The organism is Piscinibacter gummiphilus (assembly GCF_002116905.1).
GTDB classification, from domain to species: domain Bacteria; phylum Pseudomonadota; class Gammaproteobacteria; order Burkholderiales; family Burkholderiaceae_C; genus Rhizobacter; species Rhizobacter gummiphilus.
Genome location: NZ_CP015118.1, coordinates 1,118,195 through 1,175,865 on the forward strand (window position 1 = coordinate 1,118,195; position 57,671 = coordinate 1,175,865).

44 protein-coding genes (2 of these 44 running past the window's edge) are annotated in these 57,671 nt (G+C 70.0%); 37 read left to right on the plus strand and 7 right to left on the minus strand.

Features of this window, described 5'->3' with window-relative positions; genetic code table 11:
• The 30 genes from A4W93_RS05095 to A4W93_RS05240 all read left to right on the plus strand — a co-directional run.
• Positions 1-205, plus strand: partial view of an EscU/YscU/HrcU family type III secretion system export apparatus switch protein gene (locus A4W93_RS05095; RefSeq protein WP_157782112.1) — the 3' portion only. The gene continues 881 nt to the left of window position 1, outside the view; the window shows 205 of its 1,086 coding nt (coding positions 882-1,086); its start codon lies beyond the left edge, outside the window; its stop codon occupies positions 203-205.
• Positions 202-2,229 carry a flagellar biosynthesis protein FlhA gene (locus A4W93_RS05100; protein WP_085749581.1) on the plus strand — a complete coding sequence of 676 codons (2,028 nt, stop codon included), beginning with the start codon at positions 202-204 and terminating at the stop codon, positions 2,227-2,229. The genes A4W93_RS05095 and A4W93_RS05100 overlap by 4 nt, the downstream gene beginning before the upstream one ends.
• A gap of 14 nt (positions 2,230-2,243) precedes the next feature.
• Positions 2,244-2,969, plus strand: a complete 726-nt coding sequence (locus A4W93_RS05105) for a flagellar hook-basal body protein (RefSeq protein WP_085749582.1) — start codon at positions 2,244-2,246, stop codon at positions 2,967-2,969.
• A gap of 4 nt (positions 2,970-2,973) precedes the next feature.
• A complete protein-coding gene (locus A4W93_RS05110) occupies positions 2,974-3,741 on the plus strand; it encodes a flagellar hook-basal body protein (protein ID WP_085749583.1) in 768 nt (255 codons plus the stop codon).
• On the plus strand, positions 3,741-4,460 hold the full coding sequence (gene flgA / locus A4W93_RS05115) for a flagellar basal body P-ring formation chaperone FlgA (RefSeq protein WP_085749584.1): 720 nt from the start codon (positions 3,741-3,743) through the stop codon (positions 4,458-4,460). The genes A4W93_RS05110 and flgA overlap by 1 nt, the downstream gene beginning before the upstream one ends.
• The gene (locus A4W93_RS05120; protein ID WP_085749585.1) at positions 4,457-5,044 is read left to right on the plus strand and encodes a flagellar basal body L-ring protein FlgH; all 588 of its coding nucleotides are present in this window, start codon (positions 4,457-4,459) and stop codon (positions 5,042-5,044) included. The genes flgA and A4W93_RS05120 overlap by 4 nt, the downstream gene beginning before the upstream one ends.
• A 1-nt stretch (position 5,045) precedes the next feature.
• Positions 5,046-6,164 (plus strand): flagellar basal body P-ring protein FlgI, encoded by a 1,119-nt coding sequence (locus tag A4W93_RS05125; RefSeq protein WP_085749586.1) that lies wholly within the window; start codon positions 5,046-5,048, stop codon positions 6,162-6,164.
• A gap of 17 nt (positions 6,165-6,181) precedes the next feature.
• Positions 6,182-6,520, plus strand: a complete 339-nt coding sequence (locus A4W93_RS05130) for a flagellar basal body rod protein FlgB (RefSeq protein ID WP_085749587.1) — start codon at positions 6,182-6,184, stop codon at positions 6,518-6,520.
• Between the two features lie 4 nt (positions 6,521-6,524).
• Positions 6,525-6,956 carry a flagellar basal body rod protein FlgC gene (gene flgC / locus A4W93_RS05135; RefSeq protein ID WP_085749588.1) on the plus strand — a complete coding sequence of 144 codons (432 nt, stop codon included), beginning with the start codon at positions 6,525-6,527 and terminating at the stop codon, positions 6,954-6,956.
• Complete coding sequence (fliE, locus tag A4W93_RS05140) at positions 6,956-7,252, plus strand: flagellar hook-basal body complex protein FliE (protein WP_085749589.1); 297 nt, start codon at positions 6,956-6,958, stop codon at positions 7,250-7,252. The genes flgC and fliE overlap by 1 nt, the downstream gene beginning before the upstream one ends.
• 13 nt (positions 7,253-7,265) lie before the next feature.
• Positions 7,266-8,675, plus strand: a complete 1,410-nt coding sequence (gene fliF / locus A4W93_RS05145; RefSeq protein ID WP_085749590.1) for a flagellar basal-body MS-ring/collar protein FliF — start codon at positions 7,266-7,268, stop codon at positions 8,673-8,675.
• The gene (locus A4W93_RS05150; RefSeq protein WP_085749591.1) at positions 8,672-9,184 is read left to right on the plus strand and encodes a hypothetical protein; all 513 of its coding nucleotides are present in this window, start codon (positions 8,672-8,674) and stop codon (positions 9,182-9,184) included. Before fliF ends, A4W93_RS05150 begins: the two co-directional genes overlap by 4 nt.
• A complete protein-coding gene (locus tag A4W93_RS05155) occupies positions 9,172-9,942 on the plus strand; it encodes a FliH/SctL family protein (protein WP_085749592.1) in 771 nt (256 codons plus the stop codon). Before A4W93_RS05150 ends, A4W93_RS05155 begins: the two co-directional genes overlap by 13 nt.
• Complete coding sequence (locus A4W93_RS05160; RefSeq protein ID WP_085749593.1) at positions 9,939-11,264, plus strand: FliI/YscN family ATPase; 1,326 nt, start codon at positions 9,939-9,941, stop codon at positions 11,262-11,264. Before A4W93_RS05155 ends, A4W93_RS05160 begins: the two co-directional genes overlap by 4 nt.
• On the plus strand, positions 11,254-11,697 hold the full coding sequence (locus tag A4W93_RS05165; protein WP_085749594.1) for a hypothetical protein: 444 nt from the start codon (positions 11,254-11,256) through the stop codon (positions 11,695-11,697). Before A4W93_RS05160 ends, A4W93_RS05165 begins: the two co-directional genes overlap by 11 nt.
• Complete coding sequence (locus A4W93_RS29495; RefSeq protein WP_157131590.1) at positions 11,694-12,416, plus strand: hypothetical protein; 723 nt, start codon at positions 11,694-11,696, stop codon at positions 12,414-12,416. The genes A4W93_RS05165 and A4W93_RS29495 overlap by 4 nt, the downstream gene beginning before the upstream one ends.
• 33 nt (positions 12,417-12,449) lie before the next feature.
• Entirely contained in the window at positions 12,450-12,854 is a 405-nt protein-coding gene (locus A4W93_RS05175; protein ID WP_085749596.1) for a flagellar hook assembly protein FlgD, read from the plus strand.
• A 14-nt stretch (positions 12,855-12,868) separates the two neighbouring features.
• Entirely contained in the window at positions 12,869-14,047 is a 1,179-nt protein-coding gene (locus A4W93_RS05180; protein WP_085749597.1) for a flagellar hook protein FlgE, read from the plus strand.
• The gene (locus A4W93_RS05185; protein WP_085749598.1) at positions 14,044-14,826 is read left to right on the plus strand and encodes a FliM/FliN family flagellar motor C-terminal domain-containing protein; all 783 of its coding nucleotides are present in this window, start codon (positions 14,044-14,046) and stop codon (positions 14,824-14,826) included. The genes A4W93_RS05180 and A4W93_RS05185 overlap by 4 nt, the downstream gene beginning before the upstream one ends.
• Entirely contained in the window at positions 14,823-15,149 is a 327-nt protein-coding gene (locus tag A4W93_RS05190) for a FliM/FliN family flagellar motor switch protein (RefSeq protein ID WP_085749599.1), read from the plus strand. Before A4W93_RS05185 ends, A4W93_RS05190 begins: the two co-directional genes overlap by 4 nt.
• Positions 15,146-15,445, plus strand: a complete 300-nt coding sequence (locus A4W93_RS05195) for a hypothetical protein (protein WP_085749600.1) — start codon at positions 15,146-15,148, stop codon at positions 15,443-15,445. The genes A4W93_RS05190 and A4W93_RS05195 overlap by 4 nt, the downstream gene beginning before the upstream one ends.
• Positions 15,442-16,182 carry a flagellar type III secretion system pore protein FliP gene (gene fliP / locus A4W93_RS05200; protein ID WP_085749601.1) on the plus strand — a complete coding sequence of 247 codons (741 nt, stop codon included), beginning with the start codon at positions 15,442-15,444 and terminating at the stop codon, positions 16,180-16,182. The genes A4W93_RS05195 and fliP overlap by 4 nt, the downstream gene beginning before the upstream one ends.
• Positions 16,183-16,194: 12 nt before the next feature.
• Positions 16,195-16,923, plus strand: a complete 729-nt coding sequence (locus tag A4W93_RS05205; protein WP_085749602.1) for a sigma-70 family RNA polymerase sigma factor — start codon at positions 16,195-16,197, stop codon at positions 16,921-16,923.
• Between the two features lie 48 nt (positions 16,924-16,971).
• Positions 16,972-18,114: a tetratricopeptide repeat protein gene (locus A4W93_RS05210; protein WP_085749603.1), complete on the plus strand. Its 1,143-nt coding sequence runs from the start codon at positions 16,972-16,974 to the stop codon at positions 18,112-18,114.
• Positions 18,111-18,743 carry a tetratricopeptide repeat protein gene (locus tag A4W93_RS05215; RefSeq protein ID WP_085749604.1) on the plus strand — a complete coding sequence of 211 codons (633 nt, stop codon included), beginning with the start codon at positions 18,111-18,113 and terminating at the stop codon, positions 18,741-18,743. The genes A4W93_RS05210 and A4W93_RS05215 overlap by 4 nt, the downstream gene beginning before the upstream one ends.
• 2 nt (positions 18,744-18,745) lie before the next feature.
• Entirely contained in the window at positions 18,746-19,117 is a 372-nt protein-coding gene (locus A4W93_RS05220) for a hypothetical protein (RefSeq protein WP_085749605.1), read from the plus strand.
• Between the two features lie 84 nt (positions 19,118-19,201).
• Positions 19,202-36,616: a LysM peptidoglycan-binding domain-containing protein gene (locus tag A4W93_RS05225; RefSeq protein WP_085749606.1), complete on the plus strand. Its 17,415-nt coding sequence runs from the start codon at positions 19,202-19,204 to the stop codon at positions 36,614-36,616.
• A 536-nt stretch (positions 36,617-37,152) separates the two neighbouring features.
• Positions 37,153-38,709: a hypothetical protein gene (locus A4W93_RS05230; protein WP_085749607.1), complete on the plus strand. Its 1,557-nt coding sequence runs from the start codon at positions 37,153-37,155 to the stop codon at positions 38,707-38,709.
• A 64-nt stretch (positions 38,710-38,773) separates the two neighbouring features.
• Positions 38,774-40,831, plus strand: a complete 2,058-nt coding sequence (locus tag A4W93_RS05235) for a glycoside hydrolase family 57 protein (RefSeq protein ID WP_085749608.1) — start codon at positions 38,774-38,776, stop codon at positions 40,829-40,831.
• A 122-nt stretch (positions 40,832-40,953) separates the two neighbouring features.
• Entirely contained in the window at positions 40,954-41,820 is an 867-nt protein-coding gene (locus A4W93_RS05240) for an MOSC domain-containing protein (RefSeq protein ID WP_085749609.1), read from the plus strand.
• Between the two features lie 338 nt (positions 41,821-42,158).
• Here A4W93_RS05240 and A4W93_RS05245 read toward each other — a convergent pair whose 3' ends face one another.
• From A4W93_RS05245 to A4W93_RS05260, 4 genes are all read right to left on the minus strand, one after another.
• Positions 42,159-43,040 carry an alpha/beta hydrolase family protein gene (locus A4W93_RS05245; RefSeq protein WP_085749610.1) on the minus strand — a complete coding sequence of 294 codons (882 nt, stop codon included), beginning with the start codon at positions 43,038-43,040 and terminating at the stop codon, positions 42,159-42,161.
• Positions 43,041-43,139: 99 nt separating this feature from the next.
• On the minus strand, positions 43,140-44,006 hold the full coding sequence (locus tag A4W93_RS05250; RefSeq protein ID WP_099959861.1) for a helix-turn-helix domain-containing protein: 867 nt from the start codon (positions 44,004-44,006) through the stop codon (positions 43,140-43,142).
• An 80-nt stretch (positions 44,007-44,086) separates the two neighbouring features.
• Positions 44,087-44,593 (minus strand): hypothetical protein, encoded by a 507-nt coding sequence (locus A4W93_RS05255; protein WP_085749612.1) that lies wholly within the window; start codon positions 44,591-44,593, stop codon positions 44,087-44,089.
• 12 nt (positions 44,594-44,605) lie between these two features.
• The gene (locus tag A4W93_RS05260) at positions 44,606-46,579 is read right to left on the minus strand and encodes a serine hydrolase (protein ID WP_085749613.1); all 1,974 of its coding nucleotides are present in this window, start codon (positions 46,577-46,579) and stop codon (positions 44,606-44,608) included.
• Between the two features lie 238 nt (positions 46,580-46,817).
• Here A4W93_RS05260 and A4W93_RS05265 point away from each other — a divergent pair, with 238 nt between their 5' ends.
• From A4W93_RS05265 to A4W93_RS05280, 4 genes are all read left to right on the plus strand, one after another.
• A complete protein-coding gene (locus A4W93_RS05265; protein WP_085749614.1) occupies positions 46,818-47,312 on the plus strand; it encodes a hypothetical protein in 495 nt (164 codons plus the stop codon).
• On the plus strand, positions 47,290-48,000 hold the full coding sequence (locus tag A4W93_RS05270) for a response regulator transcription factor (RefSeq protein ID WP_085749615.1): 711 nt from the start codon (positions 47,290-47,292) through the stop codon (positions 47,998-48,000). The genes A4W93_RS05265 and A4W93_RS05270 overlap by 23 nt, the downstream gene beginning before the upstream one ends.
• Positions 47,997-49,124 carry a sensor histidine kinase gene (locus A4W93_RS05275; RefSeq protein ID WP_085749616.1) on the plus strand — a complete coding sequence of 376 codons (1,128 nt, stop codon included), beginning with the start codon at positions 47,997-47,999 and terminating at the stop codon, positions 49,122-49,124. Before A4W93_RS05270 ends, A4W93_RS05275 begins: the two co-directional genes overlap by 4 nt.
• Before the next feature lie 169 nt (positions 49,125-49,293).
• Complete coding sequence (locus tag A4W93_RS05280) at positions 49,294-49,896, plus strand: PEP-CTERM sorting domain-containing protein (protein WP_157782114.1); 603 nt, start codon at positions 49,294-49,296, stop codon at positions 49,894-49,896.
• 10 nt (positions 49,897-49,906) lie between these two features.
• Here A4W93_RS05280 and A4W93_RS05285 read toward each other — a convergent pair whose 3' ends face one another.
• Positions 49,907-52,081 carry a TonB-dependent siderophore receptor gene (locus tag A4W93_RS05285; protein ID WP_085749618.1) on the minus strand — a complete coding sequence of 725 codons (2,175 nt, stop codon included), beginning with the start codon at positions 52,079-52,081 and terminating at the stop codon, positions 49,907-49,909.
• A gap of 330 nt (positions 52,082-52,411) precedes the next feature.
• Between A4W93_RS05285 and A4W93_RS05290 the strand changes: the two genes are divergently transcribed.
• Both A4W93_RS05290 and A4W93_RS05295 read left to right on the plus strand, forming a co-directional pair.
• Positions 52,412-53,179 carry a FadR/GntR family transcriptional regulator gene (locus tag A4W93_RS05290; protein ID WP_169726507.1) on the plus strand — a complete coding sequence of 256 codons (768 nt, stop codon included), beginning with the start codon at positions 52,412-52,414 and terminating at the stop codon, positions 53,177-53,179.
• Positions 53,180-53,229: 50 nt separating this feature from the next.
• Positions 53,230-54,336: an SMP-30/gluconolactonase/LRE family protein gene (locus A4W93_RS05295; protein ID WP_085749620.1), complete on the plus strand. Its 1,107-nt coding sequence runs from the start codon at positions 53,230-53,232 to the stop codon at positions 54,334-54,336.
• A gap of 15 nt (positions 54,337-54,351) precedes the next feature.
• Here A4W93_RS05295 and A4W93_RS05300 read toward each other — a convergent pair whose 3' ends face one another.
• Positions 54,352-55,347, minus strand: a complete 996-nt coding sequence (locus A4W93_RS05300; protein WP_085749621.1) for a Bug family tripartite tricarboxylate transporter substrate binding protein — start codon at positions 55,345-55,347, stop codon at positions 54,352-54,354.
• A 62-nt stretch (positions 55,348-55,409) separates the two neighbouring features.
• Entirely contained in the window at positions 55,410-56,564 is a 1,155-nt protein-coding gene (locus tag A4W93_RS05305; RefSeq protein ID WP_085749622.1) for an L-talarate/galactarate dehydratase, read from the minus strand.
• 138 nt (positions 56,565-56,702) lie between these two features.
• Here A4W93_RS05305 and A4W93_RS05310 point away from each other — a divergent pair, with 138 nt between their 5' ends.
• On the plus strand, positions 56,703-57,671 hold the 5' portion of the coding sequence (locus A4W93_RS05310) for a LacI family DNA-binding transcriptional regulator (protein ID WP_085749623.1). The gene runs 30 nt beyond the window's last position; the window shows 969 of its 999 coding nt (coding positions 1-969); the start codon lies at positions 56,703-56,705; its stop codon lies off the right edge, out of view.

Consider the following 57,671-nt stretch of genomic DNA (forward strand, 5'->3'; position numbering starts at 1 on the left):
CGGCGTCGGTGAACTCGCGCTGCGGATGCGCGAGACCGCGCGCCGCCACGGCGTGCCCATCGTCGAGAACCCGCCCCTCGCGCGAGCGCTGTACAAGGTGCCCGGCGAGACGCCGTTCGTGCCGGAGGCCCAGTTCCACGACGTGGCCCGCATCCTGCGCTGGGTCTACGCGGCGCGGCGCGGCGCCGGAGGAGTCGCCGCATGAACGCACTCGCCAAGGTGGCGGGCCGGCACAGCGACCTGGCCCTGATCGCCCTCGTGATGGGGGTGCTGGTCGTGCTGTTCGCGCCGGTGCCGGCGCCGCTGCTCGACTTCCTGATCCTCTCGAACTTCTCGCTCGCCCTGCTGGTGCTGCTGCTGACGTTCTACGCGCCGCGGCCGGTCGATTTCTCGACGTTCCCCGCGGTGCTGCTGATCGCCACGCTGTTCCGGCTGGCCCTCAACGTCTCGGCGACGCGGCTGATCCTCTCGGAAGGCGACGCCGGGCGCGTGATCAACGCGGTGGGCGAGTACGTCGTCGGGGGCAACTACGTCATCGGCCTGATCGTCTTCCTGATCCTCGTCGTCGTGCAGTACGTGGTGGTCACCAACGGCGCGCAGCGCGTGTCCGAGGTCGCAGCGCGGTTCACGCTCGACAGCATGCCCGGCCAGCAGATGAGCATCGACGCCGATCTCAACATGGGCTTCATCGACCAGGCGGAGGCCAAGCGACGCCGCCGCAACCTCGAGCGCGAGGCGGCCTTCTACGGGGCGATGGACGGCGCCAGCAAGTTCGTCAAGGGGGATGCCATCGCCGGCATCCTGATCATGCTGATCAACATCCTCGGCGGGCTCGTGGTCGGCGTGCTGCAGAAGGGGCTGCCGTGGGGCGAGGCGCTGCGCCACTACACGCTGCTGACCATCGGCGACGGCATCGTCACGCAGATCCCGGCGCTGGTCATCTCGGTGGGCACCGGCCTCATCGTGACCCGGTCGTCGTCGGACGGCGAACTGGGCCGCGAACTCGCCCGCCAGCTCACCGCGTTCCCGCGCACGCTGCTCATCGTGGCGTTCGTCGTGCTGGCGGTGGGCCTGTTGCCGGGCATGCCGGCGCTGCCGGTGATCGTCATCGGATCGATCGTGCTGGGCATGTTCTTCCTGCGCCGCCGCATCGGCGACGGCGAGACCGCGGACGGTGACGAGAAGAAGGACGAAAACGGCGAGGCGGAGGATCCGTACGCGGTCTACGACCTGGAGCCCATCGAAGTCCACATGGGCAAGGCCGTGGCCGCCCACCTCGGCGGCGAACAGGGCGCGCTGATGAAGCGCATCGCCGCGTTCCGCACGCAGTACGCCGAAGACATCGGCTTCGTGATCCCGAAGGTGCGCTTCTCCGAGTCGAAGGATCCGGACGAACACGTCTACCGCATCGCCATCTACGGCGAGCCGGTGGCGAGCGGCCGCATCCTCGCGGACCGCACGCTGGCGATCCACCCGAACGGCGACCTGAAGGGCGTGCCCGGCACCGAGACCCGGGAGCCGACCTACGGGCTGCCGGCGCTCTGGATCGAGGACGCTCATCGCGACGCCGCCCGCGCGGCGCGCTACACGCTCGTCGATCCCACCACGGTGCTGTTCACCCACCTCTCGGAGGTGATCCGCCAGCGCGTCGCCGAACTGATGACGCGTGCAGAGGCCGAACGCATGCTGGGCCACCTGCGCGGGCAGCAGGCCGGTCTCGTCGAGGAACTGGTGCCCACGGCGTTGTCGCTGACGGACGTGCAGAAGGTGCTGCAGAACCTCCTGCGGGAGAAGGTGCCGGTCCGCAACCTGCAGGCCATCGTCGAGGCGCTGTGCGACGGCGTCCGGGTGTCGAAGGATCCCGCGCAGCTGACCGAGGTCGTGCGGCAGCGGCTCGCGGTCAGCATCTGCAACAGCCTCAGCGCCGACCGCCGCACGCTCCACGTGATGACGCTCGACCCGGCCATCGAGGACAACCTGCTCGGCGGCCGGGCGGACACGGCGCCCGGCGATCCACGGCAGGTGGACGCAGCGCTCCTTCGCATCGCCGCCCAGGCCGAGAAGATGCTCAAGAGCAACCTGATTCCCGTGGTGCTCGTCTCGGCCGAGGTGCGCCGCCACGTGCGCGCGTTGTGCGAGCGCGCCGCGCCGCACCTGCGCGTCATCTCCGTCGCGGAGGTGCCGTCCGGCTTCGAGCTGCGCGCCTTCGCCACCATCACCGCGAACTGACCGAGACACGATCCATGAGCCACGATCTCTACGCCATCACCGCGCTCGGCCTGCTCGACGGCCAGCAGCGTCTCGAGACCATCAGCCGCAACGCGGCGAACGCGAGCGTACCGGGCTACCGGCGTCAGGTCGCGGCGTCGCGCTCGTTCGCCGCCGACCTGGAGCGGGTGGATGCCGGCGGCACGCCGGTGCCCGCCGCGCCGCAGGCGCGGGTGGACCTGCGCGCCGGCGCCATCGCGCTCAGCGGCCGCCCCCTGGACCTGGCCATCGAGGGCGGTGGCGCGTACTTCGCGCTGAGCGATGGCACGACGACCTGGCTGACGCGGGCCGGCTCGTTCCAGGTGAACGACGACGGATACCTGGTCGGTGAACGCGGCCTGAAGGTGCAGGGCACGGCGGGGGACCTGCGCGTCGACGGGCCGGACGTCGAAGTGACGGCCGATGGCCGGCTGCTGCGGGCCGGGGTTGCGATCGGCGCACTCCAACTGTTCTCGCCGGCCGATGCCGCGGCCCTGACGTCGGCCGGCGGCACCTTGCTGAACGCGGCCACTGGCGTCGTGCCGGCCGCGGCGGGGGCCGCGCGCATCCGCCAGGGCGCCCTCGAGGGCTCCAACGCCGGCGGGGCGGCCGACATGGTCGAGCTGCTCACGCTGACCCGCCAGTACGAGAGCCTCGTGCGTGTCACGCAGGGCTACGACGACCTGCTCGGTCGAACCATCCAGAAACTCGGAGAGGTCTGAATCCATGTACGACGCCATCTACGTCTCGGCCGTGGGCCTGCAGGCCCAGAAGGAACAGCTCGACGCCGCGGCGAACAACCTCGCCAACGCCAACACGCCCACCTTCAAGCGGCAGCGGGTCGACTTCTCGGCCATCCTCGATCGCGGCGGCCCGGCCCGGGTGACGGACGGGCTCGCGCCGGCCGCGGGGGAGTCCGTGTCGAAGCGCGTGCGGGTCGACCTGGCCCAGGGCGAGGTCGTGCCCACAGGGCGCGCGCTCGACGTCGCGATCCAGGGCGCCGGCTTCCTCGAGGTGCTGCTCGCCGACGGCCGCAGCGGCTATTCGCGGGGCGGCTCGCTGAAGGTCAACGACGACGGCACGCTCGCCATTGCCGACGGCCGAGCCCTCAAGGCCGACGTGCGCGTGCCCTCGGGCGCGACGGGCATCGCGGTCGCCGCCGACGGCACGGTGACAGCCCTGCTGCCGGGCGACAAGTCGGCGTCCGTGCTCGGGCAACTCGACCTGGTCACCTTCGTCAATCCCGATTCGCTGCAGTACCAGGGCGAAGGCGTGTTCGTCCCGCGTGCGGGTGCAAGCGATCCGGCCCGGGCACGTCCGGGCGAGGACGGCACCGGCACGCTCGTGACGGGTGCGCTGGAAGCCTCGAACATCCGCATGGTCGACGAGATGGTGTCGCTGATGCTGATGCAGCGGGTCTACGAACTCAACGCCAAGGTCATGCAGGCCGCCGACGAGATGGTGGGCATGACGAACAACCTCCGGAGAGGCTGATGCGGCGGAGCACCGCGGTCCTGTCGCTGGCGATGTGCGTGGCGCCGGCCCTCGCGGCGGGGCCCACGTCGGCCACGACGCTGCGCGACGACGTGCTGCATGCCACGGAGGCGCTGCTGCACGGATCGGGGCTGTCCATCGAGGTGTCGCGCGCACAGGTCCTGGCCTCGCGCGAGCTGCGCGCCGACGAGTCGTTCGTGCTCGTGCCGCGCTGGTCGGCGCGGGATTCGGCTCCGGCGATGCCGCTGACCTTCGACCTCGTGCCCGCGGGCGCGCCCGGTGCCGCGTCCGGCGGGGCCGCGCGCGTCACGCTGGTCACGTCGCTGCGCCGCGAGGTGCTGGTGGCGCGGCAACGCATCGAGCGCGGCGACGCGGTGTCGTGCGACGACCTGGCGGTGCGTCCGCTCGATCTCCGCGCGGTGCCGGTGCGCGCGCTGGCGCCGCCGTGTGCGATGGCCGACGGCGACGTGGCGCTGCGTACGCTGCTGCCGGGCGATGCCTTGCGCGCGGACGACATCGGCGATCCACCGGACGTGTCCGCGCGGAATCCCGTGAACGTGAGGGTGGTGGAGGGCGCGATCCGCCTGGAGCAGTCGGGCGTCGCGCTGGCCGACGCCCGCATCGGGGAACGGGTACCGGTGCGCCTCGACGGCAGCCGGCAGCAGGTGCAGGGCCGCGTGGTCGCGGCGAATGTCGTGGTGGTGGAGGGAACGAGATGAACGGGTGCTGGAAGGCCGCGGTCGCGGCAGGGTTCGCGATGGCCGTGTCGGGTGTCGGAGCCGTCGAGTCCGACAGCCTGCTGGACGCGGCGTCGTACCGCTCGCTGGTGTCGGAGGGCAAGGCGTTCCGCGTGGGCGACATCCTGACGGTGGTGGTGCAGGAGGTGTCGTCGGCCACCACGGCGGCCGACAGCGCGGCCGACCGCAAGACCAGTTTCGGCGGCGAGGTGGGCTCGTCGAAGGTGGGCATCGTCAGCGCCACCGCGGGCGCCTCGACGGACAACAGCGGTGGCGGGCGCACGCAGCGCAGCGGCCGCCTCGCGGCGCAGCTCAGCGTGCGTGTGGTGGAGGTGCTCGCCAACTCGGACCTGGCCATCGTCGGTCACCAGGACATCCGCGTGAACGGCGAACTGCAGTCGATCACGCTCACCGGCGTCGTCCGCCAGCGCGACATCGGCGAGAGCAACACGGTCCTGTCCGGCCGCATCGCGGGCGCGGACATCCGCTTCGACGGCGAAGGTTTCGTCGCCGACAAGAGCCGGCCGGGATGGGTCACGCAGTTCCTCTCCTTGCTCGGGTTCTGACATGACGCGTCTCCGTTTCCTCCTGTCGTGGCTGCTGCTGGTGTCGTGCGGCGGCGCGTTCGCCGCCGACGGCGTGCGCCTCAAGGACATCGCCCGGGTCCAGGGCATGCGCCAGCACGCGCTCGTCGGCTACGGCCTCGTCAGCGGCCTGGCTGGCACGGGCGACTCGTCCACCAGCCGCGCGACGCGCCAGTCGATGGCGAACCTTCTCGCGCAGTTCAACATGACGCTGCCGCCGGAGGCCATCGCCAGCCGCAACGTCGCGATCGTGATGATCAGCGCCAACCTCTCGAACTACACGCGGGTCGGCGACACGGTGGACGTGACCGTCACGTCCGTGGGGGATGCGAAAAGCCTGGTCGGTGGCAACCTGGTCCTGGCGCCGCTGAAAGGCCCCGACGGCAAGACCTACGTGCTGGCGCAGGGGCCGCTGACCGTGGGTGGCTACCGCTACGACGCGAACGGGTCGGTCGGGCAGAAGAACCATCCCACCGTGGCCACGGTGCCCGGCGGCGGGCTCGTGGAGGTGGCGTCGCCCGCGCCCGCGCTGGGCGATGCGTCGAGCTTCGTCGTCTCGCTGCTGGAGCCGGACTACACCAACGCGTCGCGCGTGGCGGAGGCCATCAACGCGTCGCTGGGCGGGCGGTACGCCGACGCCCGCGATCCGGAAGCGGTCGCCGTGCGGGTGCCCGAGAGCTTCCGTGGCCGTTTCGTGGACCTGATGCGCCGCATCGAACCGCTCGAGATCGCGCCCGACTTCCGCGCGCGCGTGGTGGTGAACGAACGCACCGGCACGGTGGTGGCGGGCGCGAACGTGCGCATCTCGGCCGCGGCCATCTCGTACGGCGATCTCCGCATCTCCATCGTCACCGACAACGCGGTGTCCCAGCCCGCGCTGCTGGTCGATCCGTCGCGCTCGGTCCGCACGGAGGCCTACGCGAACTCGCGCATCGACCTGCAGGAGCAGGGCGGTGCCACGCTCGTGACGCAGCAGGGAGGCTCCATCGCCGACCTGGTGCAGGCGCTCGGCCGGCTGCGCACCAGCGCGCGGGACGTGGTGTCCATCCTCAAGGCCCTGAAGGCGTCCGGCGCCCTTCATGCCGAACTCGTCGTCCAGTGATCCCTCCGGAGCTTCCGATGTCCAGCACTCCTCCCATCCACGCGGTCGACCAGGTGGCCGCGGCCCTGTCGGTCGCGAGCCTTCGCAACCAGGTGATCGCCGCCAACATCGCCAACCGCGACGTGGCCGGCTACCAGCGCATGGCCGTCGCGTTCGAGCAGGCGCTCGACGCGGCGGGCGCAACGCCCCCGGGCGCGCGCGCCGTCGTTGTCCCCGAGCCGGGGACCGCGGGTGCCTCTCTGGAGCAGGACATGGTGGCCTTGTCGGGCAACGCCCTGAACTACCAGGCGCTCGCGCGGGCGCTGTCCCGCTATTTCTCGATCGCGCAGACCATCGCCAACGGCGGAAGGAATTAAGACCATGGATCCGTTTCGTGCCGCCGAGATCAGTGCATCCGGCATGGTGGCCCAGAAGACCCGCATCGAGGCGGCCGCGGCCAACCTCGCGAACATGCACACCGCGAACACCGCGTCGGGCTCGAACTACGCACCGGTGACGGTGGTGGTGCGGGCAGCGCAGACCGCGTTCGCGCAGGCCTTCGAGGGCGCCGCCCCGGCCCCGTCGTCGGTGGTCGCCGAAGTGGTGCCGCAGGCCGGCGGAGCGCCGCGCCTGTCTTACGAGCCGGGCCACCCCGACGCCGACGCGTCGGGCATGGTGTCCTACCCGGCCATCGACCACACCCGGGAGATGATGACCGTGATGACCGCGATGCGCGCGTACGAGGCCAACCTGGCTGCGCTGCAGGCCACGAAGGCCCTGGCGACGCGGGCCCTCGAGATCGGAGGCCAGTGATGACCGGGATGATCGGGGCCATCGCGCCCACCGACACCAGCGCGGTGCAGCCGGGGCGCGTGGACGCACCGGCCGGCGCCGGCTTCGCCCAGCTGGTCGAGCGGGAACTCGCCGACCTCGACCGCAGCACCGCCGCCGCCGAGAAGGCGATGACCGACCTGGCCGCCGGCAAGCCCGTCGAGCTGCACGAGGTCATGATCACGATGGAGAAGGCCCGCCTCGGCGTGCAGACGTTCCTCCAGGTCCGGAACAGACTCGTCGAGTCGTACCAGGACCTGATGCGCATGCAGATGTAAACGAGGACGGACGATGAGCATGCAGGATTACTGGCAGGCACTGAACGCCGGCCAGCGGACGGGGGTGGTGGCCGGTGCCGCCGCGATCGTGGTCGCCACGGCGGCATTCGGGTACTGGGCCCTGCGCGACCCGCTGGTGCCCGCTGCGGCGTCGCTGTCACCGGAGCGCCAGGCGACGCTCGCGGCGGAGCTGGAGCGGGCCAAGGTGCCCTACCGCCTCGGGCCCGACGGCAGCACGGTGCTCGTGCCCGAGTCGGCGGCGGGCAGGGCGCGCGCCGCGATGGGCACGGGCCTCGGCGTGCCGCCGGAGGCCGGCCTCGAGATCTTCAAGGAGTCGGACTTCTCGACGACGGACTTCGCCCAGCGCGTCAACTACCAGCGCGCGCTGCAGGGCGAGCTGTCCCGCACGCTGCAGACGATCGATGGTGTCCGCGCATCGCGCGTGCACGTCGTGCTGCCCGAGAGCGGCCTGCTCAAGCGCACGGGCGCCCGCGCGGCCGTGGCGGTGACGCTGCAGCTTGAGCCGGGCCGCGCGCTGTCGCGTGCCCAGGTCACCGGCATCCAGCGCCTTGCGGCGGCGTCGGTGCCCGACATCAAGGCCGGCGACGTCGTCGTGCTCGACGCGACGGGACGCACCCTCAGCCGCGGCGCGGTCGAAGCGGACGACGACGCGACCTCCGGCCAGCTGGACCTCAAGCGCCAGGTCGACGCTTATGTTGAGGGCAAGCTCTCACGCCTGCTCGCCGAGCTGGTGCCCGACGGCCAGGTCACGCTGTCCGCGGACACGCAGCTAGATTTCAAGCAGATCAAGGTCACGACCGAACAGCCGGTGGCGGCTGCCAGTACCGATGCGGAACGCCCCGCGGGCGTGCTCGTCAAGGAACGGCAGTCGCAGCGCAGCGGCGGAACGGGCGGGTCGCCGTCGGCCGAGTCGCGCGGCAGCGAGACCTCGGACTGGGAGTACGAGTACAAGGTCGGGCACCGCGTGGAGCAGTCGCTGTCGACGCCGGGCGCGGTGAAGCGCCTCAGCGTCGCGGTGGCCATCCACGGCGCGCCGGACACCCTCGCACCGGCCGCGGTGGAACACCTCGTCGCGCACGCCGTCGGCATCGATCGCAGCCGCGGTGACGCGATGGCCGTCGTGCTGCTGCCCCGGATCGAGGCGGGACGCGGCACGGTGTCGGCCGGCCATGCGAGCGTGCCCACGCCCGTGGGGGTCGAGACGGAGGGAGTGCCGGCCGGCGAACGCTTCAATGCACTCGCGACGCCGCTGCTGGCCGTGATGGTGGTGATCCTGCTCGCCGTCACGGGGTGGCTCGCGACGCGGCGGTCCGTGCCGGCCGCGCGCGACCCGGCGGTCGACGAGGACGCGGCCGCGGCGCGTGTCCGGGCATGGCTCGGCCAGGAAGAGGCTCCGCGATGAACCCCGACCGCTCCCCGCAGGCCCGCGAGGCCGCGCTGCTGCTGCACGGCCTGCCCGACGAGGCCCGGCGTGGCGTACTGGCACGCCTGTCCGATGACGAACGCGGCCGCGTGATGCCGCTGCTGGACGAACTCGCCTCGCTCGGCATCCCCCGCCGCCCCCATCGCGTGGTGCCGGGCGTTGCCGACGGCCCGCAGGGGCCGCGCGACGCGGTGGACCGCCTGTCCCCCGAGCACGTGCTGGACGCCGTGCGTTCGTGCTCGGACGTGACGCTGTCGCTGCTGCTCGACGCGGGGCCGTGGTCGTGGCAGGACACCGTTCTCGCCGGCCTGCCCGTCGAACGGCGCATTGCCGTGCAGGCGCTGTGCGGGCACGAGGCGCCGCCACCCGCACTCGTCGGCTCGCTGTGCCGTTCGGTGCTCGGTGCGTTCGCGCCGGCGGCGAAGACACCCGTGCGCACGGTGCCGCGCTGGAACGGGTTGCGGAGGTGGTTCCCATGGACCCGGTGATCCAGGCGGCCCGCGTGGCGCTGGGGCGCACGCTGCTCGCGGCGCCATCGTCCAGAAGCGCCGCGGCCTCGTCGCAGGCACCGGCGCCGATGCGCGTGGTTCCCGACGTGCCGGTCCCCCCGCCGCCGGCGGTGGACGAGGCGGCGCTGCGCCGCGCGGTGGAGGCCTCGCTGCGGACCGAATACGAGCAGCGCGTTCAGTCGGCCATCGCGAAGGAACGCGAGGCGGCGCGGCAAGCCGGCTTCGACCAGGGAATGGCCGAAGGGCGAGCGGCCGCGCAGGACGAGGCCCGGAAGGCGAGTGACGCACTGCGGGCCGACGCCCGCAAGGCCGAGGCGGCCCTGCGGGGCCGCATCGACCACGTGCTGGCGGCGCTGGGCGATGCGCACGGGACCGCGGTTTCGGCCTGGCGCGCCGACGTGGCCGATGCCGCGTTCGAGGCGCTGGTGCGGGTGGTCGGCGACCGCGGTGTCACCCGCGAGTTCGTGCTGGCGATGGTCAACCGCGTGTGCACGGGTCTCGACGCGGACACGACCGTGGTGGCGCGCATGCACCCGCGCGACATCGCGCTGCTCGATTCGGGCGGAGGGGGCCTGGCGCTCGGATCGGGTCTCGTGCTGACGCTCGTGGCGGACGAGACGCTGGCCGAAGGGGGGGTCGTGGTCGATGCGGCGGCGGGGCGGTTCGACGGCTCTCTGGCGACCCAGCTCGCCCGCCTGCGAGAGGCGTTCGACGGCGCCGGCGGAGGCGCACCGTGAAGTCCCTCGTCGACGCGATCCGCCGCACCGAGACCGTGGCCCGCGTGGGCCGCGTCGTGAGCGTGCGCGGAGCCACCATCGAGGCCGCCGGCCCGGCCGCGCGTGTCGGCGAGGTCTGTTCGATCGAGATGGCGGGGGCTGAGATGCCCGCCTTCGCGGAGGTGGTGGGTTTCGGCGACGGCCGTTCGGTGCTGATGCCGTACGGCGATGCCGGTGGCATCGCGGTCGGCTCGCGCATCGTCGCGATGGGCAGCACCGGTGAGGTTCCAGTGGGCCCCGGCCTGCTCGGGCGTGTCGTCGATGCATTCGCCCGGCCGGTCGACGACCGCGGGCCCATCGTGTCCACCGCCCGGCGGCCGCTGAAGCCCGCCCCGGTGGGCGCACTGCAGCGCGCTCGCGTCGAGGCGCCGATGGCGACCGGGGTCAAGGCGATCGACAGCCTGCTGTCACTGGCCAAGGGGCAGCGCATCGGCCTGTTCGCGGGCAGCGGCGTCGGCAAGAGTTCGCTGCTGGGGATGCTCGCTCGCGGCGCGTTCGCGCCGGTCAACGTGATCGCGCTCATTGGCGAGCGCAGCCGCGAGGTCCGCGAGTTCATCGAGGACCAGCTGGGCCCGGAGGGATTGAAGCGGTCGGTCGTCGTGGTCGCCACGTCGGCCGAATCGGCGATCGTCCGGCTGCGCGCGGCCTATACGGCGACCGCCATCGCCGAACACTTCCGCGACCAGGGGCAGGACGTCCTCCTGACGATGGATTCCCTGACCCGATTCGCGATGGCCCGCCGCGAGGTGGGTCTCGCCGCAGGGGAGCCGCCCACCGCGCGCGGCTACACGCCGTCGGTGTTCTCCGAGATCCCGCAGCTCTGCGAACGATGCGGACCCGCGGCCGCCTCGGGGTCGATCACCGCGATCTACACCGTGCTGGTCGAGGGGGACGACCTCAACGAGCCGGTGTCGGACACCGTGCGGGGCACGCTGGACGGGCACATCGTGCTCTCGCGCGACCTCGCCCATGCCGGGCACTACCCGGCGATCGACGTGCTCAAGAGCATCAGCCGGCTGCATGGCGCCATCAGTGATCCCGCGCACCTGGCGGCCGCCCGTTCGTTCGGTGCCGCGCTGTCGCTGTACGAGCGCAACCGGCAGCTCGTCGAGATCGGGGCCTACCGGCCGGGTGCCAATCCGGCGCTGGACCGCGTGGTCGACGCCATGCCCCGCATCGAGGCGTTCCTGACGCAGCGCCTCGCGGAGCGCGTGGAACGGCCCGCTGCCATCGAACAGCTGCGGCAGCTCGTCGCGACGCTGGAGGTGCCACATGGCCACTGACCGGGCGCTTGAAGTGCTGAAGGCGCGTGCGGGACTGGAACTCGGCGACGCGGCGCGGGCGTTCGCGGACGCCGCGCGGCTGCACGCCGATCGCGGCGAGTCCGCACGGCGCATCGAGCAGGCCTGCAGCGCATCCCGGGCGGAACTCCAGCGGCTGGCCGGCGGTGGACCGATCAACCTCGCCACCTACGACCTGGTGCGCCGCATCGGGCAGGCCGACCGGCAGCGCCTGCGCGATGCACGGGCCGAACTGTCCGATGCCGAGGCCTCGCTCGAACGGGCTCGGCTGGACGTCGCCCGGCTGCGCCTGCAGGAGCGCGGTCTCGGCCAGGCGATCGACCGCCTCCGCCGGGCGGCACGCGACGAAGACGAGGCACGGGCGCAGGCCACGCTGGATGACCTGTGGCTGCAGCAGACATGGAGGCTGGGATGACGGTGGTCGAATCCTGGGTGGGATCGCCGGCACCGTCCGGCACGAAGCCGGCGGTGCGGTGCGACGACGATGCGGCGCGCCTGTGGAAGGACGTCTTCGCGCAGGGACGTGTGGTCGAGGCCCGCGAGGAGGGACCGGCCGACGGTGGTGCTCCGCGCGATCCGGCGCCGGGGGACGAGGCCGCGCCGGATCACGCGCGTGGTCGGCCGGCCGCGAGCGCTTCGGTTCGAGGGTCTGCGTTGCCGGGATCGGCTGGCCCGATGCCGGCCGGCGTGCGGCCTGCCGCGCCGTCGCCGGCGATGCCGGCCGGCGCGTCGATCGTCACAGCTCCTGCCTCGGCCCACCCGTCGAACGACGATGCCGGCACCGCGGCCACGGCGAACGGCATGGCGACTGCCTCGAGGGTTGCCGCGCCAGCGGGCGCGACCCGGTTCGACGAGCCGCCCGTCGCAGGCCCGACGCCGATCGTCGACGATCCGATGGTGCCGGTGCCGGACGAGGTCGTCCAGGTTCACGAAGCCGACGGCGCGCTGTCGTTCGTGATCCGTGACCGCTCGCTCGCCGATGCCGCGGCGGTGCGCTGCGCGCTGGAGACCGCCCGGCGCCTGACCGGTGATGCCCGCGCGGTGCGCCAGGTCACCCTCAACGGCCGGACCATCTACACGGACGCCTCACCGGCCCCGCGTCCGCGCGGGACCGGTGCGTCGTTCACCTGCTGACACCTTCCAACGAACACGACAGAGGAATTCACCATGGCCACTTCCGCGATCGGCGCCACCAATCCGATCACCTCCGCGGCGGCGTCGTCGCTGTCGATGGAGGACCTGCTGCGCGTGATGCTCACCGAGCTCACGTACCAGAACCCCCTGAAGCCCGTCGAGAACAAGGACTTCATGATGCAGGTCGCGCAGTTCTCGTCGCTGGATGCGACCCAGCGTCTCAACCAGAACATCGAGCAGCTGCTGGGACTGCAGTCGTTGAACCAGTCGGTGGGCCTGCTCGGCAAGAACATCTCGGCGCAGACGCCGTCCGGCTCCGTGACGGGGCAGGTGAGCGCGCTGTCGCTCGTCGACGGCCAGCCCCAGCTCACCATCACGACCACGGCGGGCCAGACCGTGGCGGGCATCACCATCGGCCAGATCCAGACCATCCGCTGACCAGGAGACCGACCATGATCGATTCCATCTACACCGCGATGTCGGGCCTGCAGGGCCACCAGCGGGCGCTCAGCACCATCAGCCACAACGTGGCCAACATGAACACGCCGGGCTTCCGCGGATCACACGTCGACTTCGTCGACCTGATCACGGGTGGCAACGAAGGCGGATCGCAGGGCGCGGGCGAAGGCACGGGCGGCCGGGGCGTCGACGCGTCCCACGTGTCGCTCGACATGCGCAGCGGCGAGGTCCGCCAGACCGATCGCGACCTGGACCTGGCCATCGACGGTGACGGCTTCTTCGTGCTGCAGGACGACACCGGCGCGCTGCGCTACACGCGCAACGGCGGCTTCGATTTCAACAACGACGGCGTGCTGGTCGGGACGGGCAACCGCATGAAGCTGATGGGCTTCGCCGAGGGCGACCAGCTCGTGCCGGTGTCGATCGACGGGCTGCGCAGCAGCGCGCCGGCCCTCACGACCGCCGTGACCCTGACCGGCAACCTCTCCTCCACGGACAACGAACACACGATCGATTCGCTGCCCGTCTACGACCGCCTCGGCGGGACGCACAACCTCAAGCTCGTCTTCACCGCCGACACGGCGGCTCCCGGCCGGTGGAACGTCGTCGTGTCGGAGGGGACCCAGCAGCTCGGCAGCGGAACCTTCGTGCTGGAGAACGCGAAGCCGGCCGCCACGGGCGACACCCTGAAACTCAACGTGACATGGCCCGGCACCGAGGCGGCGGAAGTGACGTTCAAGCTGGACGCCGACACCACCGGCTACTCGACGGGCACCACCTCCACGCTCGCGCTGAAGCAGCAGGACGGGCGGGCCGCCGGAACGATCAGCGGGCTCACGTTCGACGAACAGGGCGTGCTGAAGGTGACGTACTCCAACGGCCAGTCCGCGCAGGGCCCGAAGATCGCGCTCGCGAAAGTCTCCGACGAGGCCGGCCTGATGTCCCGCGGAGGCGCGGTGTTCTCGTACGAGGGCACCCGCCCGCCGACGGTGCATCCGGTGGGTGACGGCCTTCGCCTCGCGGTGAAGTCGCTCGAGTTGTCCAACGTGGACCTCACGAGTGAGTTCAGCGCACTGATCCTGATGCAGCGCGGGTACCAGGCGTCGTCGCAGGTGGCGAGCACCGCGAACGACATGCTGCAGCAGCTGTTCGAAATGAAGGGCCGGCGGTGAACGACGACGTGAGACCGTTCCTTCTGCTGGGCGACCACGAGCTCGGCGGTCTGGAAGCGCATCTGCGGCCGGTGCTCGATGTCTGGCGCCGCGCCTGGACGGTGGACGCCACGGGCGCCATGGACATCGTGGTGACGGTTTGGCGGCCCGACTCGACCCGGCCGCTTGCCGGGACCGAATGGTGCGGCGTCGACGGCCGCGTGTGGATCGCCGATGCCGCCCCGGTGGTGTCGCCCGCCTGGCTCGCCGTGCTGGGCCGCCGCTTCGACGCGGCGGGTGCCGACGACGGGTGGGCACGTGCCGCCTTCGCCGAGGCCGTCGCCGCGCGGGACCGCGCGGTGGCGGAGGCGCTCGTCGGAGCCGTGTCCGCGACCACGCGGCGGCCCGTCGATCCGCAGCTCGCCCGTCCCGGATCCGGAGCCGTCCGCATTGTGGCCGACGCCGCGGGCCTCGACCTCGTCGCGGACGCGGGTGCACTCTCGCGGCTGCCGCCGCGGGTGCGCGCAGCGGCGTTGCCGTCGCCGCGGTCGGACGTGCTTTCCGCCGCCGCGGGCGCCAGCGTGCGCCTGACGGTCGAGGCCGGGCAGGTCGACCTCGACGTGGCGCGGCTTCTGTCGCTGCAGCCCGGCGACGTCATTCGCCTGCCGACCCGCCTGTCCGACCCGCTGCCCGTGGCGGTGGCCGATCGCGTGATTGCGATGGCCGCCCTCGGTCACGTCGGGCCGGACAAGGCCGTCCAGTTCGTTTCCCCTCCCCGCATTCCCCGAGAGCCCTCATGAGCGTCACCGTCATCGCCAACGAAATCGATCTGTCCCCGCTGTCGGCCACCGACGGCGGCAAGCCGCTGCTGCCGCCGCAGCTTCCCTTCCTCGGTGCCGTGAAGGTGCGGGTGTCCGTGCAGATCGGCGACGTCGAGACGTCGCTCGGCGAACTGCTGGCGATGAAGGAGGGCGGCGTGCTGGCACTGGCCCAGTCGATCGACCAGCCCATCGACGTGCGTGTGGATGGCCACGTGGTGGCGCGCGGCACGCTGGTGGCGGTCGGCGACCACTTCGGCGTGCGCCTGACCGAGACCCCTTCGATGATGGCACCCTCGGCATGAACGACACGTTGACGCGCCTCGCCTGGGCGTTGCCGCTCGTGCTGGTGCTGGGCTGCGCGGCGGCCTGGCTGCTGCGCAGGTCGATGGACCGGCTCGGGGTGACCGCGACCCCGGCCGCCCCGATGAACCTTGTTCAGACGCTTGCGCTGTCCGACGGACTCCGCGCGCACCTGATCGCCATCGGGCCGCGGAGCGTTCTGGTGGTGGAGGGGCCGTCGGCCCCGGTGATCCAGGTCCTGCCGGACCCACCGGCCCGCGCGCGCCGCGCCGCGCCCTGGGGCGGGGCCGGGGCATGAAGCGCTGGACGCCGATCGCAGGCCTGCTGATGGTCTGCCTGCTGCCCGCGCTCGCGTTCGCGGCGCCCGAGGGCGGGAACCTCGCCCAGGCGCGCGTGGATTCGGCGCAGATGGGTCCGCTCGTGCGCACGCTGGCCGGGCTCAGCCTGCTCAGCTTCATTCCCGCGGCGCTGATCGCGATGACGTCGTTCACGCGCATCATCGTCACGCTGTCCTTCCTGAGGCACGCCCTCGGCATGCCGGAGACGCCGCCGAACATCGTGCTGATCACGCTGGCGCTTTTCCTCACGTTCTTCACGATGCAGCCGGTGCTGGAGCAGAGCCACCGCGACGGCGTGGCACCCTTCCTCGACGGCCGCATCGGCGTGCAGCAGGCCATGGACCGTGGCATCTCGCCGCTGCGCACCTTCATGCAGCGCCACGTGCGGCAGGAGGACTTGGCCGCGGTCGCGGAGATGGGCCGCGTCGAGCTGCCGGCCGACTCCGCTGCCGAAGTTCCGCTGCGCGTGCTCGTGCCCGCGTTCATGCTGTCCGAGCTTCGGGCCGCCTTCACGGCCGGCTTCGTGATCTTCCTGCCGTTCCTGCTGATCGACCTCGTGGTGGCGGCCGTGCTGATGGCGCTCGGCATGATGATGGTGCCGCCCGTGTCGATCTCGCTGCCGATGAAGGTGTTGCTCTTCGTGCTGATCGATGGCTGGACGCTGCTGATGCGCGCGATCGCCGGGGCGTACGCCTGACGGCCCACCGCGATGGACGAGCCGGTCCCGACACCGCACGCCGAAGCGCCACCTTCCGGGGACTGGCTGCAGGACCGGAACGACCTCGTCGTCCGGCACCTGCCGCTCGTCCGGCTCATCGCCGCGCGGCTGTACCGCACGCGGTGGAGCAGCGCGGTGGGGTTCGACGAGTACGTGCAGCTCGGTTCGGTCGGTCTGGTCGAGGCCGCGAGCCGTTTCGATCCGGCGCGCGGCGCGGAGTTCAGCACCTTCGCCACCTGGCGGATCAGCGGTGCCATCCTGACCGGGCTCGTCAACAGCACGGAGCAGCACCAGCAGGCCGCGAGCCGCCGGCGGATGGTCGAGTCGCGGGTGGACCTGCTGATGGGCCCCGCCGAGGTCGACGCCACGGACTCCGTCGAGGCCGCGTTGAAACGCATCGCGGAGGCCGCGGTGGGCCTGGCCGTCGGCTTCATGCTGGACGGCACGGGCATGTACAGCGACGGCGAGGGGGCGGATCCGGTGGACGGCTACGCGAGTCTCGCGACGCGCCAGGCGCGCCGCCGGCTGCGTGCCACCGTCGACACGCTGCCCGAGCAGGAGCGCCGCGTGATCCGCGACCACTACCTCGCCCAGCAGCCGTTCAACGAGATCGCCGAGGCGATGGGACTTTCCAAGGGACGCATCTCGCAGATCCACAGCCGCGCCATCGAGCGGCTGCGCGAGGCGCTGCGCCGCGACCCCTCCACCTTCGAAGCCTGAAGGACCGCTGATGCACACTCCATTTTCCAAGCCACAGGGTTCCCGACCATGAGTCCGACGTCACCCGCCACCCCCGGCCGCCTCGAGCGGCTCGGCAACTTCCTGCAGCACGACCCCGACAACGCGACGCTGCTGCGCGACTACGCCGTCGAGGCCTCGCGCACCGGTGAACACCATGCCGCGGCGGCCGCGCTCGCGCGGCTCGCCGAGCGTGGCCAGGCCACGCTGGACGACCATCTGGCGTGGGCCCAGGCGCTCCGGCGCGACGGGCGCAACGACGAGGCGCTCCAGGTCCTCGGCGGCGCCGAACGCCGCTGGCCGGGCGATCCCTGGGTGGCGTACGAGACGGCCAGCTGCCATTTCGCCGATCGTGCGTTCGACCGCGCGTTCGACGCGCTGCGCGATCCGTCGCCGCAGGATCCGGCGGGGGCCGAGGTCGATGCGCTGCGCATCCGGCTGCTGCATCACCTCGGGCGGATGGACGAGGCGGCGGCGATCGCGGACCGCTTCCAGGCCTCGCCCCATCCGGCGATCTCGCGCGCAGCCGTGCCGGTGTGGATGGACCTCGGGCGTTTCGACGAAGCCCTCGGCCATGCGCGTGCGCTCGCCGGCACGGTGCCCGAAGGTGAGACGCCCCCATACGAAGCCTGCGAGGCCCTGGCGTCGCAGGCGCTCGACCAGGGGGACCCCGCTGGTGCGCAGCCTTGGCTGCGGGCCGCGCTGTCGGTGCGGCGGGACGACGGCCGCGTCTGGGTGCTCGCGGGCCTGACGAGCCTCGCCATCGACGACACGGCGTCGGCGATCGACGCGTTCGAACGTGCGGTGGCGCTGATGCCGGGGCATGCGGGCAGCCACCTCGCCCTCGGCTGGGCCTTCCTCGCGACGCAGCGGCTGCCGGAGGCCGGTGCCGCCTTCGCCGCGGGGGCCGATGCCGATCCGTCGTTCGCGGAGACCCATGGCAGCCTCGCGGTGCTGGCCGCGATGCAGGGCCGCACGGCCGAGGCTCGTGAACTCATCCGCAAGGCGCAGCGGCTGGACCGCCAGTCCGCGTCGGCGCTGTGGGCCGCGCACCTGCTCGACGGTGGCGACGTGTCGCAGGTGAGCCGCCTCGCCGCGCGCGTGATCGGGCGCGCCCGCACGCAACGTCAATCCACCTCCCCCGATTCCTCCTCTGGCCGAAACCCATCATGACCCCTGTGAACGCCCTGGACGCGCTGGACGCCGACGAACTCTTCATGCTGGGCCTGCAGGCCAGCACCTCGAACGACGCGGGGCAGGCGATCGGCTACCTCAAGCTCGCCCTGTCGCGCTCGCCCGACCATGCGCGGGCCCACTGGGCCATCGCCGCCGAGTACGCGGGACTCAAGATGATGGACCGCGCGGAGGTGCACTTCGCCCGCGCCGTCGAGCTGGACGACCAGCATCCCGTCGCCCGGTTCCAGTACGGCCTGCTGCTGCTGACCTCCGGCCGCCTCGGGGAGGCCGAAACGACCTGGGCACCGCTCGACGCGCTGGACGAGGCGCATCCGGTGCGGCTGTTCAAGTCGGGGCTGCTGCACATGGCGCGCGACGAGTTCGACGCGGCGCTCGTGAACCTGCGCCAGGCGATGTCGGATCCGGCCCTGGAGCCGGCGCTCGCGCGCGACGTGAAGATGGCCATCGACCAGATCGAGGCGGCGCGCGCCACGAACCCGCCGGCGGTGGATGCTGCGGCAGCGCCCGTGGGTGATCCAGTCCCGGCACCCGCGCCGGCCGCCGAGTCCGTCGAGAGCCACCTCGCGTTCTCGGCCTATCGCGGCGCGACGGACGCCAGCCACTGACCGTGGTCTCGCCCGTCGATCCCTCCGGCACGGTGGCCCGCCTGACGGCGCTGCTGCGCCGCCGTGCCGGCGTGGGTGGCCGGCCTGCCGCCGCGGCCTCGGCGACCGATGTGCCGGGCGAGGTCGAGGCCACGCTCGGCGAACGGCTGCGCGCGGTGTCCCGCGACCATCCTCGCCGAGACCACGCGATGGCGCGGATCCTGGTCGAGACCCTGCTCACCGAGGAGTTCGGTGCCCGGGTGATGAACGAGCCCGCGTTCCAGTCCACCGTGGACGACGTGCTGCAGGCGATGACCGCCTCGCCGTCGCTGGCGGCCGACCTGGCGCGTGTCACCGAAGCCCTGAGCACGGAGTCGTTCGGACCTGATTTGTAAGTTGTTGTAACCGCCGCTAAACCGCTCGCGCGCCGTCTGGATAACCAGGACAGGAAAGCAATCAGCGCACAGGGAGCGGAGAACATGGTCGCAGTGGTGAGCGGTGCGGGTCTGGGCCTGTCCAACACGTCGAAGGAACTGGCGGGGGCCGCGGGCCAGCTCGGGCAGTCGGCGTTCGGGCGGGCCGGCGAATCGGTCAGTGTCAACGCGGCCACCGGCAACCTGATCATCCAGAACCGCGACGAGTTCGTCGTCGGCGTGGGCGACGACTTCAACCTGATCCGCACGTACAACAGCCTGGGCGGCTGGGATGGCGACAACGGGGACGGCTGGCGCGTCGGCTACTACCGCCGGGTCTCGGGCCTGACGGGCACGGTCAACACCGCGGGCAGCACCATCAAGCGCATTGACGCCGATGGGTTCGAGTCGACCTACACCTATTCGGGCGGGCGCTATGTCGGCAAGGACGGCAGTGGCGCGTTCGACTCGCTCACGTTCGCGTCCGGCAAGTGGACGTGGAAGGACGGGAATTCCGGCACGACGGAGACGTACGAGGAATCCCCGGCAGGCAGCGGTGCCTACCGCTTGATGTCGGTGCGGGACGTCGAGGGCAACCAGACGATGCTGGGGTACGACGGCACCGGGCTCCTCATGATGATGATGGAGCTGCCTGCGGGCTCGCAGTCGATGAGCAGCGCGCTTTCCTTCTCCTACGACAGCACGACGAAGCGCCTGATGGCGATCGCCGCGATGGCCCAGGACGCTTCGGGCGAAGCGTCTCGCATGCGCACGGTGTACGGGTACGACAGCAACGGTCGTCTGTCGTCCGTGACGACCATCCTCAACCCGGAGGACATGGACGCGTTCGACGGGCGCTCGTACCGGGTGGACTACGGCTACGACGCGTCAGGCCGTGTCACGTCCATCAAGCAGACCGACGGCACGGTGCTGACCATCGCGTACGACGCGTCGGGACGTGTGTCGCGGTACGCCGACGCGCTCGGCAACGGCTCGACCTTCACCTACGACACCGCGGCACGCACGACCACCATCGTCGACGCCAACAACCAGTCGACCGTGCTCAAGTACGACGCGGCACAGCGCCTGACCGAGGTGTCGGGCGCCGCCGCGGGCGGCAACGGCTACAAGCAGGTGCTGGCCTACGACGCCGACGGCAACCTCACGTCCGTGACCAACCCGGCGAACGAACAGACCGTGTCGGCCTACGACACCAACGGCAACCTGGTGCGGACCACGGACGCGGCGGGCAACGTGGTCGAGTTCGCGTACGACGCGGCGAACCACCTGGTGGCGCAGACCTCGTACACGGTGGCCGATCCCGATGGCGCGGCGGGTCCGGCACTGCCCGGCGGCGCGCTCAAGACGCAGTACCTGTACGAGTCGACCTCGACGAACCGGCTGCGCTTCACCATCAGCCCCGAAGGCCGCGTGACGGAACACCGGTACAACACGAAAGGTCAGCGCACCTCGAGCACGACGTACACGACAGCGACCTACACGGCCAAGCCGTCCCCGGTGCTGGCCGACCTCACCACGTGGGCGGGCGCACTGACCGTGACGGACCGCGCCGAGGCGCAGCAGCGGGAGTACACGTACGACGTGCTGGGCCAGCTGTCTTCATCGAAGACCTACGCGACCGCGAGCGTGAATGGCAGCACGGTGACCTACGGCACGGTGTCGGAGCAGCGCTACGTGTACGACGCCTTCGGCCGCCTGCTGCAGTCGATCGACGCGACCGGCGGCACCACCGCCTACGCCTACGACGGCATGGACCGGGTCACCTTCGTCCAGGATGCCCGGGGGCGTGTCACGACGTACAACTACGACGACGCGGGTGGCCGCATCGTCGTGCGCAATCCGGCGGACAACAGCGACGAGATCTCCGTCTACGACAAGGCCGGGCAGCTGGTCGCCAAGTCGTCCGGCACCAGCCTGCTGCCGGTGAGCTCCCGCCAATTCATCCAGGCGGGTTCGGCCGACTGGAGCGGCTACCAGGTTCCGGGCACGGGCCTCACGTTCTCGTCGTCCACCGGGGCGGTGCTCTCCACAGGCAATGCGGCAGCCACGGAGATCCGATCCATCACCGGCTCGCGCGTCTACCGTTTCGACAGCGGCATGGTGTTCTCGGCCAAGGTGTCGATGCCGGCACTGGCTGTGGGCCAGTCCTTCACGGTCGGCGCCGGGAACGCCACCGGCGCGCGCTATCACCGCGCGTTGGTCCGCGACGGCCAACTCTTCGTGCAGTTCTTCGAGAACGGCGAAGCGAAGGAGCTCCAGCTCTCCACCGCCGGCAAGCCGTTGCAGGCCGGTGTCACCTACCAGGTCGATGTCGAGACCGGCGACTTCGGTTCGGTGCTGTACGTCCACACCGGCGATCGCTCGACGGGCTTCGTGCACCGGGCCTCCGCCACAGACTGGGGTACCGCTCGCGCGGAGATCACGGCGCAGGATGCGCCGGGACTTGCCGTACAGCAGCTGCAGATCCAGTCGCTCTCGGAGCTCCGCCACGGCGGCGATGGTTCGGTGCTGTTGGACCAGGATTTCCGGTTGAGCCCCCTCGGCTTCTCCGGCTGGCCGGAGGAGGAGGGGCTGTTCTCCGCCGGTCTCAATGGCGTGGAAGTGCACTCGCAGGTGGCGGGGCTCTCCAATGCCGAGCACACCGTGACCGGCGACGCCATCCACCCGGTGACGAGCGGGTTCGGCGTCGTCTCCCGCTTCGAGATCACCACGGGCGTTGCGGCCGCGGGCCGCAACCTGCGCGTGGGTGTCGCGAGCACCGGCACGGGAACGGCCGCGCGCGCGCTGTCGGCCCGTTTCATCGACGGCGACCTCTACGCCGAATACCGCGACGCGGCCACGGGCAACTGGGTGCGCGTGAAGCTTTCGTCCGCCGGCAAGATGGTCGCCGACGGCCAGGCGTACGTGGTCGAGGTGCGCGCACTGGCCACCGGCGGCGCCCAGCTGTCGGTGTACCGCCAGGGCACCAGCGCGGCCGATCCGTCCGCGTTCAGCTACCAGATCGCCCAGCCGGTCTGGCCGGACCAGCGCGGCTTCATCACGGCGTTCGGTGACGCCGCGTCGCCGAGCACGATCACCACCATCAACCGGGTGCAGGAGGTGCAGGTCGTCGGCGCACCCGCGGCCGCGCTGCGCTCGAACTTCGCCTACGACAAGCTCGGACGCCTGCGGGCCGTCGTGGACGGCAACGGCCAGCGCAGCCATGTGCTCTACGACGCGGCCGGCCGCAAGGTCGCCGACATCGATGCGGTGGGGCGCTTCACCGAATACGTCTACGACGCCGCCGGCCGCCTCGTTCAGTCGGTCACCTACGCGACGCTCGTGGGCTCGACGCAGCTCGCCTCGCTGACCGACACCGCGGGGAACCCGGTGGACGTGGCGCTGTCTTCCGTGCGGCCGGCGCCGAAGGCCGCCGACGACCGCATCGTCACGCGCTACTACGACAAGGCCGGACGACTGCAGGGCACGCAGGACGGGCTGGGCTACCTGACCGAGAACGTGTACGACGGCGCAGGCCGCGTGCTCTCCACCATCGCCTATTCGAAGACCTCGGCGGTCGTGCGCATCGACACCAGCACGTCGAACCTCACGGCCACCCCGCCGGCGATGACGCGGCCCACGTCCGATGCGGTGAACGACCGCACGTCGCGCCTGTTCTACAGCGCCGACGGCCTGCTGCAGGGCACGCTGGACGCGGACGGCTACCTCGTCACGTACGAGTACGACGCGGCAGGCCGCAAGATCTCGGAGACGCGCTACGCCGAAGCGACCGAGGCCGCGAAGCGCACGGGCGACCTCTCGGCCATGCTGCCGACGAAGCGTCCCGGCGACCGCCGTTCGTTCTTGTTCTACGACAACGCGGGTCTCATCAGCGGCGGCATCGATGCCGACGGCTACCTGACCACCTACGGCTACGACGCGGCCGGCCGTGTGACCACGACCACCCGCTACCTCTCGACCGCACGCCTGCTGGTGACTGCCGGTGCGAACAACACCGGCATCCACCTCGCGCGAGCCGGGCTCACGCTCGCCTCGGTGATGCCCACGCTCACGACGAACGTCGTGACCACCCGCACCTACAACGCCGCTGGTGAACTCGTCCGCGAGGCCACGCCCGACGGGGCCGTGTCCCGTTTCGAGTACGACAGTAACGGTCGCCTGGTGGCGAGCTACCGCGGCCTCGAGGCTTCGCCTCGGGTCACCCGCGCGGAGTACGACGGCGCGGGCCAGCTGACCGCGGAGATCGACGGCCTGGGCAACCGGACCGTCCACGCCTACGACACCGCCGGACGCCGCATCAGCACGACCGACGCCCGCGGCAGCAAGACCTTCTTCTACTACGACGCCTCGGGCCTGCTGCGCTACAGCATCCTGCAGACCGCGCTCGGCGGCGAGGTCACCGCGCGCACCTACAACGAGCTGGGCCAGCTGCTCAAGCAGCCCATCGCCTATGCGAACCGGCTGAGCGTGGCCGACACCGCGGCGCTGACCGGGGGGCTCGTCAACCCCACGCTGACCGCCAAGGTGCAGGCCCTGGCCGACGCCACGCGCGACGCCAACATCACCTACGCCTACAACCGCCGTGGCGAACTGGTGACCGAGACGGACACCAGCGGCAACCGCACGTTCCACGAGTACACCGCCTTCGGCCAGCGCTCGCTCACCCTCGTGGAGCTGGGTTCGAGCAAGACGAACCAGACCGACTGGCGCTACGACCGCCGTGGCAACGTGGTGCGCGAGACCGTCGACCCGACACTGCTGAACCTCTACACGCTGCGCGAGTACGACGCGTTCGGACGCGAGGTCATGCGCCAGGACCAGACCGGCAACCGCACGACGACGCGGTACCTGCTCAACGACGGTGTGACCGACAGCGGACGCAAGGTGGTGGTGACCGATGCGGCGCTGGTGGGGCGCACGGTGGTCTACGACGCGCTGGACCGCACGATCCGCAGCATCGACGGCCTGGGCAACGCCACGACGTACGTGCACGACACCGCCGGCCGGAAGATGACGATGACGACCGCCGAGGGCGTGCGCACCGTGACCGAGTCCACCGCGGCGGGCGAGGTGTGGAAGTTCACCGACGGCAACGGCAACGTGCTGGAGTACTTCTACGATGCCAACGGCCGTGTGGTCCAGGTCAAGGACGCGCTGGACGGCATCGCGCAGAACACCTACGACGTGGCGGGCAACCTCGTCAAGACGGTCACCGGGCTCAAGTTCAACGGCGCCATCGCGCCGGTGGACGATGGCAGCGCCATCACCACGTCGTACACGTTCGACGCGGCCAACCGCGTGCTCACGAAGGTCGTCGATTCCGGCACCGGTGGCCTGAAGCTCACGTCCACCTACGAGTACGACGGCCGCGGCCGCCAGGTGCGCGAGGTCGATCCCAACGGCACGGTCACCACGAAGACGTTCTCGCCGCGCGGCTACCTCAGCCAGGTGACCGTCGACGACGTGGCCGGCGGGCTGCAGCTCAAGACGACGTACAGCTACGACACGGCCGGCCGCGTGCTGACCGTGGCCGAAGGCAATGCGTCCACCGTGACGCGCACGACGAAGTACGTGTACGACGCCGCGGGCCGGCGCACGCAGGAGATCGTCGATCCCACGGGGCTCGACCTGCGGACGACGTACATGTACGACGCCGCGGGGCGTGTCGTGCTGAAGCGCGACACGCTGGGCCACGGCACCCGCTATGTCTACGACACGCTGGGCCGGCTCGAGTACGAGGTCGACAGCACCGGGGCGGTGACGCAGCACCTCTACGACGTGGAGGGCCACGAGACCGGCAAGCGCACCTATGCCAAGCGGCTCGCGGAGAACCATGCGGCGCGGGTGTGGTTCGAGCAGGGCACCAACAGCGACATCCACACGCTCCTGGGCACGTTCGACGCCGGTGACGTGGTCACGGCGACCGTCCGGTTCAAGGGGGACACGAACGTCTACGGGCGCATGTTCCTCGGCGACGCGGACGGCGCGGACCCGTACGACAACGACATCGTGACCTCTACGTACGGCACGCGCGACGCGGACGGCTGGCAGACGCTCACGCTGACGTGGACGATGAGCCATGCCGACCGCATGTGGCTCTACGTCTATGGTGGCGGAGGCCAGCCGGGCGACGCCCTGCTGTACGACTCGTTCAAGGTGACGAGTGTCAAGAAGGGGCAGGTGCTCGTCGACGACATGGAGGGTTCGTCGCCGGTCGTCGCCAGCAACGGTGGCGGCACCACGTGGGGCTACCACGGCGCGCAGAGCCAGCAGGTCCAGTCCGACATCGTGCTGAACCCGACGCTGCTGACCGACGCGCAGATCCGCGCGGCGGTGGGCACGCTCGCGACCGCAGCCGACCACGTCACCCAGGCGGCTTACGACAAGGACGGCCGCGTCCGCTTCACGGTGGATGCCAAGGGCGGGCTCACCGAGGTCCGCTACACGAAGACCAACCAGGTCGCGGAAAAGATCCGCTACGCCACGCCGTTCACCGGCACGCCGTCGGCGACGATGACGCCGGCGACGAGTTCGATGGACCAGAGCACGTACACGGTGTACGACGTGCTGGGCCGGCCGCGCTTCGTGGTCGATGCGAAGAACTACGTCACCGAAAGCCGGTACGACCGCCAGGGCCACGTCGTGGCGACGATGGCCTATGCCACGCCGCTCTCGGCCCGCCCGACGCCGATCAACGGCAGCACTCTGAACGAGGTTCTGTCGAAGCTGCCGTCCGAGGACCGGGTCACGTACTACGCGTACGACGCCGCCGGCCGGCTCGCCTTCCAGCAGGACGGGGAAGGCTACGTCACCGAGTACCAGTACGACGCATCGGGCCGCGTGACCCGGACGTTGCGGTACGACACCCCGTCCACGCTCGAGGGCACGCCGCCGAGCCTCGCCCAGTTCGTGGCCGCCACCCGCAAGGTGACCACGTTCGGCAGCGGCCTGGAAGGCTACGCCGGCGCCGCGGGTGTCTTGGAGAACGGACAGCTCAAGCTCGTCTCCACGCCGACGGCCGGTGGGACCTGGGCCGGCTCGAACGGCTCGCGTTCGTTGCCGCCGGGCAGTTCGTTCAAGTACGACGTGACCCCGGTCCAGCTGCAGCAGGCGCTCCACCTGACGGTCGAGTCGGTCACGGGCGTCTACTCCCGGCTGGCGCTGATCCTGAACGGCGATGGCAGCATCGTTGCCCAGACCTACTTCGGCACGGACGGCAGGGCCGAGGTGATCGGCACCTATGTGCCGGGGAAAACCTACGTCGTCGAGTTCACGACCACGGCGAAGGACGCCGTGGCCTACTTCTACGAGCAGGGCAAGTCGCGCGACTCGGGGCTGATCTACCGCAGCCTGCCCGCGCTCGGATGGACGAGCCTGCGTCCGACGTTCGCAACCAGCATCCATCCGACGCTGGCGGGGACCACCTACGCCTACGTCGACAACATCGAGGAACGCGCCGCCTCGGTGACCACGGCGAGCTACGACGCCGCCGGCCGCCTGGTGCGGTCGGTGTCGGCCGACGGCGTGGTCACGGCCCGCGGCTACGACGCCGTGGGCCGCGAGACCGACGTCACATACGCCGCGGGTCGTCCCGAGGCCACGACCACCCACCGCGTGTTCGACGGCGGCGGCCGCATGGTCGAGGAGACGAGCGCCTACAACACCGCGGTGGCGTCGACCACCCGGTACCGCTACGACGGCAACGGCCGCCTCATCGCAAAGACCGACCCCGTCGGCGTGGCCGACTCGCTGACGAAGACCACCGAGGCCGACCGCGTGGCGGCGCTCGCGAGGTACACCACCCGCTACGGCTACGACGCCGTGGGCAACCTCGTCACCACGATCGACCCGCTGGGCGCGATCACGATGGTCGACTACGACGTGTTCGGCAACGCGGTGCGCAAGACCGATCCGCGCGGCTTTGTCACGTCGATGCACTACGACAAGCGCAACCAGCTCGAGCAGCTGGTCGACGCCGAGCGCTACCTGACCGTCAACGCGTACGACGCGTTCGGCAACCTCACTCGCACCGACAAGTACGCGCAGCGCGTGGAGCGTCCGCTGGACGGCCGTGTGACCGTGCTCGCCGCGGGCAGTGCGGCACCGGCCAGCGGCGCCTACCTGATCGCCGTGGCGGCGCAGACGCAGTCGACGGTGTACGAGTACAACCTGCGCAACCAGCAGTGGAAGGTCACCGACGCCGAGGGCAATGCCGAGTCGAAGTCGCACAACGCGTTCGGTGAGGCGAAGAGCAGCACCAACCGGCTCGGCGGCACGGCGACCTTCGTGTACGACCGGCTGGGACGCCTCGTTTCGGAAACCCTGCCCAAGGTGATGATCGACGGCGCCGAAGTCGCCGTCGTCAACCAGCACGCGTACGACGCGAACGGCAACCGCATCCGCACGATCGAGGCCTTGGGTCGTCCCGAGCAGCGCACCACGACCTATCAATACGATGCGATGGGGCGGGTGACGCGCGAGACCGGCGAGACGATCCAGATCTACCTCCATGGGGTGGGCACGTCGTCGGTGGCGCCCACGAAGTCCACGGTGTACGACGCGCTGGGCCGTGCCGTGCTGATGGTGGACGCCAACGGCGCGAGGGTGATGAACTGGTACGACGCGCTGGGGCGCCGGACCGCGGAGCTGCTCGAAGCGGCCGCGGGTGCCGGGGGACAGCTCAAGACGTTCACCTACGATGCCGCCGGTCGCGTGCTGAGCGTGTCGGCCTACGAGACCCTGGTGGCCATCCCGGCATCTCCGGGGGGCGCGGCGCCGGCGCCGGTGAACCCGGCCAAGGTTCGAACCACGTGGTTTACCTTCGACGGGGCGGGACGCCAGCTCACCGAGGAGGTCCGGAACATCCTCGTCGGAGCCTACCGTTCGGACCCGGACCAGTACGACATCTTCAACGCCAACCTGACGGTCACGAAGACCTACGACGCGGCCGGCAACGCGGTGCGGGAGACCGACCGCCGGGGCAGCCACGCGTACACGTACTACGACGGCCTCGGGCGCAAGGTGCTGCAGGTGGACCGCGAGAACTACGTGACGCGGTGGAGCTACACCGACAACACCGTGACCGAGCGGCGGTACGCGACGCCGGTGGCGGGCGCGGGCATCGGGTCCGACCCCGCGGCGCTCGTGTCCGGGCTCGACAACGGCGCCGACCGCATCAAGGTGCTGGTGCTGGACCGGCTGGGGCGCACGGTGGAGGAGCGTGTCCTCAACGTGGTGTACGGCCAGATCGACAACGCGGCAACGGGGACCTACGCCGAACGCACCGGCGAGGCGATCACGCGGCGGACGTTCGATGCGCTGGGCAACGTCAAGACGCAAGTGGATGCGGACGGCCGGGTCTCGGAGTTCGACTACGACAAGCTCGGTCGCCAGATCTACGTCGGATCGGGTGCGTTCACCGGCGCCTCCGGCAGCACGGTCCAGCAGCGCAAGCTGATCGAGTACAACGGCCTCGGGCTCGTCACGAAGGAAACGCTGCTCGACGCCAACGAAGCCACGACGTCGGGCGACCGCGTCACCCTGTTCTTCTACAACAAGCAGGGGCAGCGCGTGCGGGTCACCGATCCGGGTGCGTCGGTCGACTACGCCTTCGACGCCACGGGCAACCTCACCTACACGATGCGCCAGGTGCGCGATGCCGACAACGTGGTGTCATGGCAGGGCGAGGTCATGCAGTGGGACTACCTCGGCCACGAGGTGTCGCGGCAGGACGCCTGGGCGCCGATCAACGCGCAGGGTGTGACGGGCGCCTTCTCCTACGGCGAGCGCAAGGAGGTCCGCTACAACGCCTACGGCGAGGTCACCGGCAAGCGCACGGGTGGTGGGGGGGCGACGGTCGCGTGGCAGGAGTGGGCCGAGTTCGACGCCGCGGGCCGCATGGTGCGGGGCGTGTCGGGCGACGGTGTCGCGAAGTTCTACCTCTACGACCAGAACGGCAACGCGACGCTGACGTTCGAGAGCACCGGTGTCGCCGACTTCAGCCAGGCGAACTTCACGCTGGACCAGGCACGTGCGTCGGGTGCGGCGCTCAACATCTCCGTCTACGACCGGCGCGACCAGATCGTCCGCCACATCCAGCCGAACTTCACGATCCAGAACGTCCTTGCGCGCATCGACCGGCAGACCACCGACGTCGTCGGCGGCACGCTGTACGTGGGCTCCACCGCGTCGCCGCAGAAGTCGACGACGCTGGCGGTCGCGCCGCAGGGCGGCACCGTGGCGCTGGGCCACGTGCATGCGACGAGCGTGCCCGCGGGCACCAGCCTGGCGGTCAGCCTGAACGTCACGGTGAAGGCGGAGATCACGAACTCGTACGGTGGCACGTACCTGACCCACGTCGGCGTGCTGAAGACGACCGTGAGCTCGCTCACGGTGCCGCTGCCGAACCTCGGGTGGTACGGCACGGGCGACTACCAGGTCGAATACAGCGACTCGTCCGGCGTGAGCCTGACGGTGCGGGTCTCGTCGGGCTCCACGCAGGCGACGCTGAACCTGCCCACGCCCGGGGCGGGAAACTACACGATCAAGATCTCGAAATGGCTGAACGGGTCGGTGATCGTGCCGATCGTGTCGGGGAGCGGGACGCTCGCCCCGCCGGCCTCGTGGTCCGGCTCGACGGTGCCGGCCACGCGCACGGGTCCGCAATACCTGAACCTCTCGCCACCGGCCCTGGAGCAGTTCCATCTGGCCGGCCAGCCGGACGGCGCGCAGACCATGAAGTTCGAGATCCAGGCGCCGGGCTCGTCGACCTGGGTGGAACGACCGGCCGGGCGTGTCGGTGTCTCGGAGGGCTGGTTCCTCGTGAGTTCGGCGGGGTGGGCGGACGGGGTCTACAAGTACCGCTACACCGCCTACGACGGCGCAGGCACGGCCGTCAACACGGCGAACGGCGAGCTGACCGTCGCGGGCGGGCATGCGCGGGCCATCGCCCAGGCGGCCCTCGTGGGCGGCTCCACCGAGGTTTCGGGTGTGGGCGGGGACGGCACCGGCATCATCAGCTTCACGCCGGGCGTGACACCGGTCGGTACCTCGGGAGGGGCGACCGTGACCGGGACGCTGCTGGGCCGCAGGGAAGTCTATGTCGACCGGTCGGAGTCGATCGGAACGCAGGGTCCCAGAGCCTACGGCCACTACCGCTTCAAGGTCTCGACGGTCCAGGTGAACCTGCCGGCCTGGAACGGTCCGGCTCCGGCGCGATACCGTGTCGAGTTCACCGGCACCAACGACCTCGGCCAGCCGATCTCCATGCGCACCGGGTATCAGACCCCGCCGCAGTCGGGGCCCACGCCGCCCCTGGACGTAGTGGTCAACAGCGGCGTCCTGGGCACCTACACCATTCGCGTGTTCGCCGAATGGGGGGGAGGCGAGAGGCTGCTGGCCCAGGGCACGGGCAGCGTGCCGGCGGGCGGGGACTGGTACAGCGGCGGGAACTACTACAACCCGGGCACCATCTTCGACCAGGGGGCTGCGTCGCAAGCCCTCGGCAATGTCGTCACCACGGCCATCCCGGCGCAGTGGCTGATCTCCGCGCCGGTGGCCGGCGAGAACAGGGTCGACACCGTGTCGGTGGCCTATCGGCCGTCCGGATCGTCGGCACCGTACACGGTCGTGACGGCCGCGAACAGGAGTGTCTACAACTCCGACGCGATCACCCTCGATCCCGCCTACCTCGGCATGGCGGCGAATACGCAGTACGAGGTGGTGATCCTGACGTCGGGCCTCACCCCGGACAACACCAGCCGGCGGATCAGGTCCCGTCAGATCGGTTCGTTCTACTCGGGCCAGCCGCCTTCGGCGAGCCTGGCGTCGGCGAACCTGGCCAACGGCGGTTTCACCGTGATGCGGGCCGCAGGCAGTTCGCGGGTGCTGGACTTCTTCGATCTCGGCCGGGTGGGCTCGGGCGGGACGACGGTGACCTCCGCCACGCTGCGGTACCGGGTGAAGGGCAGCACGGGGGCCTGGTCCGCGCCGGCGGGGCTGCCGCCGCGCTCCGAACTCGCCAACGGTGCGTTCTCGTGGGACTGGACCGGGCTGGCCGGCGGAAAGTACGACTTCGTGGTGGAGGGCTTCAACGCCAGCGGCGGTGCCGTGACCCGAGTCGCCGGTTCGGTCGATCTCGGCGCTGCACCGCAGGTCACCGGCTACCAGACCTTCGGCACCTCGGCGTCGGACGTGACGATCTCCGGGCAGCCCGCTTCGGCTCGGTCGGTGGTGCTGCGCTGGACCTACAAGGGCATGAGCGGCACGAACTCGGCGCCGGGGGGCACCAGCGGAAGTGCCTTGCTCGAAACGCAGGTTAAATCGGATGGGAGCCTGGTGTACGTCTGGCACGCGAAGGACCAGGTGCCGGACCTCCTCGGGAACTTCCTCTACGAATACACGGTCGAGGCGTACACCGGTACCGATGGCACCGGCCAGCTCGTCAACAAGGCGACCGGCCAGGTCTGGCTCGGCGTGGATGCCCGCGAGGCGGTGACCGGGCAGGTGGAGCGTTCCCCCACCAAGGTCACTTTCGTGCCGCCCGCCGGCGTTCCGGCGAACGCGGTCCTTCGCCTGCGCTACCGCACCAAGGCGTCCGATGATGCGTCCGCCACCGCGGTGGACGACCAGCTCGGCTCGGCGACGCGTCCGTACAAGGACGTGGCGCCGCCGCCGCAACTCATCAACGGACAGTGGATCTGGGATGCCACTGCCATCAACACCGGCACGCCGCAGCTGTACGAGTACGTGGCGGAGTACGTCGACCCGCAAGGCAATGCGTCGGGCCGGAGCACCGGCACCTTCCGCATCGGCGACAGCGCGCCGGCGGGTGTGGTGCAGCTGCGCGCGACGTACAGCCTGGGCAACTCCGAGGGCATCTTCATTTCCCGCTCGCAGGCCTACAACGCGTTCGGCGAAGTCCGCTACGAGGTGGACGGCCGCGGCAACCGCCGTGACGTGAGCTACAACACGCTGGGCCTGCTGACGGAGAAGCTCGACGCCGAGGTGGCGGTGACCGCCCAGAACGGCTACGTCAGCACGGCACGCGCCGCCACGCGCCAGCTCTACAGTCTGGGCGGGCTGCTGGTGCGGCAGACCGATGCCAACGGCAACACCACGAGCTTCGGCTACGCGGCCAACGGCAACGGGGCCGAGGACGGCAACGCGCTGCTGCTCTGGGAGCATCACGCCGACAACGGCCGCAAGGTGATGGCGTACGACGAGTTCGGCTTGATGCGCACGCAGGAGAACGAACTCCACCAGGTCACGCGCTTCGACTACGACGAGGTGGGACGCCTCCAGACACTGACGCGGCCTGCCCGTGAGGCCGGCACCCCGGGTGTCACGGCCGCGCCGCCGAAGCAGACCTACCGGTACGACTCGTTCAATCGGCGGATCGCCGTCGTCAACGAGGTGAACGTCACGTCGAAGACCTTCTATGACGCGGCAGGCCGCGTGCGCAAGACGGTCGACGGCGACAACATCGCGACCACCGTGGACTACACGTACGTCGCGGCCATCACCGGCGTGGGCGGCTACCAGGTCGGCGGATGGCGCCGCGTGACGACGATCGCGGCAGGTACCGTCGACGCCAAGACGATGACCGAGGACAACGACTACTTCGGCCACAACGTCGCGCGCGCCGACTTCGGCAACCACACCTTCACCTATGTGTACGACCTCGCCGGCCACCTGAAGCTGCAGACCGGCTCCAGCGGCCAGAACATCAGCTACGACTACTACGCGAACGGCTACATCAAGGAGATCCGCGACAACGCGCTCGGTGTGGTCACGAGCTTCACCTACGACAAGGACGGCAACCGCACCAGCGAGTTCTACCGCAGCATCGTCACCGCGTTGCGTCCCGTCGAGGACGTCTACGAGCAGAGCATCGCCGAGTACGACGCGATGAACCGCGTCAAGTCGGTGCACAGCACGGCCATGTCCTTCACGGCGGACATCAACTACGAATACGACGCCGTGAGCAACGTGCGCCGCATCCGTTCGGAGTACCGCGACGGCCAGAACGGCGGCACGCGTGTCCAGGACCTCTGGTACGCGTACGACAAGATGAACCGCTTCACGGTGACCCAGGGCACGCTTTCGCTCAACGGGGGGGTGACCGACCGTTCCCAGCTTTCGTCCGCCAGCGACACCCGTGGCGCGGTCGTGATGGGGGCCAACGGCATCTTCATCGGCTACAACGCGGCCGGCCAGCGCACGATGGCGACCTATGGCGACAAGTCGGCGACTGCGCAGACCGGTGACAGCTTCACGGGCTACAGCAACGACGGTCACACGGAGACCTACACCTACACGACCGACGGCTACCTGGAGAACGTCTACCTCAGCGATGGGCGGCGTTCAACCCGGAAGAATGACGCGGCGGGCCGTGTCGTGGAAGTGGCCAACTTCAAGACGGTGAACGGTGCGGAGGTCTGGCTGGACACCAAGTCGACGGTCTACGCCAACAACAACAGCGTGAACACGGTCACGTTCGAGAAGGCCGGTACCGAGTACTACCGGAGCATCACGACGAACACGAATGCGAAGGACGGCACGTTGACGCAGTCGGTGGAAACGACGCTCAACGGATCCCAGGCGGGCCCCACCACGATCACGAACTACAAGTACGTGTGGTGGGACGGCGCGCGCCAGACGAGCATCAAGAACCAGGCCTCCGCGCAGGGCGTCGAGAACTGGGCGCCCGGGTTCAGCGAGTTCGAGTACGACGTCAACGGGCACACCAAGTCGGTCACGGACAACACCGGCAGCCAGCCCGGCATGCCGCGCAAGCTGACCTACGTCAACGACGCGCAGGGCCAGGTCCTGCGCCGCGATGAACTGGTGAGCGGCGAGCTGCACCGCTGGCGGCAGTACTACTACCTCGACGGCAAGCGCATCGGCGACGTCTCCAACGATGGCCCGTCGCGCGAGGACTACGCGCAAGCCATGAACGCGCAGCAGGACCGCCGCACCACCGAGGAACGCTACCGCGACTGGAAGCCGATCTACTCGGCCGACTTCGACCAGAACTACGAACCCATCACGCCGGACAACCCCGGCCCGGTGAGTTCGAGCTACTCCGCCCAGAAGGGCGACACGCTGCAGGCCATCGCCGCCGCGGTGTGGGGCGACAGCCAGATGTGGTACCTGATCGCCGACGCGAACGGCCTGACGGGCAACGAGGTGCTCGTCGAAGGCCAGGTGCTCGTGATCCCGAACAAGGTCACGAACATCCACCACAACGCGTCGACGCGCCGCGTCTACAACGCGGGTGAAGCCCTGGGCAACACCTCGCCGACGCTGCCGGCGGCGCCGCCGCCGCCTGCGGCGGACAAGGGGTGCGGGGTGATCGGGACGATCATCATCATCATCGTTGCGGTGGTGGTGACGTACTTCACTGCGGGGGCGGCTTCCGGGTTGTTCGGCACCGCCGCAGGCGCAGGGGGCGGGGCTGCTGGCGGCGCTGCTGCAGGTACGGCGGCGGGCGCTGCCGGGGCAGGTACCGCAGCGGGAGCGGGGGCCGCGGCAGGAGCTGGTGCTGCTGCGGCGGGGGCAGGAACCGCCGTCACGGTGGGTTCTGTTGCAAGTGCAGCGGCAGCAGGCGCCATTGGGGCCGCTGCGGGGTCCATCGCGAGCCAGCTCGTGGGCATGGCGATCGGCATGCAGGACAAGTTCAGCTGGAATGCGGTCGGGCAAGCCGCCCTCGGCGGAGCCATCTCCGGTGGCATCGGCAACATCAACGCCGGTGGCGGCGCCCTTCGGGCTGCGGCCAATGGCGCCATGTCGGCGGGTTTGAATCTCGCGATTCGTGGTGACTGGAGCTGGCGTCAGGTCGCCGGCGCAGCGGTGGGCGCAGCGGCATCCGCCCAACTCGCTCGCACCGTCGGCTACCAGCTCTTCGACGGTTCCGACTTTGGAAAGACCACGGGTCAATACGTCGGGCAATTTGCTGGGGCGGTCGCGAGCAGTCGCGTGATTCAAGGAAAGGTGGACTATCGGAGTGCGTTCGCGCAGACGCTGGGGTATGCGCTGGGTGATGGAGTCGCTAGCGTGTTGGGAGCCGAGGCGGCTGGGCGGCGATTTGGTAGCGCGTTGCGTAACAGCATTGTGAGCCAAAGCCAGCCGAAGCCAACGGTGGGCTCTGGCGTGGCGCTCAACTCCGGAACGGCAGAAGGCAGGGGGCCGCAGTACAGCTTCAATGAGGCGCCATTGCCAACCGATTACAGCTTGACCAGCGATGATCCAGTGCGAGTCAGCTCGGGCGGCGTTGACTCGCGGCCTGTGGATAGCAGGGACTCTCAGGGTAGAAAAGAGCAACTCGCTCGAATGATGCGGCTTGCCAATGAGCCTGACGCGCTTGGCTCCGTGGGCACCCCGTTCCGGGTGGAAATATCAGGTGTCGGTTCCACCGACCCGGACGACTACAACGCACAGGTCGTCTGGTTCGCGAACAAACGAGGCGAAGACCTCGCTCCGACCGTAGCCAACGCGGCGCGGCTGCGTCTGGCGCCCTTGGACGAAGGACTGTCGGGTGTTGAACTGGCGCAGCGCTTTGGTCGCGGGTTTGTCGGGGCGCTTGAGGCCGTAACGATTGAACCTGTACGTCAAGTTCGGGACCTGGGGATGGGACTGGCCTCAGTGACCTATAACGAATGGCTTCGCAGCGACGGGGACGCGCATTGGCTCCCCGAGATGAAGAGCGGAATGGCCCAGGCATATGCCAACGGCGCATCGCATGCACGGCTGCTGATGCAGTCCAATCCGCTAACTGGTGTTGGCGTTCTGAGCTACGACTTGACAACGGCGTTGATGAACGGTGATTGGGGCGCCGTCGCCGAGATGGGCGGCGGCGTGCTCGGGGGCTTCGCAATTGGCAAGGCGACATCGACCTATGGTGGCTACGGAGTACGCTGGGCGCCCGGGGACATCGGCGCGATGCCGACACTAGTGCAGTCACAGCGCGGGGCGACTTCGCTTCTGAATTTCGAGTTCGTTCGTCCCACGCCGAGATTCACCTCGGAAGGGCTACAGATTCCCTTCGGATTCAAGAGCGAACAGGAGTTCTTGGACTTCTCGTCCGCGCTGCATAATGGTTTGCCGGCTGGCGTGGAGGTGGTATTTCAAGGAAGCTCGGTCACTGGCGTAAAGGGAGCATCGAGTGGAGGCATCAAAGCAGGTACTCCGTTCGACAAAGGACGTCGCAGCGATTTCGACATTGGGCTCATCAGCGAAGACCTCGCCACGCAGGCCTCACTGTTGGAAGGCATGCGGATAAAAACACTGCCGACCAGACTTGGGCCGCTGGATGCGACAAGTTCGACTCAACTTGGACTGGGAAATCTCGCGGAGAGACTAAGCCTTCAAGCCAAGCGCCCCGTCAATTTCGTGCTGTACGACAGTAGGGAGGGGGCGTTCTCACAACCCTCGCTGTTCATTCCGAAGCCCCCTCGCTAAAACTCAATTGGACAAAAGATGTGGAAAGACGTGGTTACTTGCTTGGCGAGCGTTGGCAAAGTCCTGGCTCAGTGGCGACTAGCTTCTGGCGCAAAGTTCTTTATGTACGTTCCGGCTGTGCCGGACATAGGAGCCGAAACGCTGCGGTCTGATTCGGACGTACGCTTTGAAGAGCTGGTACAGGTGGACATCATGCGGATAGTCCCATTGGGTGGGTTAACGGCCACAAATGACGTGGAGGCTTGCCGACGCGCATTGGTGCCGATTCCCTACGTTCGGGTGAAGGAGGTCGCCGACGGAATCCAGGTCCGCTTGAACGAGTAGCTCACCGCTTAACCGGCTGAGTCTGCTGCGTGCCGCAGCGCAGTCATCACCGCATCACCGGGGTCAGGTCTTGCCTTTTGCACGCAACGTCAAGATCAGGTTTGAAATCTTGAGCATTCGCGCCACTTCAAATCTCACGCAGCGCGCAGCAAATAGACCCGCTGCTCTTGAAAAAGATCACCGATAGAAGAATGACCCAGGGAGGGTTGTCAATGTTCAATCTCAAGAGCGAACCCCGTCGGTTCGCAGCCCCGCTTCGCCCCTCGACGCTGCTCACCGCCTGCCTCCTGTCCCTCGCCGCCTGCGGCGGCGGTGGCGGCAGCGGCGAACCCCCCATCGACCCGGCCTTGCAGGAAGGCCCACACCTCATCGAGGTCGCATCCGGCACCGCGGTGCTGCCGCGCATCGATTTCCCCGCCGACGTGAAGTCCGGCGGCGCCGAGCGGGTGCAGGCCTTCCTCGCCGCGGACGGCCGCGCCGTCGTGCGGCTTCAGCTCACGCAGGCCACCGTGGCTAGCGGCCCTCTGAGCCGCCGCGAGCTGGTGTATTCCCGTTCGGCCGACGGCACTTGGTCGGCACCGGAGGCGCTGGACGCGCCGGCCGTGCCCGAGATCTGGCACGCCAACGAGAGCGGCTGGGTGTCGGCCGGCACGCCGGACTTCGTCGAACTCGAGAACTTCGGAAGAACGGACTCCGAGGCCAAGGCCATGGGCCCGGGCATCGGCCAGCGCCTGCGGGCCGCGCAACGGCACCAGGTGCTCCCCGACCGCGTGCGCATCGGGCGTGTCATCGACGACCAGGGCGGCGTGTACCTGATCGACCGGCAGGAGCCCACCGACGCCGACAACACCTGGACCGTGACGCAGAGGCGCGTGGCCGCCGACGGCACGGTGGGAAACCTGCAGACCTTGTCCAAGCGTGGCGCGCTCCCCCTCTACGAGAACCGGCCCCAGCTGACGCAGAACCCGTCGCCCACGCGCGCGGCCCTGTACTGGGCCGAACCGTTCATCGCGACCGACCCGGCCGACCTGCAGGTGGGCCGGCTCTTCATCGAGTCGGGCACGCTGGCAGGCTCCCTGCCCACCGGCGCCCCGTTCCATCGGTCCTGCCCCATGGGGTTGGTCCGGTCCGTGACTCCCCAGTGGGGCACGGTGCTGTCGTACCCCTGGCCCGACAACGACGGGGTGTGCCGGACGAGGGTCCGGGTCATCGAGACCCGCGCGCCCGTGACCGCCATCGGGGACCAGCGCCTGGACCCCACCGATTCGCTGGCCACGCCGGCATCTCCCCCGTTGCTCAGCGCGGGCCCGGACGGCCAACTGCTGGCCCTGTGGCTCAAGCCGACGTTCGACCCCTACCGTCATGAACTCCGCGTCGCCACGGGCCAGGTGCCGGACCGCAACACGACGGACCGAAACTGGTCGTGGTCGCCGGCTTCGACGGTCGAGCATGCGGGGGCGCCCGTGAGTTTCTCCAACGCGGACATTTCCGAATCGACCATCGCGGTGGGGTCGGGGGGGCACGTCGCGGTGGTCCACCTCAGCGCCTCCACCAGTTCCAACACGAACGTCTGGCTGCTGCGGTACGCCCCGGGCACGGGCTGGAAACCCCCGCTCAAGCTGTTCAATGGCGTGCCCTTCCCGATCACCCGTTCGAACCTGTCGGTCGCCCCCGACGGCAAGGTGCTGATCGCCTACGTCGACATGAACCGGTGCCCGGCCGGCGATTGCCCGGTCCGCCTGCATCCGCGCGCGATCGTGATCGACTGACAGGCCCCGTCGGGCTCGGGCCGCGTGCCTCGAGCCCTTTTCCAGGATCGTCAAGCTGTACCCCATGCAACTCCTCACCCTCTGGCACGTCCACCAGCCGGACTACCGGGCCGCCGGCCCGTCGCGCGCCCCCGTGTTCTCGCAGCCCTGGGCGTATCTCCACGCCACCAAGGACTACAGCGACATGGCGGCGCACCTGGAGCGCCATCCCTCGGTCGCGGCGACGTTCAACTTCTCCTCGACGCTGCTGGAGCAGCTCGAGGCGTACACCGAACAGTTCGCGAAGGGTGTGCCGAACGACCCGCTGCTGCAGGCCCTGGCACGTGCCGAGCCCGGCCCGCGGGACGAGGCGCAGCGCCGGTACCTCGGTGACCAGTGCTTCCGCATCAAGCGGGAGACGATGGTGAGGCGCTTCGCGCCGTACGCGGCGCTGGAGGCGAGGACGGGGGCGGCGTTCGAGGGAGACGATGCGGCCTTCGGGAAGCTGCCGCCCGCCTACTTCGACGACCTGGTGACCTGGTACCACCTCGCGTGGTGCGGTGAAGCCCTGCACCGCGAAGATCCGGTGGTGCGCCGGCTCGTCGCGAAAGGCGAGCGCTTCTCGCTCGAGGACCGCCTGGCCCTGTTCGAGGTCGTTCGCTACACCGTGAGCGGTGTCCTGCCGCGCTACCGGGCGCTGGCGGACCGGGCGCAGATCGAGCTGTCACTGTCTCCGCATGCCCATCCCCTCGCGCCGTTGCTGATCGATTTCTCGGTGGCATCGCAGATCACGCCAGGCGTGACGTTGCCGACGGCGGAGCGATACCCCGGCGGCCTCGAACGGGTGCAATGGCACATCGACCGCGCGCGCGCCGTGTTCCGCCGCTGTTTCGGACGCGAGGCCGAAGGCACCTGGCCGCCGGAGGCGGCCGTCTCCGAGGCGGTGGTGGACCAGCTCGGCGACAACGGCTTCCGCTGGCTCGCCTGCGACGAGATGACCGTGCGCCGCAGCCTCGGCGATGCCGACGAGCCGCTGAACACCTCCTGGTGGCACTGGGGCGAGCCGAAGAACCCCGCCATCATCACGCGCAGCAAGGCAGCGTCGGAGTTCCTGTCGTTCGAGTATTCGCGCTACGCGCCGCGGGATGCGGCCGTGCACCTGCTCGACGGCGTGCGGGCGATCGCCGCGCGCCATGCCTCGGTGGGCGCGCCGCCCGTGGTGATGATCTCGCTCGACGGCGAAAACGCATGGGAGCACTACGACGCGAACGCCTGGGACTTCTTCGAGGCCTGGTACACCGCGCTGGACGAGGCCACGGACATCCAGACGGTCACGCCGTCGGCATGGCTGGCGGCGCCGTCGACTCCGGCGCCGTCCCGGCTGCAGAAGCTCCTGCCGGGGACCTGGATCGGCGGCGACTTCAGCATGTGGATCGGCGACGCGGCACGCAACCGCGGCTGGGATGCCCTGGTTCAACTGAAACAGGCGTTCGATGCCGCGCTGCCGCGTCTCGACGCCGCGCAGCGCGAGCAGGCCGCCGTCGCGCTCGGGCGCTGCGAGGGGTCGGACTGGTTGTGGTGGATGGGCTTCGACGAACCGCGCGAAGCGGTGCTGACCTTCGACCGGGCCTACAAGCGCGGTCTCGCCGAAGCCTACGAGGCGATCGGCACGCCGGCCCCGCCGATGGAGGCCGATTTCTCCCGTGTCGGGTACGCCGTCACGGCGCCCGTGTCGACGCTGGAACTCGCGACCGCGATGGCGCGGGCGATGGGCATGCAGATCACCGTCGAAGTGCCGGAGGGCACGCTGCAATGGGGCGACCAGCCCACGTCGCCGGCGATCGACGAGTTCCTGGAACGGCAGGAGGCCGCGGGCTGGCTGTTCCACGTGCCGGCGATCGATGTCGGCGGCGCGCAGGCCGCCTTCTTCAAGTATGCGGAGATCCGGATCGCGCTGGAGAAATCGAACGTGCGGTTCTTCGAGGGCAGGGCGCTGCTGGCCACGAAAGGCATCGAGCCCGGCATCCTCGTTGTCGGTGTCGACCGGGCGGCGGCCCAGCGTCTCGTCGATCGTTTCCGGATGGGCGTTGCGTTGTTCGCCGAGCGTGGGCAGGCGTCATCCCTGTTGAGTTTCGTGCGGTGATGGGTGTTGGCCTGGAGCGCGTGATCTGAAGCGACCCTGGCCGCCCATGCGTCGTTCGACGCATTGCCCCAACACCCGGCCTTGCGTCCAATCCTTCCGTTGTCCTGCGACGGAGGTGAACGATGGCGAGGGTGAAGGTGGGGGAGGTGCGCGACCTGTGGCGATACCCGGTCAAGGGGATGGCCGGCGAGCGCGTGGCGACCGTCGAACTGGGGCCCCAGGGCACGCTGGGCGATCGCCGCTGGGCGGTGCGTGACACGGCGCGCGCCGAGATCCAGAGCTGCAAGTTCCGGCCGGACCTGCTGCGTTGCGCCGCCCGTCTCGATCCGGACGCCCCGGGCGGTGTGGCCATCACGCTGCCCGACGGACGTTCGGTCGGCGTGGCGGATCCCGAGGCCGCCGCCGCGGTGTCCCGGCTGGTCGGCCACGCATCGACCCTCGAGCCGCTGCGGCCCGCCGATGACGCCGTGTTCTACCGGCGCCATGGCGTCGGGGACGGCACCTGGCTCGCCGAACTGAAGGCCACGTTCGAGCGCGAACCCGGCGAGCCCCTGCCGGCGATCCTCGATGCGTTTCCTCCAGAGGCCGCCGAGTTCGTGGTGCGGCCGGGGACCTTTCACCTCGTGACCCAGCTGCACCTGCTGACCACGGCGACGCTGGCTCATCTGGCAGCCCTTGACCCGGTGTCGGACTGGGACGTCCGGCGCTTCCGGCCGAACGTGCTCGTCGATACGGGGCGTGACGCGCGAGGCCTGCTCGAACAGGCGTGGGTGGGCCGGCGTGTCCTCATCGGTGATGCGGCCGTGGCGTGCGTGGACACGACCCCGCGCTGCGGCGCGATCACCCGTGCGCAGGCGGAGGGCGTGGTGGCGGACACGGGCGTCCTGCGCACGGTGGTGAGCCGGGCGGCGCAGAACGTCGGTGTGTACGGCGAGGTCGCGTTCGGGAACGAGGTGCGCGTGGGCGACGGTGTCTTCCTGGACGGTTGACCCGTGCCCGGGTTCTCACCCGTGCCGGCGTTTCGGCTTCACGTCCTGACTCGCCGTGATGCAGTTGCACCCGACCGGGTTGCGAATCTCGTGCGAGAGGCCTCCCATGAAGAAGAGAAGGGCCAGGCAGAGCTTCCTCATGTCACGTGTCTCCTTGGTCATCGACGAGGCATGATGAGCCGGGCCACGCCGCCTGGAGCGAAACGCGTATCGCACTGTGTCCGCGCGTGGGTTCGACACACTCCGTTGCCCGGCCCGGCCACGCAAAAAAAGGCGCACCCCCGCAGGAGGTGCGCCCAGCCGTCAGGCAAGAGGGCCCCGACGGAGACAGGAGGCTGTCAGAACCCGCCGCGCCGCTTGTCCGACACCTCGAGGCTGCTGAGCGCGCTCCAGCCGGCGCCCTGGATCCAGCTGTCGTAGCGGCGATCGTTGTCGATCCAGCGCTTGGCCCAGGCGATGCCCAGCTTGCCGAGCGTGGCGTAGTGGCCGCCGCCGTCCATCACGCACAGGTGGTCGTCGCCGCGCATCTCGGCATAGGCCTTCGGCGTGCTGGAGGGCAGGGCCGTGTAGAACGCCGAGGCGTGGATGGCGGTGGGGGCGATCGCGTCGAGCTGGCAGGCGAGCACCATCGTCGGCACGCGGATGGCGCCGAAGCTCAGGACGGAGGCGAGGTTCCACGGGGCCATCGGGATCGCGGCCTTCAGCGACGGGTTGGCGAACGCGGCCACCAGCGCGCCGCCGCCGCCCATCGAGTGGCCCGCCACCGCGCGCCGCGTGGCGTCCACCTTGCCGTACAGCGGGCTGAGGCGGCTGCGGCCGAGGTCGGTCACGTGGTTCAGCGCGGCCATCAGTTGCGACGCGCGTTGCTCGGGCTGGTCGAGCACGGTGGTCGTGTCGATCACGATGACGACGAAGCCGTGGGTCGACAGGCGCTCGCCCCAGAAGTACATCGACGAACCCGGGGCGGTGAAGCCGGGCGACACGGCGATCAGGCCGTACTGGCCCGATGCGGTCGGGTACCAGATGCGGCCGCCGCCGAAGCCGAGGGCCGAGAGCCGCGAGACGTCGCTCGTGCGGACCGAGAAGCTGCCGTTGCGTTCGAGCGCGGCCGTGGTCGGATCCGGGCCTTTCTGGTACGGATTCAGTTGAGCGGATGCGGTACCGGACAGCAGCAGGGCGCTCGCCCCGAGGGCGAGCGCGCGGAGGGATTTCTTCAGCATGGTTTGTCTCCAAAGTGTGGAATGGATCGCGGCACCTCTGCGGGTGCGCGCGCTGCCCATTCTTCGGAGATCGTCGGCGCGGTCCATCCGCGCAATGCGCTACCCCGTTGGTACAAGCGTGTCCAGCCCATCGGTGCTAGCGCGGACGCATGGCAGCGAGGACATCGGATCGACGAAGAGTTCCTCGCCCATGAACGAGCGCTGCGGCGGAAAACCGAAGTGCTGCTTCCACAGCTTCGAGAAGTGCGACGAGTCGGAGAAACCGGCGATGGCGGCCACCTCCGTGAGGCTCACGCCGCGCCGCAGGTAGGCCGCGGCTGCCTGCAGCTTGAGCGTCTGCTCGTAGCGCCGCAGCGGGATGCCCACCTCGCGCTGGAACAGGTGCACGAGCCAGTCCTTCGACAGGTTCACGGCTTCGGCCAGCTCCTGCGTGCTGAGGCCGTGCTGCCCCCGCAGGCGCCGCATCACCTCGCGCACGCGCGGGTCGAGCGGCCCCGCCGCCGGCAGCCGGGCCGCCGCGAGGTCCACGGCCTGTTCGTACAACCGGTCGGCCTCGGCCGGAGCGAGGCGCCATTCGCGGAACGCCATCAGCGTGTCCTGCAGCGCCGCGAAATGCGCGCGCGGCCAGGCGCGTGCCGCGGGATGGCCGCGTGCGAAGGTGGGGAAGGCGCGGTGCGTGGGGCTGATGTCGATGCTGACGACCGGGCTGTCCTTCGCGCGGATGCGCTTGCGCACGCCGGGGCCGACGAACAGCGCGCTCGTGGCGAAGCGGGTGTCCGCCGTCTGCACCTCGAACGCATCGGCGTTCAGCGCGAGGTACAGCACGGCGGACTGCCGCTGGTTGGTGACGTCGTCGAACCGGCCGGCGTAGAGGAAGCCGGACGGCACGACGTGCATGCGGCCGACCGGTGCCACCGTCGCGGCGGCACCGGGTCGGGCGGGGCGGGTCCTGAGGGGCGAGGTCATGGCAGGGTATGTGTTGCAACGGCGATGATTGGCGCCGGAGCGGGTCCCTGCTTGTACAGGATGGTCGCGATCCTGGGGAATTACCCGGGGTCCTGTTCGCCCGGCAGGGTCGGCACGTTCATCGGCGCGATGTGAGGAGCGGGTGCCTCGGTCGCCGTCAGCACGCTGGCCGGCATCGCCGCGGCGATGTCGGCGTCGCCGCCGTCGAGGGTGACCGGCGACGCGGTATCCGCCAGCGCGGGAGGCCTGGCGTCCACCTTGTCGTGGCGCGCGGCGGCCGGCGCAGGGGCGGGGGGCGCTTCGTCGTCCGCCGGGACCTCGGCCGGCGGCGGGGCGAACCACTGGACCGGCGCCGGCCGGGCGGCCGCGAGGGTGACCCGCGGGGCCGCGGGTTCCTCCGGCCCCAGCGCCAGCAGCATGGCCGCGGCCACGGCCAGCAGGGTCGCGCCCGCCACCAGCACGGAACCGCGGAGGTTCCGTCCGCCGCGCCACGGGGCGGTGGCCTGCGCGCCATGGAACCGGTTGGCATCGGCCTCCGCGGCGCGGAGGAAATCACCGAGGGACTGGCCGTTGAAGTGGGTTTCCATGGCGTCCTCCCCTTACCAGGTGGCCAGTGCGGCGCGCACTTCGTCGCGGTACAGCTCGTTCGACGCGGCGCCGTACGCCTTGGTGTAGTTGGTGTCGATCGGGCATTCGATGGCCGCGGTCGAGGTGTCCTCGAAACAGGTCACCGGCACGTCGGAGACCAGGCGTGCGAACGAGTAGGTGCGGTACTGCGTGGTGCCCGACACCTTGATGGGCAGGCGGATCAGGCCGGTGCCCGAACGGATGATCACGCCCTGGCCGCAGCCGCCGTTCGCGTCGGGCAGGCAGGTGCCGTAGCTGCCGCCCTTGCTCCAGGTCTCCACGGCGGCGCCGAACTGCGCGGCGACGGTGGCCGACTTGCCGAGCTTCGCCGCTTCCTGGTCGATGATGGCCTGCAGCGCTTCACCGGCTTCGTCGGCGTGGTTGACCGACTCGAGGAACTCGCTGCGCGCCGAGTTCGTGTTGCTCAGCAGGGTGGAATTCCAGACCCCTTCGTAGATGCGGGCCAGGTCGGCGGCCGTGGTGTCGTTGCGCCGGTTGGCGGGGTCGAACTTGTCCGTCTGCAGGTTCTTGTAGCCGCAGCCGATGTCGTGGCGCACGGTGGTGCCGGTGAGGCCGGTGGCGGTGGCCGTGGCGTTGAGGCCCGCGAAGCCGCCGGTGCGCAGCGTGACGCCGCGGGTCGTGCGGTTGTCGGAGATGCGCATCATCTCGTCGAGACCCTTCTCGAAGTCGTAGTCGGTGCGGAGGTTGGCGGCGGTCTCGAGCGACGGTTGCGGGCAGGCGTTCTTGCGTTCGGTCAGCGTGCCGGTGCGGTAGTCGTAGTAGTTGAAGGGCGTCGCGAGCTCGTCGGTGCCCGCAGCCACGCGGCGCATCGCGTGCAGCAGGTGCAGCGACTTCAGCGAACTCGCCACCTCCGCGCGGCGGCGGCTGTTGAGGTCCACCTTCACGCTGCCGCCCACTTCCTTCAGGTAGGCCGAGAAGATGCCGCGGGTGGGGTTGCCGTTGGCATCGAGGAAGGTCTTGCCGAACTCGCCGCGCATGCGGGCCGTGCTGGCGTTCGCGTTGTCGATGAAGGCCGCGTCGTAGCGGCGCACGCCGTTGCCGTTCAGGTAGCTCACGATGTCAATGGGGCGGGCCGACACCTGGTTCGCGTAGTCGACGAGCGCGGCCATCGACGAGAAGCCGTACTGATACCACCACGCCGCGTTGTCGGCGCCGGTGTTCTTCACCTGGATGAAGTTGTAGGTGCCGTCGGCCTGGCGGTCGAGCTTGACGATGCGGCCGCTGAACGAACTCACCTTCGCGGCGATGTCGGCAGGGGTCTGGTTCAGCCACCACTGCCAGGCCTTCGCGTCGGCCCCGGTGTTGGCGACCGAGATCATCGTGTACTTCTTGACGCCGCCCTCCATGTAGCTGTCGAGGTCGACGAGGCGCTGGCCCGACGAGGTGAGGTAGCTGCTGATCTGCGCGGAACTCGCGCCCGCCATGTAGCCCCAGTTGCGCGCGGCGCTGCCGGTGTTCGAGACCATCACGGCGGCGAAGCGGATCTGGCCGCCGCCGATGTCGTACGGCTGTAGATCGATCAGGCGTGCGGTGTGGGCGTTGAGTTTCGTCTGGATCTCGGCGAAGGTCAGGCCGTAGTACCACCACCAGCCGGACACCGCGTAGGCCCCGCTGTTGCTCACCATCCGCACCGAAAACGTCGGCACGCCGCCGCTGACGGCGTTCACTTCGAGGGAGGCGATGCGGGCACCGTGGTCGCTCAGGTACGTGCCGATCTGGGTGGCGTTGACGCCGGTGTAGGCCCACCAGCCGGTGGGGCTGTCGATCGAGTGATCGGTGGTCAGCGACGTGGTGTCGAGCGCCATCGGCGTGACGGCGATGGCCGAGGGCGCCTGCACGGCGAGTTGCGCCGAAGCGCCGGAGGCCAGGGCGGCTGCGGCGACAGTGGCGAGGAGGGAGCGGGTCAGGAGGTTCACCGGATGCATGTCGAATCTTTCAGGGCTGGGTTGAAGGGGAACCCGACGTTCGGGGTGCAGGCAGTGTCCGGACGCGAGGTTTCAGCGGGGCTTCACGCAACGCCCTGTGTGTTTCATGGATTGCGCATCGGGTCCCCCCATCGGAGGGCACCCGCGAAACAAAACGAAATGCAGCGATACCGCGGCGAGATCCATCCGCGGCCGCACCCCGGGATCATGGGCACATCACCCCACGGAGGACCACGAGATGCACCTGTTCCACAGCCGCTTCCACCGCCATGAACGGCACCATGCCCGCGGCCGCTTCGGCGCGTTCTGGCACGCCGCGTTCCATCACTCGCGCCCCTTTCACGACCACCACGCCGAGGCCTCGTTCCGTCCCGGGCGTGTCCCGCTGCGGTCCCGCGCCGCGGCGTTCCTCGACCTGGACGCCGAGCAGATGGAACGGATGGATCGCCTGTTCGACGAGGTCTGCACCGCGCGACGTGCCGCGAAGGACGTGCTCCGGAGCGCGGAGTTCGCCGCGCTGGTCGAGAACGAGAACTTCCGGCGCGAGGAGGCGCAGGCGTTGTTCGATCGCCGGATCGACACGCTGAAGGCCATCGGCCCGTCGGTGGTGGCGGCGTTCGGCGACTTCTTCGACACACTCGACTTCGAGCAGCAGCAGATGCTGCGTTTCGCGCTGCGCCGCCGCCGCCATGGGCACAATGGACGGCACGATGCACCGCCTGCTGCTGATTGACGACGACGAGGCCCTGGCGCCGCCGCTCGCGCACTACCTCGCCCGCTTCGACTTCGAGCTGAGCGCCGTCACGCGCCCGAGCCTCGCGCTCGCGCGGCTGGCGGCCGAACGTTTCGACGCGCTGATCCTCGACGGCATGCTGCCCGAGATGGACGGCTTCGCGTTCTGCAAGCAGGTGCGCGGCGGCCAGGACCCGTGGCGCGAGATCCCGATCCTGATGCTCACTGCGCGCGGTGACCTCACCGACCGCGTGGTGGGCCTCGAGCTGGGCGCCGACGACTACCTCGCCAAGCCGTTCGAGCCACGCGAACTGGCCGCTCGGCTGCAGACCATCCTGCGCCGCACGCGGCTCGGGCCCGCCGCGGCGGCACCGTCGCCGCTGCTGCGTTTCGACGGCGTCGACATCGACACCACACGCCGCCGCGTGACCACGGCCGCCGGGCCGGTGGAGCTGACGAGCACCGAGTACGAGCTGCTGCTGATGCTGGCGAAGGCGCCGGGCAAGGTGTTCTCGCGCGACGAGATCCTGAACCGCCTGCGCGGCCAGGAGGCCGACCTCTACACCCGTGCGGTGGACATCCTCGTGAGCCGCCTGCGCCGCAAGCTCGACCCGGTCGAGGCCCTGAAGACGCTGCGCAACGCGGGTTACTGCTTCGCGCTGCCGGCGCGCGGGGAGGAGGGCGCATGAAACATCCCCACGAGGAGCAGTGGCAGGCCCACACGCAGGCGCGGTTCCGCCACGCGAGGCGCCTGCGCGGGATGCAGACGGAGATCCACGACCTGCACGCTGCGCGCATGCGCGACTGGCACTGGCGCATGCGCGCGCACCACCGGTGGCACCAGCGCTGGCACCGGCAGCATGCGGTGTTCCGGCATTCGCTGGGCGCGCGGCTGATCGCGATCTTCGCCGTGCTGGCGCTGCTCGGCAGTGCCATCCTGTGGACCGCGCTGCAGTCCGACCACGGTTTGTGGTGGGGTGTGCCGCTGCTGCTGTTCGTGACCGGCCTGGCCTACGGCGGCATCCACCACATGATCCGCCCGTTGCGGATGCTGGCCGCCGGCGCCGAGGCTTTCGGGCGGGGTGACCTGAAGTTCCGCGTGCCGGTGGTCCGCGGTGACGAGATCGGCGACCTCGCGATGCGCTTCAACCAGATGGCGGCCGACATCCAGGCGATGCTGGACGGCAAGCGTGCGCTGCTGCTCGCCGTGAGCCACGAGCTGCGCAGCCCGCTCACGCGGGCGCGGCTGCACGCCGAGCTGGTGGACGACGGGCCGTCGAAGGACGCGCTGCTCGACGAGTTGGCGCAGATGCGCGAGCTGATCTCGGCGTTGCTCGAGAGCGAACGCCTTGGCAGCGGCCACCGTGCGCTGCAGCTGACGGGCGTGGACCTCGGCGAGCTGGCGGCGGAACAGGCGCAGACCGGCGTCGAACTCGACACCGAGCCCGAGCTGCCGCTGCTGCAGCTCGACCGCACGCGGGTGCAGCTGCTGCTGCGCAACCTCGTGCACAACGCGCTGCGCCACAACGACCCGGCTCGCGGTCCGGTGATCGTGTCGGTGGCACGGGACGGCGACGGCGTGCGGGTGTCCGTGCGCGACCACGGCCCCGGCGTGCCGCCGGACGCGCTGGACCGTCTCGGTCAGCCGTTCTTCCGGCCGGACGAGGCCCGCACCCGCGACAGCGGCGGCGTGGGCCTCGGGCTGTCCCTGTGCCGGCTGGTCGCGCAGGCGCATGGCAGCCGTCTGGTGTTGCGCAATGCCGAGCCGGGGTTCGAGGCGACAGTGACGTTTCCGAGGCTCGACAGCCGCTGACCCCTGGCTCGAACGGCCCAGGGTCCGTGACGGGTCGACCGCACCCGCATGGTCCGAACGTGGTCAGCCCGGTCTCACGTGGAAACGCGGTGTCGGCCGATGGGAGGTCGGGGCGCCGGCCCGTCCAATGCGATCCGGCAGTCCCACCCAACCCCACCGGATCCGCACCATGAAACTCCAATCCCTCCTCGCCGGCGTCGTCCTCGCGCTCGGCAGCACGCTCGCCTCCGCCGCCATCGTGTTCACGCCGACCGGCACCGTCGAACTCGACGCCACGTTCGACCCGTCGGGCGCGCTCTTCGCGCCGGGCGCCTACACGTCGGGTGAACTCGGTGTGTTCACCGCGACGGGTCCCGTCGAACTCGCGCTCACCTACCTGGGCCAGGAGTCCGGCGCCGCCGACGGCGTCGCGCTGGGCTTCGACCGCGTGCTGACCGAACGTTCGCGCATCGGCGACACGCTCGTGGGCGACGCTGCGGCGGGCGAGGTGCTGCCGTTCCTGTTCTTCGGCTCGAACGGCGGGCTCGCCGCGAACGGCGGCCTCGGCTGGCTCGGCGCGTCGTTCGCCGTGCTGGACCACCACGTGACGACGCGCTTCGGCACCTTCGACTACCTGATCGGCTTCGACGACAGCCGCACCCATGGCGACTACGACGACTTCGTCATCGGCCTGCGCAACGTGTCCGCGGTGCCGGAGCCGGGGGCGCTGCTCGCGCTGTCGGCCGGCCTCGCCGTGATCGGACTGCGGGCGCGCCGCCGCGCGGGGCGGTGACCGCGCGCGCTCAGAACCGGTAGGTCGCCGTCGCCACCACCTTGCGCTTCTCGCCGTACCAGCAGTAGCCCGACGAGTCGCACGATGCGACGTACGACTTGTCGGCGATGTTGCTCACGTTCAGGCCCACGCGCCAGTCGCCGGTGTCGTAGCTGACCATGGCGTCGGCGAGGGTCACCGACGGCACCCACACGGTGTCGGTGCCGTCGGAGGTCTTGCCCTGGTACCGGACGCCGAGGCCCGCCTTCAGGCCGCGCACGCCGTAGGGATCGAACTTGTGCAGCACCCACGCCGACGCGGCGTTCTCGGGGACGAAGGCGACGTGCGTGTCCGTCTCGTCGTCCTTCGCCGACAGGCGCGTGTAGGCCGCGGTGAAGTCCCATGCGCCGAGGTTCGCGGCGGCCTCGAGTTCGAGGCCCTTCGTGGTGATGGGCGCGCTCTCGATCTGGTTCAGCGGGTTGGCCGGATCGCCCTTGAGCCGGTTCTTCTCCTGCAGGTGGAACACCGCGGCGGTGGCGCGCAGGTTCTGGCGCTCGGGCGACCACTTCACGCCGGCCTCGACCTGCTGGCCGCGCTTCGGCTCGAACACGCGGCCGGTGAGGTCGGCACCCTGGGCCTCGAACGACTCGGAGTAGCTCGCGTACGGCGACCAGCCGCCATCGGCGAGGTACACCGCGCCGAGGTTCTTCGTCCACGCATCGACCTTCTGCGTCGTGCCGGCCGACTCCGTCTTCGCGTCGTCGTAGCGCAGGCCCGCGGTGAGGGCCCAGCGGCCCACGCGGATGCGATCGAGGACGAGGAAGCCCAGCTGCTGCACCTTCGGCTGCGAGTGCGATGCGGCTGCCTCGTCGAGGGTGGCCGGGGGCTGGAACGTGCCGTAGGTGGGCGTGTAGACGTCGATCAGGCCGGCGTCGCCTTCGATGTAGCTGTCGGTGCGGCGATAGCGCAGCAGGTCGACCCCGGTCACGAGCGTGTGGGCCACCGGACCGGTCTGGAACTTCCCTTCGAGCAGCAGGTCGCCCGCGGTGGTGAGCGTGCGGCCCTCGTCGATGGCCCAGGCGCGGCCGAGGTAGCGGCCGTTCACGGGGTCGGGTGTGCCGGTGCCGTCGAGGAAGCCCAGCCACCACGCGGAGTACATGCTCTTGAGCTCGCGCTTGCTGTCATCGTGGCGCAGGTCGTTGCGCAGGGTCCAGCCGCCGCCCAGGTCCTGCTCGAATTCGTAGCCGAGGCGCGAGCGGGTGCCGGTGTTGCCGTCCCAGCCGGGTTCGCTGATGAAGCGGTTGATCGGGATGGTGCCGTGCGGTCCCGGCGTGAGCGTGCCCACCGTCGGCAGGAACGCGTCGTTGTTGCCGTAGTTGTCGCGCTGGTACTCGCCGTACACGGTGAGCTTCGTGCCGGCGCGCGGCTTCCACGTGAGCGACGGTGCGAGGAACACGCGCTGGTAGTCGGCATCGTCCACCTGCGTGCCCGTGTCGAGGCCCAGGCCCACCATGCGGTACAGCAGGGTGCCGGTTTCGTCGATCGCGCCGGTGAAATCGGCCGAGACCTGCTTGCGCTGTTCGTTGCCCAGCTCGACGTTGACCTCGCGGTGGGCCGTGGCCTGGGGCCGCTTGGACACGAGGTTCACGAGACCGCCGGGCCCCGACTGGCCGGCCACGATCGAACTCGGCCCGCGCAGCACCTCGACGCGCTCGTAGCCGTACAGCTCGTCGAGCGGTTCGGCGAACCAGGTCTGGCCCTGGCGCAGGCCGTTGAGGAGCACCGTGGCCTTGCTCCCGCGGATCACGAAGTACTCCGTGGTGTTGCGTGCGCCGTAGATGCCGGTGGTGACACCGGCCGAGTAGCGCAGCGCGTCCTGCACCGCGCTCACGCCCTGGTCGACGATCTGGTCCCGCGGGATCACCGAGATGGCCTGGGCCACTTCGTTGATGGGCGTGTCGGACTTGGTGGCCGTGGCGCTGCGCTGCGCGACGTAGCCCTGCACCGGGCCGTTGGCGGTTTCGGCTTCGGAGGTGGACCGCACGCGGACGGCCGGCAGCGTGGCGCCGGGCTGGGCGTCCGGCGCCGAAGTGCCGGCCTGGGCGTGTGCGAGCGCAAAGCCCGAGAGGCCGAGCAGGCCGAGGGCGATGTGACGGAGTGCGAAGGGAGGAAGAAGCGAGCGGAGGCCGAGCGGGGGCGTCGTCATGTCGAACCAGGCGGAGTTGGGAAGGTCGGGGCGTTCCGGTCCGCCGGGGCGGAGGAACGGTGACGGCGGGCAACTGCGGCTGGCCGGGCGTGCCGTGAGGGCGCGCGGAATGTCGGATCATGGCCCATTTGCGAATCATTCGCAAATGGAATCGATCCCGGCGAGGACCAGCGGCCACACATCCGATGCGCCTGATATCGATATCAGTAGTTTCGCGGATGACGCTCGTCCGTGGAAACGTAGATTGATGCCCCGTGGATGCCGAAGGTGGCAGGCGGGCGGCCGGCGATGCGTGGGGTCGCTCGACTGTCCATTTCACGAGGGAAAACGATGCATGCGACAGACAGTGCGGTGAACGGCAGGGTGATCGTGGGCTGGACGGGCGGAGAGATCCGTCCGGACGCGGTCGCACGCGCGCACGGCCCACGCCTGGCTGAACTGTTAACGGTACGAATTTCGGAGGGCCGCCTGTCCGCGGGCGACCGCTTGCCCACGCAGGCGGACCTGATGAAGGAATTCGGCGTCAGCCGCAACAGCATCCGGGAGGCCATCAGCCACCTGCAGGAACGCGGGCTTGTGGTCACGCACCATGGCATCGGCACCTTCGTCGCTGGCACGGCCGAGCGGCTCGCGCCGTTGCGGGATGCGGACCCGGATGGCGACGGGGCCTGCCTCTGCGAGCTGCAACTCGGCATTGAGTCCGAGGTGGCCGCGCTGGCGGCCGCCCGCCGTTCACCCGAGAGCCTGCAGGCGATGCGGGCGGCGCTGCTCGAGTTCGAGCAGGCGGCGTTGCAGGGCACGGATGCCACGGGCCCCGAGGAGAGGCTGCACGCCGAGTTCGGCCGCGCCTGCCGCAGCGCCCACATCCGCGCGTTGCTGGAGCAGGTGGTGGCCACGCTCGCGCCGCGCTGGCGCCTCCACCTCGCGGGGCTGCGCCGCGCCGAACGGTTGCGCCACATGCAGCAGCTGCATGCGCGCTACGCCCGCGTCGTGGCGGCCATCGGCGAACAGGACGGCGAGTCCGCGCGGCTCGCCATGCGCGAGCTGCTGGCGAGCCGCAGCCCGGCATCCATCCCGGACCCCTACCTTCCCGGCTGACCCAGCGGGTACATCACTCGGCCTCGCGCCGGCACCTACGGAGAAAAACGATGCAGAACGACACCCCCCGCAACACCCGCCGCCAGTTCCTGAAGGCCGCCGCCGGCGCCGGCCTCGCGACCTCGGGCGGCCTGGCGGGCGCGCAGGCGTTCGAATACAAACCGAACCAGCGCTACCCCGACCCGGCCGTCCAGATCCTCGACCCGAGCTTCACGAAGTACCGCATCTACAGCAGCACGGTGGAGCAGGTGGCGACGGGCATGCGCTGGGCCGAAGGGCCGGCCTACTTCCCCGAAGGCGGCTACCTGCTGTTCAGCGACATCCCGAACAACCGGATCATGAAGTACGACGAGAAGACCGGGAACGTCTCGGTGTTCCGCTCGCCGAGCAACTACGCCAACGGCAACACGCGCGACCGCCAGGGCCGCCTCGTCACGTGCGAGCACTCGTCGACGCGCCGCATCACGCGCACCGAGAAGAACGGCAAGGTCACCGTGCTGGCCGACAGCTTCGAAGGCAAGCGGCTCAACGCGCCGAACGACATCGTCGTGAAGTCGGACGACAGCATCTGGTTCACCGACCCGCTGTTCGGCATCAACGGCGAGTGGGAAGGTTTCCGCGCGAAGCCCGAGCAGGCGAACACGAACGTGTTCCGCCTGAGCCCGGACGGCCAGCTGACCGCGGTGATCACCGACATCGTCAACCCGAACGGCCTCGCGTTCTCGCCCGACGAGAAGAAGCTGTACGTCGTCGAGTGGAAGGGCACGCCGAACCGCAGCATCTGGAGCTACGACGTGGGCGCGGACGGCGTGTCGCTGTCGAACAAGACGAAGGTGATCGACGCGGCCGACCAGGGCGGGCTCGACGGCTTCCGCGTGGACCGCGACGGCAACCTGTGGTGCGGCTGGGGCAGCAACGGCGCGCTCGCGAGCGAACCCGTGGAGGTCAACGGCCGCAAGGTGTTCCCGCTCAAGGGCAAGTCGGAAGACCTCGACGGCGTGCGCGTGTTCAGCGCGGCCGGCAAGCCGCTCGCGCACATCAGCCTGCCGGAGCGCTGCGCCAACCTCACGTTCGGCGGCCCGAAGAACAACCGCCTCTACATGACCGCCTCGCACTCGGTGTACGCGCTGTACGTGGAGGCGCACGGCGCGACCTGATCGCGCCGAGGCGCCTCAATCGAACTTCGCCTTCGACTCCTTCACCACACGGGCCCAGCGGTCCTTCTCGGTGCGGATGAAGGTGCCGAACTGCGCCGGCGAACTCGGGCGCGGTTCGGCCCCCATCTTCGCGAGCCGCGCCTGCATGTCGGGCGTGGCGAGCGTCTTCTCCACGGCCGCGTGCAGCGCGGCGACGATCGCGGGCGGCGTGCCGGCCGGTGCGGCGATGCCCTGGTAGGAGCCGGTCTCGAAGTCCGCGAGGCCGGCGGCCTCCGCGACCGTGGGCACGTCGGGCGCCGAGGCGAAACGCTTCGCGCTCGAGATGGCGAGCACCTTCAGCTTGCCGCCCTGCACCAGCGGCCACGTGGCCACCATGCCGTTGAACATCACGTCGGCCTGTCCCGCCGCGACGTCGTTGAGCGCCTGCGCGCCGCCCTTGTACGGGATGTACGACCAGCTCACGCCGGTGCGCAGCGCGAACTCGATGCCCGCGAGGTGGTTCGCGCCGCCCGTGCCCGAGATCGCGAAGTTGACCTGGTCCGGCTTCGACTTCGCGAGCGCGATGAGTTCGCGTGCGTCCTTCACCGGCAGCGTGGGCGTGACCGCCAGCAGGTGCGGCGAGTAGGCCACGAGCGCCACGGGCGCGAAGTCCTTGACCGGATCGAATGGCAGCTGCGGGAAGACGCTGGGGGCGATGGCGAGCGAGCCGATGTCGGTCAGCAGCAGCGTGAGGCCGTCGGCCGGGGACTTGGCGACCAGGTCCGCGCCGAGGTTGCCGGTGGCGCCCGCGCGGTTCTCCACGATCACGTTCGCGCCCAGCAGCTCGGACAGCTTCGGGGCGAGCAGCCGCGCGAGCACGTCGGACGTGCCCCCCGCCGGGTTCGGCACGATGATGCGGACGATCTTGCCGGAGAGCGTGGCGTTCGCGGGCGCGGTGGCCCAGGCGGGCAACACGGCGGATGCGGCGGCGAGGCCGACCAGGTGGCGGCGTTGGCGTGCGTAGGGAAGCATGGGGACTCCTCGCGTTGGGGGTCGGGGTGGAGAAGGGGCGCCCGGACGGCGCCCCGGGGGAATCACGGGCGTTCGCCGATCTCGACGGTCTCGCGGGTCCAGCGGCGGGCCTGCTCGCTGAGGGTCAGGCCGAGGCCGGGGCGGGTGGGAACCAGCATGCGGCCGTCGCGGATCTGCAGGCGTTCCTCGAACAGCGGTTCGAGCCAGTCGAAGTGTTCGACCCACGGCTCGGTCGCGTAGATGGCGGCCAGGTGCACGTGCAGCTCCATCGCGAAGTGCGGGCCCAGCATCAGCCCGGCGTGTTCGGCCAGCGCGGCGATCTTCAGGAACGGCGTGATGCCGCCGACCCGTGGGGCGTCGGGCATCAGGTAGTCGGCGGCGCGGGTGCGGATCAGCTCCGCGTGTTCGCCGGCGCTCGTGAGCATCTCGCCCGTGGCGATGGGTGTCTCGAACGCGGTGCACAGCGCGGCGTGGCCCTCGTTGTCGTAGGCATCGAGTGGCTCCTCGATCCACACGAGGTTGTACGGCTCGAGGGCGCGGCACATGCGCTGTGCCGCCGGGCGCGTCCACTGCTGGTTCGCGTCGACCATCAGCGGCGCTTCGTCGCCGAGCGCCTTGCGCACCGCCTCGACGCGGGCCAGGTCCTGGCGGCCGTCGGGGTGGCCCACCTTCAGCTTGATGCCGCCGATGCCGCGTTCGCGGGAGGCGAGCGCGTTGGTCACCAGCTGGTCGAGCGGCGTGTGCAGGAAGCCGCCCGAGGTGTTGTAGCAGGCGACCGATTCGCGCTGCGCGCCCAGCAGCTTCGACAGCGACAGGCCCGCGCGGCGCGCCTTCATGTCGTACAGCGCCACGTCGAACGCGCCGATGGCCTGCGTGGCCAGGCCGCTGCGTCCCACCGAGGCGCCGGCCCAGCACAGCTTGGTCCACAGCCGGGCGATGTCGTTCGGGTCCTCGCCGAGCAGGGCCGGCGCCACCTCCTTCGCATGGGCGAACTGGCCGGGACCGCCCGCGCGCTTGGCGTAGCTGAGGCCCAGGCCGCGGTGGCCGTCCCGGGTCTCGACCTCGGCGAACAGCATCGCGATCTCGGTCATCGGCTTCTGCCGTCCGGTCAGCACCTTGGCGTCGCTGATGGGCTGGGCGAGCGGCAGGTAGCAGGAGGACAGGCGGATCCAGGCGATGGCGTCCGGGGAGGAGGAGGGGATCAGGGAGGCGGTCATGACAAACGCTCGGAAGTGGGTGACATCGATATCATGGTATCGATGTCATTTTGGCGTTGTCAAGCGGGTCGCCCCGCATCCCGGATCGCCGGAAACGTTCCGGAAACCCGCGCGCACGTAAAATCGGCGCACCACCCGATGAACGCCTCACGCCCTTTCAAGACCCCCACGCTGGCCGACGTCGCCCGTGTGGCCGGGGTGTCTCCCATCACCGCGTCGCGGGCGCTGGCCAACCCCGGCCTCGTGTCCGAGAAGACCATCGCGCGGGTGCGCGAAGCGGTGGAGGCCACCGGCTACATCCCCAACATGCTCGCGGGCGGGTTGAAGTCCACGCGCAGCATGACCGTCGCGTGCCTGGTGCCGGCGATCTCGGTCGCGCAGTTCCTGCCCACGGTGCAGGCCCTGACCGATGCGCTGGCCGCGGCCGGGTACCAGCTGGTGCTGGGGCAGACGGGCTACGACCACGCCCGCGAGGACGCGCTGATCGACACCATGGTGGCGCGCCGCCCCGACGGCATCGTGGTCGCCGGCCTCGTGCATTCGACGGCGGCCCGGCAGAAGCTGCACCGCCTCGGCATCCCGCTGGTGGAGACGTGGGACCTCACCGAGCAGCCCATCGACATGCTGGTGGGTTTCTCTCACCAGCAGGTGGGCGCGGCCGTCGCCGCCTTCTTCCGGCGCAAGGGTTGGGAACGTGTGGGCATCGCCACCGGCGACGACCACCGCGCGAGCCTGCGCCGCCAGGGCTTCACCGGCGCCTGGGGCCGCGAGGTTCCCGTCGCCGTCGGCCCCGCGCCGAGCAACATGGCACTCGGCCGCCAGGCGCTGTCCCGCCTGATCGAGCAGGAGCCCCGGCTTCAGGCCGTGTACTGCAGCTCCGACCAGCTGGCCCAGGGCGTGGTCACCGAGGCGCTGAGCCGCGGCCTGCGCGTGCCGGAAGACCTGGCCGTGTGCGGCTTCGGCGACGCCGCCTTCGCTTCGCAGATGGAACCTTCGCTCACCACCGTGCAGGTCGACGGCGCCGCCATCGGCGAACGCGCGGCGGCGCTGATCATCGGCCGCTGCAAGGGCGAGGACGTGGGCGAGTCGGTGACGGACGTGGGGTTC

What these genes read in the sequence shown, in the direction of transcription:
- A4W93_RS05100 (WP_085749581.1), top strand. Translation starts at nt 202, where the DNA reads ATGAACGCACTCGCCAAGGTGGCGGGCCGGCACAGCGACCTGGCCCTG.
- A4W93_RS05105 (WP_085749582.1), top strand. Translation starts at nt 2,244, where the DNA reads ATGAGCCACGATCTCTACGCCATCACCGCGCTCGGCCTGCTCGACGGC.
- A4W93_RS05110 (WP_085749583.1), top strand. Translation starts at nt 2,974, where the DNA reads ATGTACGACGCCATCTACGTCTCGGCCGTGGGCCTGCAGGCCCAGAAG.
- flgA (WP_085749584.1), top strand. Translation starts at nt 3,741, where the DNA reads ATGCGGCGGAGCACCGCGGTCCTGTCGCTGGCGATGTGCGTGGCGCCG.
- A4W93_RS05120 (WP_085749585.1), top strand. Translation starts at nt 4,457, where the DNA reads ATGAACGGGTGCTGGAAGGCCGCGGTCGCGGCAGGGTTCGCGATGGCC.
- A4W93_RS05125 (WP_085749586.1), top strand. Translation starts at nt 5,046, where the DNA reads ATGACGCGTCTCCGTTTCCTCCTGTCGTGGCTGCTGCTGGTGTCGTGC.
- A4W93_RS05130 (WP_085749587.1), top strand. Translation starts at nt 6,182, where the DNA reads ATGTCCAGCACTCCTCCCATCCACGCGGTCGACCAGGTGGCCGCGGCC.
- flgC (WP_085749588.1), top strand. Translation starts at nt 6,525, where the DNA reads ATGGATCCGTTTCGTGCCGCCGAGATCAGTGCATCCGGCATGGTGGCC.
- fliE (WP_085749589.1), top strand. Translation starts at nt 6,956, where the DNA reads ATGACCGGGATGATCGGGGCCATCGCGCCCACCGACACCAGCGCGGTG.
- fliF (WP_085749590.1), top strand. Translation starts at nt 7,266, where the DNA reads ATGAGCATGCAGGATTACTGGCAGGCACTGAACGCCGGCCAGCGGACG.
- A4W93_RS05150 (WP_085749591.1), top strand. Translation starts at nt 8,672, where the DNA reads ATGAACCCCGACCGCTCCCCGCAGGCCCGCGAGGCCGCGCTGCTGCTG.
- A4W93_RS05155 (WP_085749592.1), top strand. Translation starts at nt 9,172, where the DNA reads ATGGACCCGGTGATCCAGGCGGCCCGCGTGGCGCTGGGGCGCACGCTG.
- A4W93_RS05165 (WP_085749594.1), top strand. Translation starts at nt 11,254, where the DNA reads ATGGCCACTGACCGGGCGCTTGAAGTGCTGAAGGCGCGTGCGGGACTG.
- A4W93_RS29495 (WP_157131590.1), top strand. Translation starts at nt 11,694, where the DNA reads ATGACGGTGGTCGAATCCTGGGTGGGATCGCCGGCACCGTCCGGCACG.
- A4W93_RS05175 (WP_085749596.1), top strand. Translation starts at nt 12,450, where the DNA reads ATGGCCACTTCCGCGATCGGCGCCACCAATCCGATCACCTCCGCGGCG.
- A4W93_RS05180 (WP_085749597.1), top strand. Translation starts at nt 12,869, where the DNA reads ATGATCGATTCCATCTACACCGCGATGTCGGGCCTGCAGGGCCACCAG.
- A4W93_RS05190 (WP_085749599.1), top strand. Translation starts at nt 14,823, where the DNA reads ATGAGCGTCACCGTCATCGCCAACGAAATCGATCTGTCCCCGCTGTCG.
- A4W93_RS05195 (WP_085749600.1), top strand. Translation starts at nt 15,146, where the DNA reads ATGAACGACACGTTGACGCGCCTCGCCTGGGCGTTGCCGCTCGTGCTG.
- fliP (WP_085749601.1), top strand. Translation starts at nt 15,442, where the DNA reads ATGAAGCGCTGGACGCCGATCGCAGGCCTGCTGATGGTCTGCCTGCTG.
- A4W93_RS05205 (WP_085749602.1), top strand. Translation starts at nt 16,195, where the DNA reads ATGGACGAGCCGGTCCCGACACCGCACGCCGAAGCGCCACCTTCCGGG.
- A4W93_RS05210 (WP_085749603.1), top strand. Translation starts at nt 16,972, where the DNA reads ATGAGTCCGACGTCACCCGCCACCCCCGGCCGCCTCGAGCGGCTCGGC.
- A4W93_RS05215 (WP_085749604.1), top strand. Translation starts at nt 18,111, where the DNA reads ATGACCCCTGTGAACGCCCTGGACGCGCTGGACGCCGACGAACTCTTC.
- A4W93_RS05225 (WP_085749606.1), top strand. Translation starts at nt 19,202, where the DNA reads ATGGTCGCAGTGGTGAGCGGTGCGGGTCTGGGCCTGTCCAACACGTCG.
- A4W93_RS05230 (WP_085749607.1), top strand. Translation starts at nt 37,153, where the DNA reads ATGTTCAATCTCAAGAGCGAACCCCGTCGGTTCGCAGCCCCGCTTCGC.
- A4W93_RS05235 (WP_085749608.1), top strand. Translation starts at nt 38,774, where the DNA reads ATGCAACTCCTCACCCTCTGGCACGTCCACCAGCCGGACTACCGGGCC.
- A4W93_RS05240 (WP_085749609.1), top strand. Translation starts at nt 40,954, where the DNA reads ATGGCGAGGGTGAAGGTGGGGGAGGTGCGCGACCTGTGGCGATACCCG.
- A4W93_RS05245 (WP_085749610.1), bottom strand. Translation starts at nt 43,040, where the DNA reads ATGCTGAAGAAATCCCTCCGCGCGCTCGCCCTCGGGGCGAGCGCCCTG.
- A4W93_RS05250 (WP_099959861.1), bottom strand. Translation starts at nt 44,006, where the DNA reads ATGACCTCGCCCCTCAGGACCCGCCCCGCCCGACCCGGTGCCGCCGCG.
- A4W93_RS05255 (WP_085749612.1), bottom strand. Translation starts at nt 44,593, where the DNA reads ATGGAAACCCACTTCAACGGCCAGTCCCTCGGTGATTTCCTCCGCGCC.
- A4W93_RS05260 (WP_085749613.1), bottom strand. Translation starts at nt 46,579, where the DNA reads ATGCATCCGGTGAACCTCCTGACCCGCTCCCTCCTCGCCACTGTCGCC.
- A4W93_RS05265 (WP_085749614.1), top strand. Translation starts at nt 46,818, where the DNA reads ATGCACCTGTTCCACAGCCGCTTCCACCGCCATGAACGGCACCATGCC.
- A4W93_RS05270 (WP_085749615.1), top strand. Translation starts at nt 47,290, where the DNA reads ATGCACCGCCTGCTGCTGATTGACGACGACGAGGCCCTGGCGCCGCCG.
- A4W93_RS05275 (WP_085749616.1), top strand. Translation starts at nt 47,997, where the DNA reads ATGAAACATCCCCACGAGGAGCAGTGGCAGGCCCACACGCAGGCGCGG.
- A4W93_RS05280 (WP_157782114.1), top strand. Translation starts at nt 49,294, where the DNA reads ATGAAACTCCAATCCCTCCTCGCCGGCGTCGTCCTCGCGCTCGGCAGC.
- A4W93_RS05285 (WP_085749618.1), bottom strand. Translation starts at nt 52,081, where the DNA reads ATGACGACGCCCCCGCTCGGCCTCCGCTCGCTTCTTCCTCCCTTCGCA.
- A4W93_RS05290 (WP_169726507.1), top strand. Translation starts at nt 52,412, where the DNA reads ATGCATGCGACAGACAGTGCGGTGAACGGCAGGGTGATCGTGGGCTGG.
- A4W93_RS05295 (WP_085749620.1), top strand. Translation starts at nt 53,230, where the DNA reads ATGCAGAACGACACCCCCCGCAACACCCGCCGCCAGTTCCTGAAGGCC.
- A4W93_RS05300 (WP_085749621.1), bottom strand. Translation starts at nt 55,347, where the DNA reads ATGCTTCCCTACGCACGCCAACGCCGCCACCTGGTCGGCCTCGCCGCC.
- A4W93_RS05305 (WP_085749622.1), bottom strand. Translation starts at nt 56,564, where the DNA reads ATGACCGCCTCCCTGATCCCCTCCTCCTCCCCGGACGCCATCGCCTGG.